Source organism: Clostridium sp. OM05-9 (assembly GCF_003481465.1).
In the GTDB taxonomy this organism is placed as follows: domain Bacteria; phylum Bacillota; class Clostridia; order Lachnospirales; family Lachnospiraceae; genus Coprococcus; species Coprococcus ammoniilyticus.
In genome coordinates this window covers 7,501-65,171 of sequence record NZ_QULF01000006.1, presented here as the reverse complement: position 1 = coordinate 65,171, position 57,671 = coordinate 7,501, and the positions used below count along the sequence as shown (strand labels likewise).

Below are 57,671 nucleotides of genomic sequence, written 5' to 3'. Positions count from 1 at the left end.
ATCATATTGGAAGAGATAATCGGGTAATTAAAGTGCTGAAGAACTGGCATGAACAAGTGATGAGTTCGTTTATGTTTTGGGGAATGTTGATCCTGTTATATCTTCCAAATGGCGAATGGGGGATCAGCGGGGGATTCTTTATTATGTCATATCTGGTAAATGCTTTCTTTATGGTGATGAAAAAGCTGCGGGAATCCATTTGGGAAATGCATATGCTTCAGAATATTGCAGGCTTCTTTGCCTTTATTATATGTATGATCGTTGCAAGATCAGATGATTTTCAATATTTTTCAAATTGGCTGTTTGCTTTATTATTGATCATCTGGCTTGTTTTATTATGTTTGTTTACCTTTGGAGCAGTTGATAAAAATCCGGGAATGTTATACTGGCTGTTTACAGAAACAGCAGAAAACCGAAAAGTACAGGTTGTTCGATATAAAAGAATTATAAAAAGATTTTTTAATATCTTCCTTTCCCTGTTTTTGTTGATGTTTTGGGTATTTATAGAGAATACACTGGAATTTTATTATACCAATCGAAAGACCTTGGAATTTAACTTATCTGATTTCTGGGGTAGTATGATCGTGCAGTCTTTTTTCTTATCCGTTATCATATCTGTTCTGGTCAGTTTATTGAAAACGAATGTAACAAAGATTATCAGTTGTTGTTTGTGGGGATTAGCGGTAGCTTCCTATATTCAGGTTATGATATTTGATCGTGACCTTGGTATTACGGATGCTTATGCAATTAAATGGAGTGATTATTCCGGTAAGATGATCATGACCGGAATTGTATGGGGAATCTGTATTGTAGTTCCGGTTATTTTGTTTGCAAAATTTAAAAATAAATTCTTCAGTATTTTGAAATATGTAGCAGTGTGTTTATTATGTATTCAGATATCGGCAACTATATATCTGGTTATAAAATCTGGAGGTTATAGGAATACTTCAGAAGCAGAGATTACAAATTACTATGTTTCAGGTAAAAATGAATATACAGTATCGGAAGAAAAAAATATTTTTGTATTTGTTCTTGATACATACAGCAATGATTTTATTGACGAAATGACAGAGCAATATCCGGATGCGTTAGAGCCGCTGCATGATTTTACATATTATGATAATTATGACAGCAAATATGACGGAACAGCGCTGGCAATGAATTATCTGTTAACGGGACAGGAATTTGATAATACGATTCCTTGTCGGGAATATTCTAAAGAAGCATTTCATTCAGAAAAGACTGTCGAATTTTATAATACACTAAAAGAACAACAGTATTCTTGTAATATATATACGGATAAAGCAACAGTTAGTTTTCTTAATGCAAAGAATCTATATGAATATTATGATAATGTACAGGAAAATGCAGATGGTGAGATCTTAGTCGATTACCACGCAGTCCGGAAAAATATTATAAAGGGGGCAATGTATAAAGTATTGCCGCTGGCATTAAAGAGATTTTCTTTAGTTGTTACCAGTGATTTTGATGGTGCGGTCAGTTCTTCCGGCGGAGGGGAAGATTCGCCGGACCTGGATGATGATTTTTATTTAAAATTACAGACACAGGGACTAGAATATAACAGCAGTTCTGGAACATTTACAATTTACCATTTTAGCGGAATGCATGATTATGGGGATGGAAAGGGAAAAAATCTGCCAGAAGCGGCTTACGATAATCTAAATGATGTGTACGTTTTTCTTGATGAATTGAAAAATATGGGAGTTTATGATAATTCAACGATCATAATAACGGCAGATCATGGAAAAATCATGACGGTAGATGGTATTCAGCCTATTTTCTTTATCAAAGAACCCTATAAAAAGAATGACAGGCTTGCAGTTTGCAGTTCTCCGGTAAGTGCGGAAGAGTTTATGCCAACGATCATGAAGCTTATTACAGGTGAAAGCAAAGATAAAACCATTTATGATTATGAAGCGGATGAAAATCGGTCAAGAAGTGTATATATACGACAGTACAAGGAAAATATATCTGATCTTCTGAAAAATGATTCAGCAAATTATGCTTGTTTGTATAAGTATACATATCAGGGAGACAAGGATGAATTAAGGAAATATGCAGGTGCAAAACCGAAGCAGAAGATACCGTTGATCGATTTCTGGTATTAAAAAACAAGAAAAGGAGATAGTATGATGTTTAATGAAATGAATTTATTAGTACAGGAATTTCCAACAATGAAATTATATATTGATCCGGCGACGACAAGTTATCTGATCCAGATAATTGCCGGAGTAGTGATCGCAGCAGGTGCGGTAGCAGGAATTGCATTCAGTAAAATAAAAAGAGCATTAAAAAAAGGAAAAACAGAAGAACAGCCCGTAAAAAAGACAAGAAATGAAGAAAAGAAAATTGTTACTGCAGATGATTTGTTAGATGATGAGGAATAGAAGTGAATCAGATAATTAATTATGTTTCGGATTTTTTCGGGATTATAATGAGATGGTGCTATGTTTTTGTAAATAATTATGGATTGTCGATTATCGTGTTTACGATTTTTACAAAATTTGTATTATTTCCTATTTCATTGATTACACAGAAAAATTCGATAAAAATGGCACAGATGCGTCCGGAACTTGATGCTTTAAAAGTAAAATATGTGGATGATAAAGATCGGTATGCAGATGCACAACTGGAATTATATAAAAAAATGCAATATCATCCATTACTGGATATGATACCACTGCTGATCCAGATTCTGATCGTTCTTGGATTGGTGGGTGTTATGTATTGCCCGCTTTCATATATCCTGCGGATACAGGACCCCGATATCGCTATGCTGCAAAAATGGTTTGAGGGGCTTGGATGGACACTGCAGGATAATTCTTACCAGTTGACAATGATCCATGAAATACAGAATGGTATTAGCGGTGTGCCTGAAAACCTTATGGGACTGATAGAAAAGATATCAGATTTTGATATGAATTTTATCGGATTTAATTTATCGGAGAAACCACAATTATCATTACATAATAAACTGGTTTTGATTCCTGTTTTATCGGGTGTGAGCGCATGGCTCATGTGTGTTGTTCAAAATAAAATAAATGTGCTGCAGTTATATGCCGGAAAATGGAATAAAATAGGAATGACGGTATTTATGATAGCATTTTCCACATATTTTGCGTTCCTTGTTCCGGCTGGAGTCGGGGTATATTGGATCTTTGGAAATTTGTTCGCAATTCCATCCATGTATCTGGTAAATATTGTGATGCCGCCTGAAAAATATATTGATATGGATTACATACGGATCTTGAATGAAACAGCAGAGGAAAAAGAAAAGATACGAAAAAAGTATGGGAGAACAGAGAAACAGGATTATCATCGGTTTGAGAAGACTGAAAAGAGAATTGTATTTTATGCAGAGGGCCGGGGCTTTTATAAATATTATCAGCCGATCATAGAGTATCTGGCTGAACGGTCTGATTATAAAATGGATTATGTTACCAGTGATCCGGAGGATCCGATCCTGAAGCAGGAGCAGTCGGCAGTCCGGGCATATTATATAGCACAGGACAAGTATCTGATTCCTTTGTTTATGAAATTGGATTGTGATATCTGTCTGATGACGATGCCAGATCTGGAAAAATATCATATCAAGCGTTCCAAGGTAAGATCAGATATTGAATATATTTATGTAGCACATGGGATGGGAAGTAATGCACTTACATTACGGAAAGGTGCATTAGATTATTATGACACGGTTTTTTGTGTAGGAATCGATTCGGTACGTGAAATACAGCAAATGGAAGCACTGTATGTGACACAGCCTAAAACTCTGGTTGAGACAGGATATGCGTTACTGGATCAGATGATCGAGCAGTATCAGATTGAAAACAGAAAAGAAAATGAAAAGAAAAAGATACTGATCGCACCATCGTGGCAGCCGGAAAATATTATTGATCTGTGTATTGAGCAGATATTAGATAAATATAAGAATACACCATATGAGGTCATTGTACGGCCGCATCCGCAGCAGGTGAGACATCAGATGGAACGGTTTGTGGAAATGCAGGAGCGATATGCAAAGGATGATAATATAACTATACAGACGGACTTTTCTTCTAACAGTACGGTTATGGATGCTGATCTGCTGATAACAGACTGGTCAGATATATCATTTGAATATGCATTTACAACATTGAAACCAGTGCTGTTTATTGATACGCCAATGAAAATCATGAATCCTGAATATGATAAGATTGAGCAGAAGCCAATTAATGTGACATTGCGAAATGTGATTGGAAAGGCGATATCTGTAAATGATATTGATAATATACTTGAAATATCTACAGATATGTTAAAGCAAAAGGACATGTATAGAAAGCAGATTGCGGATGCCAGAGAGAAACATATTTTTAATATCGGAAAGAGCCGGATATTAAGTGGAAAATATATTATGAAACGGCTTATGGAATAGAGAGGGGTAGGAGAATGCAGGGTATAATATTAGCGGCAGGAATGGGGAAACGATTAAAGAATATTACAAAGAATAAGACTAAATGTATGGTTGAAGTAAATGGAATGTCTCTGATTGAAAGAATGCTGAAGATCCTTGACAGAAAAGACCTGTCAAGGATCATTATAGTGACAGGGTATCAGGAAGAGACATTAAAGGAATATATTGCGTCATTAACAATACATACACCGATCATATTTGTGGAAAATCCAATATATGATAAAACAAATAATATTTATTCCCTGTCTTTAACAGCCACTTTTCTGGAGGAAGAAGACACCCTCTTGCTGGAATCAGATCTGATTTTTGATGAAACGGTAATAGATCTGATATTATGTGATCCAAGAGAGAACCTTGCACTTGTTGATCGGTTTGAAAGCTGGATGGATGGTACATGTATGCTTTTGGATGAGAATGACTGTATTGTGGATATGGTCGCAAAAAAAAATCTTCATTTTGTAAATGCGGATCAATACTATAAGACAGTGAATATATATAAATTCAGCAGACATTTTTCCAAGTATACATATGTGCCTTTTCTAAAGGCGTATGCAATGGCAATGGGAAATAATGAATATTATGAGTCTGTTATCCGCCTGATCGCAATGCTTGACACGAAAGAGCTGCAGGCCAGACGGCTTAACGGTCAGCGCTGGTATGAGATTGATGATATTCAGGATCTGGATATTGCAGAAAGCCTGTTTACAGATAATACAGAGGAACAGTATAAAAAAATAACTGCCAGATATGGTGGTTTTTGGAGATATCCTAAATTGGTTGATTATTGCTATCTTGTAAATCCGTATTTCCCAACAGAACACATGTTGGAAGAAATCCGTGCCAACAGTGACCGGCTGATCATGCAGTATCCCTCTGGTGCAAGAGTGATACGGTTATTGGCAGGCAAACTGTTTGGCATATCAGATAAGAAAATTATAGTTGGTAATGGAGCAGCGGAATTAATTCGTGAAATGATGCAGGAAACGAATGGAAAAATAGGTTTTGTGACTCCGACATTTGAGGAATATATAAATTGCTGTAAGCAGGAACAAAGAGTTATTATGGATACCAGAAAAATGGATTTTTCATATTCTGGACAGGACATTCAGGATTATTTTGAACAGAAGCATATTCAAATGCTTGTGCTGATAAATCCGGATAATCCTAGTGGGAATTATATTGATTCCAGAGAAATATATGAATTGATCCATTGGTGTAAGAAGAAAAAGATATGTCTTATATTAGATGAGAGTTTTTCGGATTTTTCGGATGAGGCAGAATCTTGTATAGCTGATTCGTATCTGGAACTGTATGATGAGTTTTATGTAATAAAAAGTATTTCAAAATCATATGGGGTTCCGGGCTGCAGACTGGGAATATTAGCTGGAAAAAACAGTGAAAAACTTGATCAGATCCAGCGCAAACTGCCAATCTGGAATATTAATTCTTATGCAGAATTCTTTTTACAGATCATAGAAAAGTACAAGGAGGATTACAGACTGTCACTGGATCGTCTTAGAAAGTCCCGTGAGATTTTCAGGAAAGAGCTGGAAAAAATCCCATATATGAAGGTATATCCATCGCAGGCAAATTATGTTATGTGTGAACTTTCAGATGGAGTGAAAAGCAGGAAACTTGCATCATTTTTACTGGAAAATAATATTTTGATCAAAGTGCTGAATGAGAAATTAAATAACCAAAAGGAAATGATCAGACTTGCAGTTCGGACGGATGAAGAGAATATGCATCTGATTGAATTGTTGGAAAAATTTGGAGGTGAATATATTGAATAACTGGAAAGCAATCTGGAATAGAAGAGAAGCGGATGAACGTTTTTTGCAGTCGCTTGAAGATCCTAAAGCAATCTGGCGGGAGCTGAAACGAATTGATGGATTTGATGTGGATCTGGGAGATTCGGCAGATGCATATTATAATGCATTTTATAATAGCTGGGAAGAAGAATGTGCACTTCTGGATATGCATGTTGGTCTGTGGAACAGCATTTTTGAAGTAGGATGCGGAGCAGGAGCAACCTTATATTTATTTTCCAGACAGAATAAAAAGGTTGGTGGAATTGATTATTCCAGACAGAGTACAGAAATTGCAAAAATTGTATTAAAAGAAGCGGAGATAGCATGTATGGAAGCTGACCATATTTCAACAGATGAAAAATTTGATGTTGTGATGGCTGATTCTGTATTTGCATATTTTCCAGATGAAACATATGTATCTGATGTTCTGGAGAAGATGTATGAAAAAGCGCATAAGGCTGTGCTGATCACAGAGATATTTGATAAAGAGCTGGAAGATGCCTGCATGCAGTATAGAAGAGCTAAAATACAGAATTATGATGAAAAATATAAAAATCTTGATAAGTTATTTATTTCAAAATCCATGTTTGAAATGTTTTCACAAAAGCATGGTTGTGAATTGATATTTACATCTGTTGAAAATCCATATTACTGGAATAGTCAATTTATGTACAATGTATTAATTATTAAGAAATAAGAAATAACACCAAATTCGCTAACAAATTCTTGCTACCATCATACAATTGTGCTAAAATCAAACAGGATTGAGATAATGAGAAAAATGGAGGCACACACATGAAGAAATTAATTTTAGTTACATCACCACCAGCCTGTGGAAAGACATTTATTTCCAAACAGGTGGCAAAGGCACTGCCAAATTGTGTATATCTGGATAAGGATACATTAATTGTTCTTTCAAAGCAGATCTTTGTAGTGGCTGGTGAGGAATATAACCGTTCATCCGATTTCTTCCAGAAAAATATCCGCGACTACGAATATTATTGTGTACTGGATCTTGCATTTGAAGCACTGGAATACAATGATACAGTTCTTATAAATGCACCATTCACAGATGAGATCAGAGATGACGAATATCTTGACAATCTCCGTGCAAAGCTTGCAGAAAAAGGTGCAGAACTCTTTGTGATCTGGGTAAATACCAGAAAAGATGTCTGCCACGAAAGAATGATCAAGCGTGCATCAGACAGAGATACCTGGAAATTGGAGCACTGGGATGAATATATCAACAGTCAGAACTTCAATCCGCCAACAAATATCAAAGAGCTCTTTATATTTGAGAATTCTTCCGATGAAGAATTTAAGGCATCTATAGAAAAGGTTGTTAAGGCAATCAGAGGTTGATAGTGATTTTGAGTATTGCAACAGGAATCAGCAATGTTTTCTGTTGCAATATTTATATAGACAAACAGAGATCAGGAGGAACAGAACATGGCAGCAATCAGATGCTTTAAAGCATTCAGACCAAGACCGGATATCTGCGACAGAGTGGCAGCATTACCATATGATGTGTATAGCAGAAAAGAAGCCTGTGAAGAAGTACGCCGGGAACCGATGTCATTTTTAAAGGTAGATCGTGCAGAGACATCATTTGATGACAGTGTGGATACCTATGCACCGGAAGTGTATAAGAAGGCAGGAGATCTTCTGCATGAGATGATGGAGGATGGTACTTATATTGAGGAAGAAAAGCCGGTATACTACATATATGAATTGATCATGGATGGACGTCATCAGACAGGTCTGGTTGCCTGTGCTTCGATTGATGACTATGTGAATGGTGTGATCAAGAAACACGAGAATACCAGAGAAGACAAAGAACAGGATCGTATCCGCCATGTAGAAGCCTGTGGTGCGCAGACCGGACCAATCTTCCTTGCCTATCGTTCAATTGATATTGTAAATCAGATCATTGACCGGGTAAAGACAGGAGAAAAGTTATATGGCTTTACTTCACCGGATGGTATCACACATAATGTATGGATCATTGATGAAGCAGATGATATTCAGATAATTCAGGAAGCATTTGCAGGTATCAACGAGATTTACATAGCAGACGGACATCATCGTTCTGCTTCTGCTGTAAAAGCAGGCCTCCATATGAGAGAACAGCATCCGGATTATACCGGAGAGGAAGAATTTAATTATTTTCTGTCCGTTCTGTTTCCGCATGATCAGTTGATGATCCTTCCATATAACCGTGTTGTAAATGATCTGAACGGTATGACTGATGATGAATTTTTAAAGAAACTGGAAGACAAATTTGAAGTAAAAGCATGTGATGCGGCTGTTTCACCGGGGAAGAAAGGCAGCTTTGGCATGTATATGGATGGCAGATGGTATCAGTTAACGGTAAAGGACGGAGTAGTTCCGGAGGATGTTGTCGGCTGTCTGGATGTATCTGTGCTTCAGGAAAATGTTCTGGCACCGATGCTTGGCATTGGAGATCCGAGAACGGACAAACGGATCCAGTTTGTCGGTGGTATCCGTGGACTTTCCGAGCTGGAACGACTGGTGGATGGAGGAAAGAAGGTAGCATTTTCCATGTATCCGACTTCCATTACAGAATTATTTGATATTGCGGATGCAGGCAAACTGATGCCGCCGAAGTCTACATGGTTTGAACCAAAGCTTCGAAGCGGAATCTTTATCCACAAGATAAACGAATAAAGATGAACAGTCATATGCAAATGAGAAAATTGAACAGGGAAACGGTGCAGGTATTTCGTATTTTGCATATAGAAAAGAATACACATGAGGAGAATGGGTTATGACAAAGAACACAGAGATTTTCGTTCTGAATCAGGATGAGGTTATGGCGATCACGGGGGCGAGACATGGCAATCCACATCACATACTTGGTATGCATGCCTGTCTGGCTGATGTATATGTAAATGCATTTCTGCCGGATGCAGCAGAAGTTTATGTAGTGGATGAAAAGGATCAGACAGAATATCCGATGCATGTAGAATACGCCGATGGATTTTTTACAGTAAAGATTGAGAACCGGCAGCCATTTGCATATCTGCTAAAGATTGTCCGGAAGGTATGGGATGCAGACGGAGAAGAAGCAGATGAAGTCAGTCTGATAAAGGATGCATACAGCTTTTCCTATTCTGCGGATCTTGAAAAAGTAATGCAGGTGGTAAATGGAGAAGATGACGTGGAATCAGGCTTCCGGATCAAAGAATTGTTTGGAGCCAGAAAGCTGAACTTTGATGGCACAGAAGGAGTGGCATTCTGTATTCAGGTTCCGGGCTGCGTCAGAGCCAGCGTGGTCGGAGATTTCAATAACTGGGACGGCAGAGTGAACCAGATGCGGAAGATCGAGTATACCGATCTGTTTGAACTGTTTATACCATATGACATTAACCAGACCAGATATAAATTTGAAGTATTATATGAAAATGGAGAAACCGATATTTTCTCCGATCCATATGCAACAGCATTTGAACCGGTTCCGGGCAATGCGTCCTTATTTATAGAGCTGACATATGAATGGATGGATGCAGCATATATGACAGAGCGGAAAAAGAAGAATATCAGCATGGAACCTGTGAATATCTATGAGGTACATATGCAGACATTTAAGACCGACAAAGATGGAGAACGGCTTTCCTATCAGGCATTTGCAAAAGAAATCGCAGCTTATGTAAAGAGCATGAAGTATAATTACATCGAGCTTATGCCGATCATGGAATATTCCGGTGAGGATACATGGGGATATGATACGACGGGTATCTATGCACCAACGTCCAGATTTGGTTCTCCAACTGATTTCATGGCAATGGTTGATTATCTGCATGCAAAAGGTATTGGTGTGATCCTTGATATGGTGCCTGTGATGGATATTGACTGTATGACTTACTGGTTGGAAGCGTATCATCTGGATGGCATCCGTCTGGATAATAAAGAGCTGATCCGTTCCTTCCGAAAGGTGACCGGAGACAGATATGCGGATGTTATGGTGGATCTTACATGGAACACAACGGGCGTTTCAAAGCTTACAGAGTATATGAAGACTGCGCCAGATCGCAGAGAGAACTTTGTAGACTATGTATCTTCTGTAACCGGATTTATATCCGAGCATCAGGAGGTAAGTGCATTATCACATGATCAAGTGGCATATGGTCAGGGAAGTTTTATAGAGAAGATGCCGGGTGGCTATGAAGACAAATATGCAGATCTTCGTATATTTTATGGCTTGAATATGTTCCTTCCCGGTAAAAAACTGATGTTTATGGGACAGGAGATTGGAATGTTTGGCGGCTTTGATGGCTATCATGTTATTGATTGGAGCGTTCTGGAGTTTGAAGCAAATAAATATCTTCAGAAGTATGTAAAGGATCTGAATGCTTTATATCTTGCAGAACCGGCGTTTTATGAAGCAGACAAACTTCCATTTGTATTTGCAGGAGAGCAGGAGCCACATACTGTATGCTTCACAAGAACAGACAGCAAGGGTTCTGTCTGTTATGTAGCTGCGAACTTTGGAACTTCAGATCAGAAGAGCTATGTATTACAGACCGGAGCTCCGGGAACTTATAAAGAGATCTTCTCCAGTGATGCGGCAAAGTATGGTGGAGAAGGTAATAACAATAGACAGCAGAAGGTGACGAAGGACGGTGATATCGAGATTGTTCTCCCTGCACTTTCAATCACAGTATTTAAGAAGGTGAAATAATTAAGTGATAGGTATAGCATTGACGGAGAAGCTGGCAGATACTACAGAGTCAGCATCAGAAACGGCATCGGAGATCGTACAGGATGCAGAACAAAAAGCTGGATTGCTCAGACAGTATATGACAGATCTGCTGGATTGGTGCATGTCAAAGGTTGGAAGCCTGGTAGTGGCGGTTATCTTTATGGTGATCGGATTTCGGGTTGTGAAATGGATCATCAAGCTGATAAAGAGAACCTTTGACCGTTCCAATATGGATGTCAGTGTCGCAGGATTTTTACTGTCTGCCATCCGTATTCTGATGAATTTTATAATATTGATAACGGCGGCATCCATTGTCGGTTTTCAGGTTACTTCATTTGTCACATTGCTTGGAACGGCGGGTGTGACGATCGGTCTTGCGTTGCAGGGCAGCCTGTCCAATCTTGCCGGTGGTGTGCTGATCCTGATATTGAAACCATTTCATGTAGGTGACTATATTATCGAGAATAATACCAAATGTGAAGGCGAGGTTGTATCAATCGATATATTCTATACAAAGCTTAAGACGATCGATAATCGTTCCGTAGTCATACCAAATGGAAGCATATCGAATACGTCACTGGTGAATGTTACTTTACATGATAAGAGGCGGGCAGAGATCAAGCTCGGTATCGGTTACGATGAAGATCTGGATAAGGTAAAGCGTGTGGTACTGGATGCGGTAAAGACAGTTCCGGGATATCTGGAGGATGAAGTCGTGGATTTCTTCATTGATGAATTCGCAGATAGCAGCATTGTGGTCAGTGTTCGGTTCTATGCGAAGATCGACCAGTACTGGGATGCACTCTGGTCGGCAAGATGGAATATCAAGAAAGCATTTGATGAAAATGGCATCGTTATCCCATACAATAAACTGGATGTCAACCTCGATTCTTGCAAAAAAACAGATAATCGAGTATAATAATCGGTTGTGATATGAAAACTAGATAATTGTGTGATGAGTTTACTATCACACAATTATCCGTACATTTAATAAATTAGGAGTGATTTAGAAATGACAAAGATTGATATTATTTCCGGTTTCTTAGGTGCCGGAAAAACAACTCTGATCAAGAAGCTGATCGAAGAAGGTTTTAAGGGCGAGAAGCTTGTGCTGATTGAGAATGAATTTGGCGAGATCGGTATTGACGGCGGATTCTTAAAGGATGCCGGTGTACAGATTACTGAGATGAATTCCGGTTGTATCTGCTGCTCCTTAGTTGGAGATTTTGGTACGGCTTTAAAGAAGGTTATTACAGAATATGCACCGGACAGAATCATTATCGAGCCATCCGGTGTTGGTAAGCTTTCAGATGTTATCAAGGCTGTAAAGGATGTTGCAGAAGAAGTTGAAGTACAGCTTGACAGCTATACAACAGTTGCAGATGTATCCAAATGCAAGATTTACATGAAGAACTTTGGTGAATTCTTCAATAATCAGATCGAAAGTGCAAATACGATCGTACTGAGCAGAACACAGACAGCTTCCCAGGATAAGATCGAAAAGGCAGTTGCCATGATCCGTGAGCACAATGCAGATGCTACGATCATCACGACTCCATGGGATGATATTGACGGTTCTAAGATCAAAGAAGCTATGCAGAATCATAAAACCGTTAAGGACGCTTTATTTGAGGATGAAGATGAGCATGAGCATCACCACCTTCATCACGACCATGATGACGAATGTGGCTGTCATGACCATGATCATGAACATCATCATCACGACCATGACGATGAATGTGGCTGTGGCGATCATGACCACGATCATGAACATCATCATCACGACCATGACGACGAATGTGGCTGTGGCTGCCATGACCACGATCATGAACATCATCATCATGACCATGACGACGAATGTAGTTGTGGCTGTCATGATCACGATCATCATCATCACCACCATGCAGATGAGGTATTTACAAGCTGGGGTAAGGAAACTCCACATAAGTTTAATGAAGATAAGTTAAAAGAGACTCTGGATGAGCTTGCTAACACAGAGGAATATGGTATTATCCTTCGTGCAAAGGGTATCGTTCCAAGTGATGGTACAGACTGGTTATACTTTGATCTTGTACCGGGTGAGTATGAGATCCGTAAGGGAAATCCGGATATCACAGGTAAGTTATGTGTGATCGGAAGCAAACTGGCAGAAGACAAGCTTGCAGAGCTGTTTGAGGTATAGGAGAAAATGATGGCAAGACAACAGGAAACAGAGATTCCGGTTTATGTATTTATGGGCTTCCTTGACAGTGGTAAAACTACATTTGTGAAGGAGACATTATTAGACCGGGAATTCACCGGAGGCGCCAAGACACTGCTTCTTGTATGCGAAGACGGTGAAGAAGAGTACGATGAGAAAGACCTGAAAAAGAAAAATATTTTTCTGGAATTCATAGAAGAAGATCAGTTGAACACAGAGCATCTGTTAGATCTGCAGGACAAATATCAGCCGGAGCAGGTTATGATCGAATACAATGGTATGTGGAAGCTGGACAAGATCTTTGATATCCGTGTGCCGAAAGGATGGACCGTTGTCCAGGTATTATCCTTTGTAAATGCTGAGACATATGATGTATATCAGCAGAATATGAAAGCAACAATGATGGATCAGGTTAACAGTGCGGATATGGTTGTATTTAACCGTTGTGATGAGAAGTCCAAGCGCGCAGAATGGCGCAGAGGAATCAAAGCAGTCAACCGACGGGCACAGATCATCTTTGAGATGAAGGATGGTTCGATCGCACCGGATGAGAATGACGAAGAAGATCTGCCATACGATGTAAAGGCTGACGTGATCGAGCTGAACGATGAGGATTTTGGTATCTGGTATGTGGATGCCTCCGATCAGCCGGATCGTTATGTCGGTAAGAAGATCCATTTCCGTGGCATGGTATTCAAGCCGAAACAGTATGGTAAGAATGCATTTGTACCGGGACGTTTTGCGATGACCTGCTGTGTAGAGGATATTACATTTGTAGGCTTCAAATGCTATTACGATGGCTCTAAGAATCTGATTGACAGACAGTGGGTAGATGTAACAGCAACGATCAAGAAAGAATACTATCCTGATTTTGAGGGAGATGGTCCGGTTCTCTATGCAGAGAAGGTTGTGCTGACCGGTCCGCCGGAAGAAGAGGTTGTATACTTCAGTTAATATAAAAATGCATTTGACTTTTTGTATGGATACAGGTAGTATAAATGCAGGCGTATAAAAAGCTGCCAGGTGGCAGCTTTTTGTTTTCGCTGATTCTGTTCAGGCATGCTCCATGGAGAGACGGCAGAAATGTCGAAAGGAGCAGATACAGATGTACAGTAAAGTAACAAGTGGAGGAGTCCTTGGAGTAGAGGGACTTCTGATTCAGGTGGAAACAGATATCAATGACGGACTGCCAATGTTTCATATGGTAGGCTTTTTGTCTGCATGCGTAAAGGAAGCCGGAGAGCGGGTGAGAACAGCGCTCAAAAACTCTGGATTTCAGATACCACCGAAAAAGATCACGATCAATTTATCACCGGCAGATATCCGGAAGGAAGGAACTGCCTACGATCTTCCCATTGCCATAGGAATTATGGTATCTATGGGGCTTATTCCAAACGATAAAATAGAAAATACCTTGATTATGGGTGAACTGGGGCTGGATGGCAGGATCAATGCTGTATCAGGAATACTCCCGGTTGTTCATCATGCAGTAAAACAAGGAATCACACGCTGTCTTGTTCCGGCGGAAAATGCAGAGGAGGCGGCACTGATCCGAAATATAGAAGTGATCCCGCTTCGGACGTTGTCAGAAGCGGAATCTTATCTGAATGAAAAAGCGGTGATCGAGCCTGCATTTGTAGATGTGGAGGCTCTGCTCGACCAGGAGGATATGGGGGAACTGGGAGATTTTGCAGATATTAAAGGGCAGGAAATATTGAAGCGCGGAATGGAGATCGCAGCAGCCGGAATGCACAATATTCTGATGACAGGAGCAGCAGGTTCAGGAAAGTCCATGATCGCAAAATGCCTGCCAACGATCCTTCCACGTCTGACATTTGAGGAGAGTATTGATATTACCAAGATATACAGTGTGGCAGGTCTGCTGAAAAAAGGACAGGCGATGATAACAAAGCGTCCGTTCCGGGCACCGCATCATACCGTATCTGCCATTGCTCTAACCGGTGGCGGAGCAATACCGAAGCCGGGAGAGATCAGTCTCAGTCATAATGGGGTGTTGTTTCTGGATGAGCTTCCGGAATTTGGCAGAAATGTTCTTGAAGTAATGCGGCAGCCGTTAGAAGATCGGGAAGTAACGATTGCAAGGATCCAGGGTAAATATATATATCCGGCAGGATTTATGCTGGTTGCGGCACGAAATCCCTGTCCCTGCGGCATGTATCCGGATCTGAATAAATGTACCTGTACCTGTAGGCAGATCCGACAATACAATGCAAGGCTTAGCAGACCTCTGCTCGATCGTATTGATATCAACGTAAATGTCCGCAGGATTGACTGTTCTGACCTGTTAGAGGATAAACGGGCAGAAACTTCGGCTGAGATCCGGGAAAGGGTGCTTGCGGCGCAGAATATACAGAAGGAGCGTTACCGTTCAGAGTCGATAAATTTTAATTCCCAACTGGATGGAAAGAGAACAAAGCAATATATTTCCCTGGGAAGGGCAGAGCAGGAGCTGGTGCGGGAAGCGTTTGAACATACAGAACTTTCTGCCAGAGGCTATAACCGGGTACTTAAGATCGCAAGGACGATCGCTGATCTGGCAGGAAGTATCGGGATCCATGAGGAACATTTAAAAGAGGCATTGTTTTTCCGGTATCAGAATCTTACAGAAGAGGCAGAGGGAAATATGCAGTACAAAGGAATGAAAGGGGGGGACAGATATGGAGTATGATCTTATAAGGCTGTGGCTGGGGATGATATCGGATATGGGGAATGCAGCACTTGGCAGGATCCTTGATTATTTTGGAGGACCTGAAGAACTGTGGAATGTTCCAGAACATGTGCTTCGGGAAACGTTGACAGAAAAACAGAGTGAACGGATCCTGTGCACACGGGATGAAAAGAAAATAATCGTCTATAAAAACAGACTAAAAGAGCGGAATATTACATATATATATCCAGGACATCCTTATTTTCCGGAAGTCCTGCGGGAAATTCCGGATTGTCCGTTTCTGCTGTATGCAAAGGGGTGTGTGGAGACGCTTAAAACAGACAGAACCGGTATAGCGATCGTAGGTGCAAGAAAGGCATCCGCATATGGGAAAGAGATGGCGGAGCAGTTTGCTTCTGTGCTTGCAGAATATCGGACTGGTATTATCAGCGGACTTGCAGCAGGAATCGACGGCGCCGCCCAGCGTGCCGCAATCAATGTAGAAAATGGATTTACAGTTGCAGTACTAGGTTGTGGGATCAATATCTGTTATCCGAAGGAAAATTACAATTTGTTTGAACGGATTGGGCGTCAGGGTGTGATCCTGTCAGAATATGGGTTGGATATAGAGCCTGCGGCATGGAGATTTCCACTTAGGAACCGGATCATCAGTGGACTTGCAAAAGGGGTGCTGGTTGTAGAAGCACAGAAGAAAAGCGGATCTCTGATCACCGCCGATCAGGCGCTGGAACAGGGGCGTGAGGTGTATGCAGTTCCGGGACGGATTGGAGACAGAAGCAGTGAGGGCTGCAATCATCTGATCCGGCAGGGGGCTATGCTTGTGACGGATCCTGAGGATATTGTGGAGGATTTAAAACTTGAACGGAGGATCCTTGCAGCAGGGAAAGCAGAATGTCGGGAGAACAGCCGGCTTACCGCTCTGGAACAGAAGATATGTGTCTGTATGGGGCGGGAAGTGCTGCATATAGAGGAAATCTGTGCCCGCGTGGATCAGCCTCCTGCAAGAATCCTGACAGCGTTATTTGATATGGAAAGAAAAGGAATAATTCGGCAGCCGGTACGGTATTATTTTGCTGTTACACAGGGATGAAAACAGGATCCGGGGCATTTTTTCAGAAAATTGTAATAAAATATTCACTTGCATGGCAGGGAAAAATGGTGTATAGTTTGTGTCGTTTAAACGAACAGGAAAGGAAAGAGTACATGGCTAAATATCTTGTTATTGTAGAGTCTCCGGCGAAAGCCAAGACGATTAAAAAGTTTTTAGGCAGTAATTATGAAGTGATTGCGTCGAATGGTCATGTGCGTGATCTGCCTAAAAGCCAGATGGGCATTGATGTTGATAATGATTTTGAACCAAAATATATAACAATCAGAGGAAAAGGAGATATACTCGCACAGCTTCGAAAAGAAGTAAAGAAAGCTGACAAGGTGTATCTTGCAACTGACCCCGACCGTGAGGGAGAAGCGATCTCCTATCATTTATCAAAAGCACTGAAACTGGATGATAAGAAGTACAAGCGAATTACCTTCAATGAAATTACGAAAAATGCAGTAAAGAATTCAATTAAGCAGGCACGCGATATTGATATGGCACTTGTGGATGCACAGCAGGCGAGACGTGTATTGGACAGACTGGTTGGTTATAAGATCAGTCCGCTTCTCTGGGCAAAGATCAAGAGAGGTTTAAGTGCCGGACGTGTACAGTCAGTGGCATTGAAGCTGATCTGTGACAGAGAAAAAGAGATCAACGAATTTATTCCAAAGGAATACTGGACACTTTCTGCTATGCTGGTACCGGAAAAGGCAAAGAGAAGCATTGAATTCAAATACATGGGAAATGGAAGTGATAAGGAGGAAATATCTTCCAGAGCAGAATTGGATCATATCATAGAAACGATCGGAAAGCAGTCCTTTCAGATCGCATCGATCAAGGACAGTGAGCGTCATAAGAAAGCGCCACTTCCATTTACAACCAGTACGTTGCAGCAGGAAGCTTCCTCCAAGCTGAACTTTGCGACATCCAAAACGATGCGTATCGCACAACAGTTATATGAAGGTGTGGAGATCAAGGGCAGAGGTTCCATCGGTTTGATCTCTTATCTGAGAACGGATTCTACCAGAATATCAGATGAAGCGGCGGCAGCAGCCAAGGATTATATCATAAAGAATTTTGGAGAAGATTATACAGCCGGAATACCACGGGCAGACAAACCGGGTAAGAAGATCCAGGACGCGCATGAAGCAATCCGTCCGACAGATATTACATTGTCACCGGCGGCTATCAAGGATCAGTTGAGCAGAGAACAGTTCCGGCTGTATCAGTTGGTCTATAATCGTTTCCTTGCAAGTCAGATGGCAGAGGCAGTATACAGCATTAAGACTGTAAAGGCAGAAGCGGCAGGTTATCGGTTCCAGACTTCGGTGTCAAAGATTGCATTTGCCGGATTTACAACGGTTTATAATGTGGACAACGAGAAGAGTGAGCATATTGCGGGAATTAAGGATCTGAATGAAGGCGATCTGCTAAAATTAGAAGATTTTGATGAGAAGCAGCATTTTACACAGCCACCGGCAAGATATACAGAAGCCCTTCTTGTAAGAACCTTAGAGGAGCTTGGCATTGGAAGACCAAGTACCTATGCGCCGACGATCTCAACGATACAGAATCGCCGTTATATAACAAAAGAGAATAAGAAATTATATGTAACAGAATTGGGAGAAGCCGTGAATCAGATTATGGAACAGGCATTTCCGGTTATTATCGACGTGAATTTTACAGCGAATCTGGAGTCCCTTCTCGATAAAATCGGTGAGGGCGCTATCGAATGGAAAGTTGTAGTAAGAAACTTCTATCCGGATCTCGATGCGGCGGTTAAGAAAGCGGAGAGTGAGTTGCAGTCCATTAAGATTGAGGATGAGGTAACGGATGAGGTGTGTGACGAGTGCGGGCGCAATATGGTCGTAAAGTATGGTCCACATGGCAAATTCCTTGCATGCCCGGGATTTCCGGAATGTAAGTTTACCAAGCCGTTCTTTGAGAAAACTGGAGTTCCTTGCCCAAAGTGTGGCGGTGACATTGTAATAAAGAAGACCAGAAAGGGCAGAAGATACTATGGATGTATCAATGCTCCTGAGTGTGATTTTATGTCATGGGCAAAACCATCAAAGGAAAAATGTCCGGTATGTGGCAGTTATATGGTTGAAAAGGGTAATAAGTTACTTTGTTCAGCAGAAAACTGTGGATATTCCAGAGATAATACCGAAAAGGAAAAACAGGCATAAGTGATCGGATGAAGTTGTCCGGTCTGCCATATAAAAAAAGTTGTTTTTAAATATTAAATCTCTCGTTTGACAGGAAAGACTATTGTTATCTCCAGACCATTGTGATAGAATGTCAAATAGTGTAGATTTTTTTATGCAAAAACAACTTTTTTGTATTTTACATACGGAGGAACAGAAATGAGTGTTCAATTATTAGATAAAACACGAAAAATCAACAAATTATTGCACAATAACAATTCGCATAAGGTTGTTTTTAATGATATTTGTGATGTTTTGAGTGATATTTTAAAATCAAATGTACTGGTTATCAGTAAAAAAGGAAAGGTTCTGGGAATTAAGAACCGTGAAGATATACCTGAGATCCATGAACTGATCGAGGATAAGGTCGGTCTTTTGATCGACAGTATGCTGAATGAGAGACTTCTCCTTGTATTGTCAACAAAAGAAAATGTAAATTTGACTACGCTCGGATTTGACAGTGATAACATAGAGAAATATCAGGGACTTCTGCTTCCAATCGATATAGCAGGAGAACGGCTTGGAACGTTATTTCTGTATAAGCTGGATGCACAGTATGATATTGATGATATTATTCTCGGGGAATACGGAACGACGGTTGTAGGACTTGAGATGATGCGGGCTTTAAATGAAGAAAATGCAGAAGAAGATCGTAAGATTGCAATTGTGCGTTCGGCGATCAGTACTTTATCATTCTCAGAATTACAGGCGATCAAGCATATTTTCTCAGAACTGGATGGAAATGAGGGAATCCTTGTTGCAAGTAAGGTTGCAGACCGGGTCGGAATTACCCGTTCCGTAATCGTGAATGCACTTCGAAAGTTTGAGAGTGCTGGTGTTATAGAAGCAAGATCCTCAGGCATGAAGGGAACTTACATTAAGGTTCTGAATGATGTTGTATTTGACGAATTAAAAGCCGTATAAAATTTTGCAAAGGAGAGTAGAGAAATGATATTACCAATCATAACATTATTAGTTGGCGTAGCAGTTGTAGGTGTAAGCTTTTTTATTCTGGATAGTCATGATTTTAAAGAGGAAGATGAGATATATAATGAAAGCTCAGAAGAATTAAAACGAAAGATCACGGAATTATGTGATTCTCTTCTTGAGCAGAGCAAGACATCATTAGACGAATACAGCGAAGATGTTCGCAAGAAGACAGAAAAGGAACTGAAGGAACAGATTGAAAAATGGGCATCCAAGTTGTCTGAAAAGGCAAAGAAGGAGATGATCGATTATATCAATCAGAGCCTTGCAGAAGCCTATGAAGAATATAATCCGGATGCAGAGAAAAAACCGGAAGCGGTTACTTATGAAGAACTTCTTGAAATGGAAGTAAAGGAAACCGAAGAAGAGATCGCAAAAGAAAAAGAACAACAGGCTGAAAAAGCTGTTTCGGAAGAGAAGCAGACAGAAGAAGCTCCCAAAGAAAATGAGCAGACAGAAGAAATCGAAGAAGAGCCGGATGAGAATTCTCTCGGAGCATTAGAGGCAAGTGAGACGGAGACAGTTATTTCCGGTGATGCAGTTGCAAATGGTGATATAACCGAAACTGTACCGGAACAGGATGTTGAAGAGAACACAGCAGAAGATGATGCGGAGGAACCAAAGGAAGAAGTAGAGGAAGCTGTTGCAGAAGAAGTTGTTGCTGAGGAAGCCGAGAAAGAAGCAGCAGAAGAAAAATCCAATGTTGTTGCCTTTAAGAAAGCAGAAGAGCCTGCTGTTGAGTCAGAAGCAACCGAAATTACAGAAGAAACAACAGTCGTAGAAGCAACCGGTACTGAGCCTGTACAGAAGACAGAACAGCCGGCGGGAGGCAACCGTTCCAGAAAGAAGAACCGCAAGAAGAACAGAACAAACAGAAATCAGAATCGTGCACAGGAGGCAAAGAAAGAAGCTCCTGCACCGGAAGAAATCTGGGATGATGAGAAAAATATCGATGAAGAAGTGGCAGAGCTTTACAAGCAGGGATTTGGAATTATGGAGATCGCGAACCAGCTTGGAATCGGTGTTGGTGAAACCAAGGTGATCATTAAAAATATTGAGAATCAGAAGCAGTAAATTGAAATTGTTTTATACGATAGGAGAAACGGCAGTATGAAGAAAAAATATTTTTTCAGAGGATTAGGCTTTGGACTTATCATTGGTGCGCTCGTTATGATGGTTGGAATTAAGTCCGGAAGCTTTGCAGATACAAAGAAGAATGATCCGTCAAAAGGAGATGCGGTAGAAGTTGTTGCATCAGAAGAAACTACTGAATCAGCGAAAACGACAGAGACTGCAACGGAAACGACAAAAGAGGATGCAGCTAAGGCAACGACGGAAGTGACGACAGAAGCTACAACAGAGGCGACAAAGGAAACCACAACGGAAAATACAACCAAGGCAACCACGGAAGCCACAACCGAAAGTACAACCAAGGCAACCACGGAAGCTACAACAGAAGCAACTACGGAAGCTACGACAGAGACGACAACAGAAACAACTACGGAAGCTACGACAGAGACAACTACAGAAGAAAAGAAAAAGGGTGGTTCGATTACGATCAAGCCGGGTATGTATGCAGAGGCAATCTCTCAGGCATTATATGATATCGGAATGGTAGACAGTGTACAGGATTTCTATGATTACCTTGTAAGCTCCGGTAATTCCATGAAACTGATGTGTGGAACTTTCACATTCAAGGGTGATGAAACCTACGATGAGATGATTACCATTATGAGAGATGGACGATAGTTATAGCATGAATTAAAACAAAATATGAGATAATGAGCATTGCGCTGGAATGTGCTCGCACATACCAGCATAATGCGAAAAAGACATGGAACTGTTAAGTGACATGAGATTATAAAAAGAAAGTGCTTGCATGCACTTTCTTTTTGTGTTATTATCGATTTTGTGTGTGGGCTTGAATATAGCAGGCTCATAAAAATAATATACATGCTGGTTGATTCCTGAAGTGGTGCCTATAGCTCGGGTGACTCGGTGAAAGAGAGATCAGCAGAAGAATATAACCATGGAGGTAGAAAAAATGAGCGTTATTTCAATGAAACAGTTATTAGAAGCAGGTGTACATTTCGGACACCAGACAAGAAGATGGAACCCTAAGATGAAGCCATACATCTACACAGAGCGTAATGGTATCTACATCATCGACCTTCAGAAGTCAGTAGGAATGGTTGACGATGCTTACAATGCAATCGGTGACTGCGTAGCAAATGGTGGAAAGATTCTTTTCGTTGGTACAAAGAAGCAGGCTCAGGACTCAATCAAGAGTGAAGCAGAGCGTTGCGGTATGTACTATGTAAACGAGAGATGGTTAGGCGGTATGCTTACAAACTTCAGCACAATCCAGACAAGAATCGCTACTCTTAAGAAGTACGAAGCTATGGAAGCTGACGGAACATTTGATGTTCTTCCTAAGAAGGAAGTTATCCAGATCAAGAAGGAGATGGAGAAGCTTCAGAAGAACCTTGGCGGTATCAAGGAAATGAAGGAAATTCCTGACATGATCTTCGTTGTAGATCCTAAGAAGGAAAGAATCTGTATCCAGGAAGCTCATTCACTTGGAATCAAGCTTGTAGGTATTGCTGATACGAACTGTGATCCGGAAGAATTAGATTATGTTATTCCTGGTAACGATGATGCTATCAGAGCTGTAAAGCTTATTGTTTCAAAGATGGCAGATGCAGTTATCGAAGCTCAGCAGGGTGCTGATGCAACAGATGCTGAAGAAGTTGCAGATGAGGATGCAGCAGTAGAAGAGTAATATTTTAGAATATAAATACTAGAATTTTGGAGGTTATTACGATGGCTATTACAGCAAGCATGGTAAAAGAGTTAAGAGAACTCACAGGTGCTGGTATGATGGATTGTAAGAAAGCACTTACAGAGACAAACGGTGATATGGATGCCGCTGTGGAAGTACTCAAAAAGAGTGGTGCAGCTAAGGCTGAGAAGAAAGCAGCAAGAATTGCAGCAGAAGGTATCGCTAAGGTTGCAATTGATGGTAATACAGCAGTAGTTGTTGAAGTTAACTCAGAGACAGACTTCGTTGCAAAGAATGCAATTTTCCAGGAGTTTGTACAGGCAGTTGCAGATAAGGCACTTACAGTAGATACAGAAAAGGCTGGAGATGGCGAAGACGTTGTTTCAATCCTTGATATGAAGGCTGATCTTGATGATAAGATTCTCAAGATTGGTGAGAAGATCTCCATCAGAAGATTTGAGAAGGTTACAGCAGATGTTGTTGCTTCTTATATCCATGGTGGCGGAAGAATCGGTGTTCTTGTAGCCGGTAACGGTGCTTCAGATGATGCAGCTAAGGAAGCACTTACAAACATTGCAATGCAGATCGCTGCTATGAACCCACAGTACATCTCAAGAGACGAGATCTCAGCAGATGAGCTTGCTAAGATGAAAGAGATCACAATTGACAGTGCATTAAATGATCCGTTCTCACTTCCAAAGCCGGTTCTTTCCAAGTTGATCGAGAAGGCTGTAGCCGGTGTATGGAGCGCAGAAGATGTAGCTATCTACGAAGAGAAGAAGTCAAACATGAATTTCTTACCGAACTTCCTTTCAAAGGAAGCTAAGGCTCAGTTAGCAGAGATCGCTTGTGCTGATAAGGAAGAGATCTCAGGCAACAAGATCTTCTCAGGACTTGTTGAAGGACGTATCTCTAAGCAGATGAAGGAAATCTGTCTTCTTGATCAGGTATATGTTAAGGCTGAAGATGGCAAGCAGACAGTTGCAGCATACCTGAAGTCTGTAAATCCTGCTCTTAAGATCGCTAAGTTCGTTCGCTTCGAAGTTGGTGAAGGTATGGAGAAGAAGAACGAAGACTTCGCAGCAGAAGTTGCTAAGCAGATGAATGTATAATTTTATTTGTTGAATGATAATAAAGTATTTCAAGCCCTTGAAAACATTATGTTTTCAAGGGCTGTTTTACAAATACGCGAAAAAGAAGCGGAGAAGATAACGATTATGAATGATACAGGGAATAAGCAGAAAATATTAAGATTACTGGAAATAACAGCCGGTGCATTTGGTCTGTTTGTTGCATTTGGTTGGTCTTTCTTTGATATGCTTGTTCGTTGCAAAGGAAAAAAACGACAGAAGAAAAAGAAATGGTTTCAACTGTCTCATATAAAGAAAAATCATCCAAGAGACAAATACGAAAAGGAATATGAAGAAGGAAAACTGTGGTGTGCTGAGCAGCAGATGAAGGATTGCTTTATCAGAAGCAGAGATGGACTGTATCTGCATGCTTATTATCTTCCGACAAAAGAAGCGAAACGTTTTGTTTTGTTAAGTCATGGATATAAAGGTAGTGGCTTTGGCGATTTTGCATATACAGCACGTTTCCTTCATGAGAATGCGTGTAATTTATTGTTTATTGATCAGAGATGCTGCGGTTTGAGCGAGGGTGAATATATTACATTTGGTGCAAAAGAGCAATGGGATGTACAGCAATGGAGTTATTATATTGCTGCAAGAAACAAAGAGAAGCTCCCAATCTATCTTTATGGAGAATCCATGGGGGCTGCGGCGGTGCTTATGGCTTCAGGACATAAGCTGCCGGAAGAAGTGAAAGGCTTGATTGCAGATTGTGGATTTTGTTCGATGAAGCGTCAGCTTCAGGATATCGCAGCTAACTGGTTCCATTTGGGCTGGGTAGAGCTGCTTTTGTTCCGTGTAGATCTGTTTTGCAGGATGTTTGGAAGATTTCGTATGAGTGATGCTGACACGATAGAAGCAATGAAGAAAAATAAACGTCCGGTTTTGTTTTTTCATGGGGAAGCAGATACCTATGTAGTTCCAGAGAATTCTGTATATAATTATGCATTATGCAGTGCTCCCAAAGAACTGGTCATTATACCGGAAGCACGGCATCTATGTGCGCCATATGCAGCTCCGGGGCTTTACCGACAAAAGATGCTTGATTTTTTTGAAAAATATGATAATTAAAATAGAATCACCGGAAGTAACAGGATCCCTCTTAAGCAGATAAGGTAAATGCCGAATCTGTTTAAGGGGGATTTTTATATCAGGATAATTTTGATCTATAGATTACGTTTAAAGTTTCGGTCAATTTCATGTAAAGTGTTTGTTAAGTTGTACAAGGGGTGGAATTCAAAAATGAAATGTGATAAGTTCACAAAAGAATAAAGAATACAGGAGGTTATCCATGATGATGAAACAATATCCCTTAACAGCAGCACAAAAAATGCATGATGACTGGATAAAAAAATATAAAACACAGCAGGTGTCCGGTGTCAGTGTTGTGGCATCTTTAAAAGCAGAACTAGATTTCGGACTTTTAAAAAAATGTATTCAGTTGGAATATGAGAGATATGGATGTATGCGTATTCGTTTTACGAAACGTGATAAAAATGGTGATGTGAAGCAATATCTTACTGAAAAAGAAACCCGTGACATTCCTTTAAAAGACTTATCAGGAATGCGTATGAAAGAAGCAGACAATCTAATGCAGCAGTGGGCATATGAGACATTTGACGGAGATGATATTCCGCTTTGCGATGTAGTGATGGTTAAACTGCCGGATGGATATAATGGTTTCTTCATCCATATGGATCATAGATTGATTGATTCCTGTGGACTGGTTGTGATGATCAATGACCTGATGCAGTTATATACGCATTATAAATTCGATACACCATATCCGCAGAAGTTAGCTGATTTTGAGGAAGTGCTGGTTAAAGATCTGAATCGTGCAAATAATGAAAAACGGTTTGCCAAAGATAAAAAGTTCTGGGATGATCAGCTGGATGCATGGGGGGAACCCCTTTATTCTGATATCCAGGGTTCAGATGTACTGGAAACATCAAGAAAGTTACATAGGAATAAAACACTCAGGGCTGCCGATATAGAATTAGATCAGTTGTTTGTGGCAGTAAAGGATTATCAACTGGAGCCGGAGCCAACGAAAAATCTGATAGATTTTTGTATGAACCATCAGCTTTCAATGACAAATCTGTTGTTGCTTGGTATTCGTACATATCTGTCAAAGATGAATCATGGACAGGAAGATATTACGATAGAAAACTTCATTTCAAGACGGTCTACTCATGATGAATGGACCTCCGGTGGTAGTCGGACTATTATGTTTCCATGTAGAACTGTGATTTCGGCAGATACTGATTTCCTGTCGGCAGCATATGAGATCCAGAATATGCAGAATCGGATCTATATGCACAGTAACTATGATCCGGCGTTGATCAGAGAGGAGATGCAGAAACGATATCATACACCGAAGAATACAGCCTATGAAAGCTGTTACCTTACTTATCAGCCGATGCCGGTAAAATTGGATAATCCTCATCTGGTACAAATTCCACAGCATGCAAAATGGTTTGCAAATGGTGCAGCTACAAAGAAAATGTATCTGACAGTATCTCATACAGATAATGGAGGTATGAATTTTTCATATCATTACCAGACCGCACATTTGGCAGAACATGATATGGAATTGTTATATTACTATATGATGCGGATATTGTTTAAAGGAATCGCGGAACCTGATATGAGTATCGGAGAAATCATGGAACAGGTATAAAATAAAACATATAAAGGAGAAATTATTATGACACAGGAAATGCAATTTAAGAAAATCATAGCACAGTATTGTGATGTTAAGCCGGAGGAGATGACAAACGATATGAAGTTCAGAGAAGATCTGGGCTTTAGTTCGCTTGATTTTATGTCTTTCTTGGGAGAAATCGAAGACACATTTGACATTGAACTGGAGGAAGACGATGCACTGCATGTATTCACAATTGTAGAAGCACTTGATCTGTTAGAGCGATTACAGCAGGAAACTGTATAATCAGAGAATATAAGTATATGATCGCAGTAAGTATGTGCGGAGGTATAATAAGATATGTTGATTCGTGATATTTTGGAAGAAAGCGAAAAAAAGTTTTCAGAAATAAAGGCAGTAAAATGGTTGAAGAAAAAGGAGATCTGTGATAGAAGCTACCGGGAGCTGATGGAGAATGCCAAGTCTGTCAGAAAAGGATTGTGTGAGGAAAGCTTTCAGGGAAAGCATATAGCATTGATCGGTAGTAGTTCTGTGGAATGGATAGAAGCTTATCTGGGAATTATAACAGGTCAGGCAGTAGCCGTTCCTCTTGATGCAGGACTTCCGGTAGAGGATTTGATAGATCTTCTGAATCGTTCAGATGCGGAAGCACTCTTTTTAAGTCCTAAAATTCAGACCTTGTCGGAACGGATACTGGAGGAATGTCCAAAACTGAAAAAAATCTGGATATTACAGGAAGAAAACATCGAAACAAATCAGAAAAAAGTTGCATCTGTAGCAGAATTAATGACGTCAGGTATAAACGGTACAGATGATTTTGCAGCACCGGATCCGGAAGATATTGCTACGATTATTTTCACCTCCGGAACTACAGGAAAAAGTAAAGGTGTTATGCTGACACAGAGAAATCTGGCAGAAAATGTAAAATCTGTTAATTATACTGCAGAGCCCGGAACCATAGTATTAAGTGTTTTACCGATTCATCATGCATTTTGCCTTGTTATGGATTGGCTCAAAGGTTTTTCCTTTGGAGCAACGGTATGTATCAATGATTCACTGTTGCATATGGTAAAAAATATGGGCGTCTTTCATCCTGATATTATGCTGATGGTACCTTTGATGGTAGAAACAATCTACAAACGTCTTTCGGCAATGAACCCGTTGATCCCAAAGAAAATAGTTGCAGCCAAGGCATTTGGGGGAAAGCTGAAAACAATATTTACAGGTGGAGCACATCTGGATCCGTTTTATATTGAGAAATTTGCAGAATATGGTGTAAATATTTATGAGGGATATGGAATGTCGGAATGTTCGCCTGTTATCAGCAGCAATGTACCGGAAGATCATAAGACCGGTTCTATAGGACGACCGCTTTCCAATGTTGAGATTTCTTTTGAGGATGGCGAGATTCTGGTACGGGGCAGCAGCGTTATGAAGGGTTATTATCAGATGCCGGAAGAGACTGCAGAGACCTTAAAAGGTGGATGGCTGCATACGGGAGATAAAGGATATCTGGATAAAGACGGATTCTTATTTATCAATGGAAGAATAAAAAATCTGATCATTCTTTCAAACGGAGAAAATATATCACCGGAGGAAATAGAAAATAAACTTGCTCTTGGAAAACTGGTGGGAGAGGTGATTGTGACAGGAGAGAACAATGGCCTAATTGCAAGAATCTATCCGGATCAGGATGCTGTCTCGGCAAAACGGATGAACGAGGAAACAATCAGATCAGAGCTTCAGGCATTTATTGACAGTTATAATAATACGCAGCCGACCTATCGTCGGATTACGGGGTTGATTATTCGTAAATATCCATTTATCAAGAGTGCAACTAAGAAGATAAAAAGGCAGGAAGTTCTGATTGATGAAGCACTTTAAGACAGATAAGGGAGTATACCTGTGAGAAATGACTGTGTCAGTATCCCGGCAATGATTTCTTCGGAACTCTCAAAATTTTCTCTTGTCCATTTATGGAGAACACCCAAGGTACTGCCAATGCTGCATGCGATCATATAGGAGACCTCTTCCTTGGAGTGCATGGAAGGCGTTGTTTTCCGGGTGGCATCTGTTACATAACGATGGAACATAGTTAAAGCCTTTTCAAAGAATTCATCGCCTCTTGGACTCCGGAGAATATTTGCCAGAAACGGATTCGTTTTGGTATAATTACAAATTGTCAGAAAGAAAGATTTGCATATATCCTGATTGTTTTCAGGATGAAAGTCTTCCATGAGGGTGAAAATATCCTGGATAGTTTTATCTTCAACAGCAGTTATAAGAGCTGGAATATTTTCGTAGTGGTTATAGAATGTACTGCGAACAATTCCGGCTCTTTTTATGATGTCGGTCACGGTAATTTTTTCTATTCCTTTTTCTTTCAATACCAATAAAAATGCATCACAAATGGTATCTTCAATAAAGCAGTAGCGTTCATCGGATATTTCATGCAACATAGTGGTCTCCTTTCTGATGTGTATTTATTTTATCACAGTTTTTATACAACCGGGTAAAAATGTAATGAAAATAGCTCCTTTTTCTGTATTTATGTAAAAAAGTTTATAATATCTTTATTTCCCTTACGAAATATGGTAACATATGAAAGTAAATTCGAAAACAGAGGAAAAGCATATGAAGTACAGATGCGTGGTTTCAGATTTGGACAGAACGATTTTAAGACGGGATGGGATTTCCCATAGAACAAAGGAAGTTCTTGAAAAACTGGCAGACAGCCACGTTATTTTTATTCCGGCAAGTGGAAGATCTGTTTATTCCATTCCAGAATGCATCCGGGAGATTCGGGGTGTCCGGTATGCGATCACATCCAATGGGGCAGCAATCTATGATTTATCAGATGATCATTCAGTATATAATTTAAAATTACGACCGGAAGTACCGGAGCAGATATTTGATCTGGTTACGGATAAAGATGTATTCTTTGAATGTTTTATAGACGGTAGAGGATATACATCTGAGATATATTATGAGAATCCAATGAATTTTGGAGAGTCAGAGGATATCAGTGCTTATGTAAGAAGCACCAGAACGCCGGTGCCTGATATAAGGCAGTTTATTTTACAGCATAATACGGAGTTGGATTCGATCTCAATTGTAGGACCGACAGAGAAAAAATACCGTATCATGCATGAATTAACGCAAAATATCCATACTGTTTATGTAACATCCGGAGCGCCGCGATTGATTGAGATATCTGATCGTCATTCCGGCAAACATAATGGGTTAAAGGAAGTTTTACGATTCCTTGGAATATCAATGGAAGAAACAATTGCTTTCGGCGATGGAGATAATGACAGTGAGATGTTAGCAGAAGCCGGACTTGGAGTTGCGGTTTTAAATGCGACAGAGCGTTGCAAGGAAGCGGCGGATCTTGTGATCGGTGATTATCTGGATGACAGTGTAGCCGAATTTCTGGAAGAAACAGTGCGGTAACGGCACACAGAATTTTGATTATAAAGCATGGCATATATCTGTAGTGAGGGACAGGTAGACAACCAATGCTTTTAATAAGAATAAACAAAAGAAAGGAAGGGAAATATGGATAAATTTTTCCACATTTCAGAGCGCGGTTCTAATGTTCGTACAGAGATTATGGCCGGACTCACAACATTTTTTGCCATGGCATACATTGTCCTGGTAAACCCAAATCAGGTAGCAGCAGATGGTAAGGCTGGATGGCTTGTTGCAGAAGGCGCAAGCGCAGCAGAAGTAGGCAGGGTTTGGAATGCAGTATTTATCGCATCCGTTCTTGTGGCTGTTATCGGTACACTTCTTATGGCATTCCTTGCCAGAATGCCGTATGCACAGGCATGTGGTATGGGACTGAATTCATTCTTCTGTACCTCATTTGTGTCCGGTGCATTCTTTGCAGGCTGTAGCGTGATTGAAGGTTATCAGTCAGGTCTTGTTATCATCCTGTTATCAGGTATCGTATTTCTGATCCTGTCTGTAACCGGACTTCGTAAGTACATTGCGACAGCCATGCCGGAATGCCTGAAGAAATCAATACCGGCCGGTATCGGTTTGTTCATCGCATTGGTTGGTTTAAAGGGTTCAGGTCTTGTACAGGCGAATAAGTATACACTGGTACAGATCTTTGATTTCCATGGAGCAATTTCAGGCGCAGAGACACCGGCAGCTGCATGGAAAGCAGTTATTCCACCGGTTGTAACTATCATCGGTATTATCCTGATCGCAGTTCTTGCAAAGTTAAATGTAAAGGGAAATATCGTAATCGGTATCATTGTTTCCACAGTTCTTTATTATGTATTTAATCTGGAGACACCATCTTTTGATGTATCCAGCATCGGTCAGTCTTTCAAAGACTTTGGCGAGATCGGTTTCCTTGGATGCTTCAAGGCGGATGCATGGAGAAATGCATTTGAAAGCCCATATGTTGGTGGCGTATTCTCAGGTATCATGCTGATCGTTGCATTCTGTCTGGTAGATATGTTTGATACGATCGGAACCTTATACGGAACCGCATCACAGGCAAATATGTTAGATGAGAATGGTGACCCGATCAACTTAGATAAGAGTATGATGTGCGATTCTATCGGTACAGCAGCAGGTGCTATTCTTGGTACATCGACATGTACAACCTTCGTTGAGTCTGCATCCGGTATCGCAGCAGGTGGTAGAACAGGTCTTGCAAGTTTAGTTACAGCAGCCTGCTTCGCAGTATGTCTGTTCTTAAGCCCAATCGCAGGTGTGATCCCAACATGTGCAACAGCTCCGGCACTGATCTTTGTAGGTGTATTAATGGCTAAGAACTTTGCCAAGATCGATATGGATGATATGCGTTCAGCAGTTCCTGCGTTCCTTACCTTCCTTATGATCCCATTAACCTATTCTATCTCAAATGGTATCGGTGTAGGATCAATTTCATACGTTCTGATTACCTTATTCACAGGTAACTACAAGAAGAAAGATATTGTTGTAACGATCATCGCAGCGTTATTCGTTGTAAAGTTCATCTTTGTTACAATGTAAAAATATCATCATTTTATTAAAAGAAAATACCGGCAGCCACATTCCTTTTAAGTGGCTGCCGGTATTTTTATGCATAAAAAATATGCACCAGAGTGGAATCGAACCACCGCACACGGCTCCGGAGGCCGTTGCTCTATCCACTGAGCTACTGGTGCATGACTTATATATAATACAATATTTCGCTGAAATAATCAAATATTTTCTTATATTTCTTCGCTGAATTATGAATACTTCCTGGATGAACTTGCAAAATACAGAACAGAATGGTAGAATTTTGTCGATATAAAATATGAAAAGGAGCATAGGAAAATTGAATCATAAAAAAAACAGTTTTCTTGGTGATACATATATAAAGACAAAAGAAGGAGAGATCGTGATCCGGGTTGGAATGAAGCTTGCGATCGGCTGGGTGATATTTGCATTATTGTGTTCCTGTTATGTGTACGCATTTTTTATCAGAAAACCCAAAATTGTGCCGGGAGAAAATAATACGGTTGAGCTGACGATTCCGGAGAATGCATCATATAAGAAAAGTGATGTTTCAGAGATCAATGATCTGGTTAGTAAGTATCTTACGGCAAAAGCAGCCTGTGATCAGGCAACGTTACAGTCACTGGTGACGGATCCAACCGAGTTTGATGATATGTCAGTATTGGAAAACTCTGCAAAATACCTAAAAGGTTTTGAAGATACGACCTGTTATCTGGCAGATGGTTATGCAGAAGGAGAATATGTTGTGGTTGAATTGTCCTATATGGACATTGCGGACGTAGAATCAAAGCCGCTTGATATCGTGACCTTCTATATTATAACAGACCAGGATGGTTCGTATAAGATCGCTAATGGGGAGCTGTCAAATGCACAGCTTTCTTATCTGAACAGCTTTAAGGCATCAAAGGATATTCAGGATATCTATGTTCATGTAAAAGAGAATACAGAATATCTTCTGGATACAGATAAAACATTTCGGGCATTTTATGATCTGATCAGCAAACCGGCTACAACAGAGAATACTGCAGCTACACCGGAAGATGCACAATAGGAAGGATATTTTAGCTGATTCTGCAAATGTGTGAACCAGTTAGCAGTAGGTTTGTAAGCAGATATCAAGACATAAAAAGTTCCATAAAAGAATTCTTTGGATATGACAGAATTCTGATACGGAACTTTTTTGTTTTATTATTTGCCTTATATAATATAGAAGTTACAGACGACCGTCCGCAGACATACTAGATAGCATTTCCTTCATTTACAGGAGATACAATACCGATGTCGATTCCACGAGTTTGAACAGGAGTGGAGAATACGATCTGTGTTTCTGTATTTCCGAATCGCTGTAGCTGGCCAATGAAAGAATCCAGTTCCATTGTGCTTGGAAAACAAACCTTCATCAACATAGAGTAGGCACCGGTCACACAATTACATTCCAGTACATTGGGGCAGGCATCGATAAAGGGATAAAAGGTTGGTTTCTGTTTTGGATCGAGTGCCATGTGTATAAATGCGGTAATGTGATACCCCAGAGCTTCCGGGTTGATGCCTGCATGGTATCCGGTGATCACACCTGCCTTTTCCAGCCGGTCGATTCTTGCGGATACCGCAGGAGAGGAGAGAAATACTTTATTTGCCAGATACTTTAAAGGGGTTCTGGCATTGTGCTGTAATAAATGTAATATTTTCTTATCGATATTATCCATATATTCACGTCCTTTATAAAATGTTATAACTTCAGCTTCTAAATTTAAATACAAAAAAAGGTGCGTTTCCGTAGAAACACACCTTTGCGTTTGCCTTATTATACGTCGGAAAAAGAGAAAAAACAAGCCCCGAAATTGAAAAGTTGTAATTGTTTACTTTTAATGATCAGAATGGTATGATTAAAAAGATATGGTTATAAAGAAAACAGATAAAAAGAGCGGCAAAACAGTCGCAGCAGAGAGACAGAACAGGAAGGGTCATGATATGGCAGAAGGCATTCGAATTAATAAATATCTGAGCGAAGCTGGCATTTGTTCCAGACGTGCGGCAGATGAATATATATTAAAAGGCAGGATCACAATAAATGGGAAGCCTGCGGCAATGGGACAGAAGATAGAGGCAAATGACAGGGTAATGGTCGATGGAAAGCCTGTAAGAAAGCGTGAAGAGACAGTTATTCTTGCATACAATAAACCACTGGGACTGACCTGCACGGCAAGTCATGATGATCCGGATAACATCTTTGATCATATTAAGTATCCGATCCGATTGCAGTATGTAGGAAGATTAGATAAGGATTCACAGGGATTACTGCTTTTGACAAACGATGGAGACCTGTCAAACAGTATCCAGAAGTCAGTCAATAATCATGAGAAGGAATATCGTGTCCGTGTGAATAAGCCGATCACGGACGAATTTTTAACACAGATGGCGGCAGGTGTTCCGATTCTTGATACGGTGACAAAAAAATGTCGTCTGTATAAGATCGATAATTATTCCTTTAAGATCATAATTACACAGGGGCTGAATCGCCAGATCCGCCGAATGTGCGAATATTTTGGATATAAGGTCGTAAATCTGAAACGGCTTCGAGTGATCAATATTCGTCTGGGGAATCTGAGACCGGGTGAGTACCGCCATTTGACAAAGGAAGAAGAAACAGAACTCAGACGTTTAGTGGAACGAAAAGAAGAAGTGAAAACAAAGCGGGAAGAAGCACAGCCGGATAATAAAAATGAACAGAATGTTGTTGGAAATAAGAGGTATGTCAGTTGGAAAAGAGAGACAGAATCAAAGAATTAGTTGAAAAACTGAATGAGGCATCAAAGAAATATTATCAGGAAGATACCGAGATCATGAGCAATCTGGAATATGATGCCTTGTATGATGAACTGGTAGAACTTGAAAAAGAGACAGGAATTGTAATGTCGAACAGTCCGACGGTTCATGTCGGATATGAGATTGTAAGTGAGCTTCCGAAAGAGGCTCATGAGCATCCAATGCTTTCTCTGGATAAGACCAAGAGTGTGGAAGCACTGGCAGCATGGCTTGGCACACATCAGGGTGTGATCTCATGGAAGTTAGATGGTCTTACCGTTGTCCTTACCTATGAGAATGGCACGCTTGTAAAAGCAGTAACCAGAGGAAATGGCTTAGAGGGCGAGGTTATAACGAACAACGCAAGAGTATTTGCAAATATTCCGAAAGAGATTCCATATAAGGGTAAGCTGACGATCCGTGGAGAGGCAGTTATCAAGTATTCAGATTTTGAGAAGATAAATGAGCAGATCGCAGATGCAGATGCAAAATATAAAAACCCGAGAAACTTATGCAGCGGCTCTGTCAGACAGTTGAATAACCGCATTACAAAAGAGAGAAACGTACATTTCTTTGCCTTTAATCTGGTGGATGGAGAAGATGTGGACTTTAAGAATTCCTTTTCCTATGAATTAGACTGGCTGGAGCAGCAGGGCTTTGATGTCGTAGAGCATTATTTGATCAATGCTGATAAGCTGCCGGAGCGTGTAGCAAAGTTTGCAGAACAGATTGAGCAGAACGATTTTCCTTCGGATGGTCTGGTACTGGTGTTAGAAGATCTTGCATATGGAAAGAGTCTCGGTAGAACAGCGAAGTTCCCAAGAGACAGTATGGCATTCAAATGGGCGGATGAACAGGCAGTGACCCATCTGCAGTATGTGGAGTGGAGCCCTTCCAGAACGGGACTTATCAATCCGGTTGCGGTATTTGATCCGGTGTCCCTTGAAGGAACAACAGTCAGCCGTGCAAGTATCCATAATGTCAGTATCCTTCGGTCGTTGCAGCTTGGGATCGGAGATGAGATTTCGGTCTATAAGGCAAATATGATCATTCCGCAGATTGCCGAAAATCATACCAGAAGTGGAAATGTACCGATTCCGGAATCCTGTCCTGCCTGTGGTGGCCTGACAAAGATCGTGACGGAGGGAGAGGGTGTAGATCAGGTAGAGACCCTTTATTGTACCAATGAATTCTGTCCAGCAAAGAAGTTAAAATCATTTGCTCATTTTGTATCCAGAAATGCTATGAATATTGACGGTCTCTCAGAAGCCACGATAGACAAATTTATTGAACAGGGATATCTGGATCATCTGGATGATCTCTATCACCTGAATCGTCATGAAGAAGAGATCGTTGAGTTGGAAGGCTTTGGAGAGAAGTCTTATGCGAAGCTGATTCAGGCTGTTGATACATCCAGACACACAACGATGAACCGTTTTGTCTATGGCCTTGGAATTCCTGGGGTCGGAGATGCAACAGCGAAGCTGATCTGCAAACATTTTAAAAATAACCTGGATCAGATCATGCATGCGGATGTAGAAGCATATACAGAGATTGATGGAATTGGAACAGTGATCGCAGAGGAAATTGTAAGATATTTTAAAAATCCGTCGAATTGTGCTATTATAGATAGGTTGCTTCGTGAATTAGAGTTTGAAGCAGAGACTGAAACGGTACCACAGACGCTTGCAGGTATTACCTTTGTAATAACCGGAAGTCTGGTACAATTTGCAAACCGGGATGAGATGAAGCAGTATATCGAAGACCGGGGCGGAAAGGTAGCAGGTTCTGTATCTTCAAAGACCGGATATCTGGTCAATAACGATGAGACATCCACATCTTCGAAGAATAAAAAAGCACAGAGTCTGGGAATACCGATCATTTCAGAAGCGCAGTTTCTGGAACAGTTTTCCTGATAATATAGAAACAGAAAAATGGCAGTTGGAACAGAAAGGACTTGATAGAAAATGCCAATTAGAGTTGACGATGATTTACCGGTAAAGAAAATACTGGAGGATGAGAATATCTTTGTGATGGGTTCAGACAGAGCCATCCGTCAGGATATCCGTCCGCTTGATATATTGATATTGAACCTGATGCCTTTAAAGCAGGATGCAGAATTACAGCTTATGAGAAGTCTGTCAAATACGCCGCTTCAAGTGAATATTTCCCTGATCCGTACGATGACATATGAATCCAAGCATGCACCAAAAGGCCATCTGGAACGGTTCTACACCGATTTTTCCAGCATCAAAGATCGGAAATGGGATGGATTCATTATCACAGGAGCACCGATCGAGAAGATGGAATTTGAAGATGTAGAATACTGGGATGAATTAAAAGAAATCATGGACTGGTCGGAGAAAAATGTAACCTCCACGATCCATATCTGCTGGGGCGCACAGGCAGGTCTGTATTATCGGTATGGGGTGCAGAAGTATGAGCTGGATAAGAAATTATCAGGAATCTATATGCATCATACCTTCCACAGAAAGACACCGCTTGTTCGTGGGTTTGATGATATCTTTTATGTACCACATTCCAGATATACAGGTGTAGACAAAGATGAGATCGTAAAAAATCCGCATCTGGAGATCGTAGCGGAGTCCGATGAGGCAGGTCCTTATCTGATCATTGGCGATGAAGGAAAGAATATATTCGTAACCGGACATCCGGAATATGATATTCTGACGCTTGATAAAGAATATAAGCGTGATCTTGCAAAGGGACTGAATCCGGATATTCCGGTAAATTATTATCCGGACAACGATCCAAGCAAGACACCGATCAAATCTTGGCGCTGCCATGCTAATACATTATATGCCAATTGGCTGAATTATTACGTATACCAGATAACCCCGTATTTATGGACAGAAAAGGCGGATAAAAAGAAAGATGAAACAGCAGAATAAACGATTAATACTTCTATGTATAGCAGCTTTGTTGATATTGTTTATGGGAGCCGGGAAAAATACCGGAAATGTGCAGGCTGCGGAATCAGTAAAGAAACAGGAATTATCACAGGACGAGAACACACATACATTTTCAAATGCCAGTGACGGTTCCTTCCAATATGATTATGCAGTAAAGTCAGATTACTATAAAGGTATGGGTGTAGATGAGAGCACCGGACTGAAATATGCACTTGTCAGTTATGATGAGAAGCTGTGGGCGGTTGTAGTAACTAAGAAAAGTGAGTTTAATGGTTCCTATGATACCAGCTCTTATACAGGCAAGATGTCATTGAAATTTAAGCCGGCAACGACAAAGACCGTGCTTCGGTTTTCAAAAAATAAAACCGGAAACACGGCTCTTGAAAAATGCTTTTACTATAGTGACGATTATTCCATTCTGACAACTGGTTTTTCAAAGGATATATATTACATTGACGGAACACCGGTAAAAGGAATCAAGAAGGTAGCAGGAACGTATTATTTCTTCCGGAAAGGAAAGCGGGTGGATGAAACCGGCTGGTATCCATATGGAAGATCACAGGTATATGTAAAGGATGGAAAGGCAATATTCCGCTTTTCAGGAGATGCCTGTTATTCATTCACAAATGGCAAGAAACAGCGTGTAACGGATCGTTACATCAGCGTTAAAGGCACAGTGTACTGGTTTGATGCAACGGGTGCACTGGCACAGGGAATGAAACAGGCCGGCGGAGAATATTATTATCTGCGGGATGGTGTAAGCCGTCGGAACTATTATAAAAAGGTTGATCGTTATGGCTATTATTTTGGCGAAGATGGCAAAGCAGTAAGAGATACATGGGTAAATGTAAAAAATGCCATGATGTATTTTAATGCAAATGCACGTAATACAAAGACCTATTATCTGGACGGATATAAGGACAGCGAGCGGATCGGAATGTATAAGATCTACAGTAAAAACAAATGGAATTTTGTAACAGATGGCATTTATAAGATCGATGGCTCATTTGTATATTTTAAAAATGGAAGACATTATACATCAACCAGATGGTACAGCTCAAATGATACGACCATGTATTATATCCGAAAGGGAGAAGTGCTCTACAAACGAAAACAGTCCGGAAACGGATATGTGCTGTATCAGGCAAATGGAGTCAGATGGAAGAAAGTTTCCAGTATGTGGGCGCCATATAATAAAGGAAAAACCTTTTACTATGATAAAAATGGAACAAGTCTGTACCGGTATTTTAATGCCAGCTATTCAAAGAGCAAATACAGGAACACAGTATGGATCTATGATGCAGGAAGTTCCGGATGGCAGCAGGTAACAGATAAATTATTAAATATTCATTCGGATTATTATTATATACCGGAAGATGGCGTGATAAAGGCAGAAGAGGGCTGGCAGACCATTGACAAAAAAACTGCAGTCTATACGGATGCTTCCGGAAAAGTATCAAAATACATATATTATGACAAGACCGGAAAATATTCCATATACAGAGAAGGACAGAAGCTGGATCAGATCGTTCCGGGGATTGTTACTGTCCAGATCAATGGCAAGACGGTATATTACCTGATGAATGAACAGGGACAGAGTGTATCTGGAAGTCAGTCCGTGGATGGATATCTATATGACTTTGACAAATATGGACGTGCATATAGCAGACGACTGGAAGGTTCTGTTTACTGGGATACGGATGCATGGATGAAGCGCGTGATCCTGGCATATCTGGGTAAGACAAATATATATTGCAATGTATTTGTCGATCAGGCATTTGCACTTGCTGGTGGAGATGATCCATCGCAGAAACTTGCGGTTCAGTATACAAGTCCGGAAAAAGGCGGTATCCTGTTAGATCGGATGTATACCGGAACGGAATGGGGCGGTGCCGGAACTGTGACCGGAAAAGTTGTTCTGTCAGATGGGAAAAGCTGGATGAAACAGGATTCGATTCAGTTGAATTCAGATATTGTAGATTTCTCATATGATGCATTAACTCCGGGAGATGTGATCGTATATTATAAAAACGGAGAGACAGAGGCAAGCCATGTTTCCCTGTTTCTTGGTAAGTTTAAAAATGCGGCAGCGGTTAAGAAATATCTGATCCGGATGGGTGTTTCCAAACAGTTGGCGGAAGCCTGTGTCAAGGACTGGGGCGCTTATTATGATAATGATGGAACTTACTGGTGTATTCACGGTGGAATGGGAAGCAGTAGTCAGGTCTATATCAGTAACAGTACTTATTGTATTCCGGCATCCGGCAATACATATACATATGGAAGAAAGATCATAAATGTGATCGACTGATAATACAAAAGCATTAGAATGCGGATATTGCATGGTTGTATGTAACTTACAACAGCAAATTGTCCGTATCTAATGCTTTTTTAGATGTTTATTCCTCAGAAGATAATTCTTCCCATTGTTCATACATCGTGTTCAATTCTTCTTCTACAGAATTTCGTTCTTTTGTAAGATCATTTAACAGTGCAACATTTGTTGCATTTTCAGGAACCAGAAATTCTTCATCAATTTCAGCCAGACGGTTTTCAAGCTGTTCAATCTTGTCTTCCAGCTTTTTCAGATCATTTGCTTTTTTCCGAAGTCTTGCCTGTTCGGCTTTGCTTTCCTTCCAAGAGAGCTTTGCCTGGGATTCTGTCTGTTTTTCCTGAGAGACAGTATCAGATACTGGTGCAAATGCCTGCTTTCCGGTGGAAGCCGGCTGGGCTCTGTGGCTTTCGTAGTAATCATAGTTTCCAATATAATTGGTTAACTGCTTATCCTTTAATTCGATGATCCTTGTTGCTGTTTGATTGATAAAATATCGATCATGGGATACATAAAGGACTGTTCCGGTATAGTTCCGTATCGCTTCTTCAAGGATCTCCTTGGATGTGATATCCAGATGGTTGGTCGGCTCATCGAGAATCAGGAAGTTTGCAGATGAGAGCATCATTTTGGCAAGGGATACACGCCCTTTTTCGCCCCCGCTCAAGTCTGCGATCCGTTTGAACACATCCTCTCCGGTAAACAGAAAGGCGGCAAGAACGTTTCGGATCCTGGTATTGGTCAGGTCGGGATAGGCGTTGCTGATCTCGTCAAATACCGTATTGTTCATATTCAGGACCTGATGCTCCTGATCGTAGTAACCGATCTTGACACGGGAGCCTAAGATGACAGTTCCGGCATCCTTTGGAACAAGCTTGTTGATGATCTTTAAGATCGTAGTCTTACCGGTTCCGTTTCCGCCGATCAGGGCGACATGCTCACCACGTTTGATCTCCATATTCAGATCGGAAAACAGATTATACTGTTCAAAGGCTTTGGACAGCCCTTCGATCGTAAGTACATCTTCACCGCTGATAACGGATGGTTCCAGCGTCAGCCGCATTTCACTGTTTAATTCGGTTGGCTTGTCCAGACGTTCCACACGGTCTAACATTTTTTCACGGCTTTCTGCCCGTTTGATCGATTTTTCACGATTGAACTGCTTTAATTTTGTGATAACTTTTTCCTGATGCTTGATATCTGCCTGCTGGTTTAAGTAGGCTTTCATCATATTTGTCCGGATCTCGGCGCGCTTTTGAGAGAAGTAGGTGTAGTTTCCGTTATATACGGTGCTGTGTCCACGATCAAGTTCTACGACCTTTGTTACGATCTTATCCAGAAAGTAACGGTCATGGGAGACAAGAATCACACTTCCCTGATAGCCGGTTAGAAAGGTTTCAAGCCAACTGATCGAATCCATATCCAGATGGTTGGTCGGCTCATCCAAGATGATGATATCCGGTTTTGTAAGAAGAAGTCTGCCGAGTGAAAGCCGGGTTTTTTGTCCGCCCGATAAGGTATCGGTATGACGGTCGAAATCTTCTTTGGAGAAGCCGAGACCTTTTAATACTCCGGTGATCTCACTTTCGTAGGCATATCCGTTTTTATATTCAAATTCATGTGTATAGCGGTTATAGGTTGAGAGGGCGGCTTTCAGTTCGTCGCCGGTCAGTGTTGTCATATCCTGTTCCAGTTTGCGGATCTTATCCTGAAGCTCGATCACAGGCTTCATGGCATCCTCCATCACGCCGTATACCGTATCGTCATAGAAAATATCCTGATGCTGGGAGAGGTAACCAATCGTACGGTCTTTTGATAAAACAATCTGTCCGGAATCTGCTTCTTCTTCCTGCATAATGATCTTTAATAATGTTGTTTTGCCTGCACCATTGATACCAACGATCGCCATTTTTTCCTTATCTTCAAGATGAAAGGATACATTGTCGAGAATTACGTTGGTTCCGAATGCTTTACTTATATTTTGACAATCGAGAATCATAAGATTCCTCCTTATTTTCTTATATCATGTCAGATCTCATAACATTATATCGGTGTGTCAGGAAATAAGCAATATCCATTGAAATAGAATTTTAATAAAAAGGGAATATTTTCACATAAAATTTAGAAAAAGGTTATGTCATAAAAATTGACTGACAAGGGAATAAAATGGTATCATAATAGTGTATTTTTGTGCGCTTTTTACGGGTGAAAGTTATTTGAAAAGCAGGTGGTTATATGGAACGTAATAATGAGTCTCTGGCACTGATCAGTGACAAAGATATTCAGGAATTGAATGATATAAGAACGAAGCTGGAACAGACGTTGATGACGAAGCTCAGAAATGCCGGAATCTATTTTCACAGTATGTCGAGAGTGAAGACATTGACGTCATTACAGCGTAAGTTAGATACAGGGAAATATGGCACAGGAAAAGATGATAAAAAGATTCAGGATCTGATCGGTATCCGTATTAATTTATTTTATACAGAAGATATCAGGATTAGTGAAGCACTGCTCGAAGACACCTTTATGGTAGATAATTGGTCAAAGACAGCATGGGAAGAGAACCGGTTTGAAGCCCAGAAGTGCAATGGTGTATTTAAGATCCCAAGCAAATATCTGATCAACATATCCGATCAGTTGTGGGAGCAGCCATTTGACCGGACCTTTGAGGTTCAGCTCAGAACGGTTCTGTTTGAGGGCTGGCATGAGATCGAGCATGAGATGCGGTACAAGTATAAAATGGATGAAGGCTTTGATGATAACAGAAGCAGTTTGTGGGATGGACAGGAAAAGGATGCCCGCATGATGAACAGCATCATCGCAAACCTAGAGCTGTGCGACTGGTCAATCGTGCAGATCTTCGATAATCTGGCAAGAGATCAGTATATCAAGAAAAACTGGGAAAATGCGATCCGAAGCAAATACCGGTTAAAGATCACACAGGATAAGATTAAGCCTGAGGTTCGTGCATATTTTGATGAACATCCGGAGGTCGTAGAGAAGTTCTGGGCGGTATCCAAGCAGCAGCTTGTAAATATTCTGCTGAATAAAAAATATCAGAAGGTATTGTCGCCGAATAGGGTAATCTACCTCATTAATAAAGAAGTGGTAAATGACGAATTCATATCAGCACAGCTTGACAGAGAACAGTTCGGCAGGGTGTTGAACAAAGAGATCAAGCAGGAGATCCGGCCGCTGGTATCGGATCTGGTATTTGACCAGACGATACGGATACGGGATGACGGATTTGACCGGGCAAGTGAGATCATATACGAATGGGCGTACCAGCATATCTCCCTGATATTCGGACAGATGCCAAAAAAAATGGAGTCTGTTTCTTATGAAGTGATGGGGTATAAGTTAAAGGTTGTTGCAGAGAAGGAATATTTTCTAATGGATATGCAGACGATCAGCAATGAAGAAGCCGGTATGATCTGGCATGTGGTTGCAGAACTCCGAAAAGAAAGCGATGGATTGTATCTGACCTGCCGTCATATCTGTGAGAATATCTATTCCAGAGAGCGCCGGTATAATCGACCGAAGTTTATGCGGGATATATTTAATCAGGTCGGATTCCTGGATGCGGGTGTATTTATGGATGAAGACACCGAAGCGGTTCCGATATCCGCGGACCAGCTTAAAAATCTTCTTTCGCATGATGGTAGAAGCCTTCCGGTGATCCTTGTAGATAAGCCGGAGCAGATTCCGGATTGGGCGCAGGATTTTGACGGATATACGATCAATGCAGAGGTTCTCTGTAAATCATTAGCTGGTATCTGTCATGTGTTCCTGGGAGATGAGAGCTGCATCAGCCGGATGCAGGAGATCTATGGAAATGAAAGTATTGATGGTGCAGTGTTCTACTGGGGCAGAGACGACGAAAGCCCTACGATATTTACACAGGAAGCTATTCGCAAAGCCTGTTTTGAGGAGGTAAATCACAGCGTCGATGAAGACGAGGAATACGAGAAAGCTTTCCGATATCGACTGCGAGAACTGGTCTGTCAGGAATTCCATTAAAAACCGGGTTGCAAAGATCAGAAAATGGATGTATGATTTGAGCGGAACAAATTTGAATGAAGTGGAGACAATATACAAATGGAAATCAGAGATATAAATGAAATACGGTCAGCGATCAAGTACATGGATTACAAGCCTGTAATGCTGGCAAAGTTTTATGATATTAAGAGCTTATTGTTCAAGGAGATCTTAGAGAACGAAGACTATTACAAGGTTGCAAGCATATTACCGAATCCGGGAAATGACAACAAGATTGTAAAATGTGTCAACATTCTGGATAAGAAATATATGGCAGGACGTGAAGTTGTAGACTGCACGAAGACACCGGGAGCAATACCGGCCGAAGCAGCAGAGGTTCTGAAAAGCATTCGTGCGACAGAAGATCCTGTATCCGTAAAGCTTTCCTTCGGTAAAGAAATGAAAGCTGAGATATATATGAATATTCCAAGAGGTAACAGCCTTACGATCTCAGATATGACGATCACACCGGAGACAGAGCTCACAGTGATGAATCTGTATAATACATATTATACAGAGGGCTTTACACTTGCACTTCACTTTGATGAGTTTGCAGTTGCGATCGAGCCATCTGCTTTAGACGGAATCAAGGGTCAGGGTGATGTATTTGTCTATGCGATGACGAAGAATGCCATTTATAAAGATTTTGGAAACAGATATTTTGATGTAGATGCGATCCTGAAATATTACAGAGGATAGAAAAAGCTGCGGAGCGAGGAGCTTTGCAGACAGAGACAAAAAGAGAGCTGGAACCGTGGTTGGCAACAGCTCTTTTTATTTACGCGGGTGATGTTCCTGTGAATAAGTTTGCAAAGTGCGTTTAAGCCCGTGTTGGCTGTTTATATGGAGGAATAAATGCTTTGAAGAATAAACTTGCATTATTATCAGGTATATTGTGTATCGGTCTGGTAATTGCGTTTATCTTTTATACCGGAAAGGATAATCAGAAAAAGGAAGGGTATACGACGGCCGGATTTGCCATGGGAACCGCAGTTACGGTATCGGTCTATTCGGATCAGGGCAGACAGGATGCGGATGCAGTGATCGACTGCGTAAGCAGACTGGAGCGTGAACAGATCTCATGGCGGATAGAAGGCTCAGAGGTATACCGTGTGAATCATGAATATAAGGCAGGAGAGCCTTATGAGATAAGCTATGACCTGGCATATGCGGTCTTACAGGAAAAGGAGGTAAGCGAAGCGGGGGATGATCTGCTGGCACTCACGATCCGTCCGTTAGCGTCCTGCTGGGGTATCGAAGATGGGAAGAAAGAAGTACCGGAGACTCAGAAGATAGAAGAAGCCTGTTCGGTAGTTAACGATTCGAAAGTGCATATCGTAGATGAACAGGGAAAAGAGCTGACACAGGTAAGTGAGCTTTCAGAGGATGGAACATGGTATGTGTTGTTTGATGAAACAGGCTTAAGCCTTGATTTCGGTGCGATGGGAAAAGGCATTGCCTGTGACCGGGTGGCAGAAAGCCTTGAAGAAAATCAGGCGGAAGGCGCTTGCGTGGCGGTCGGCGGCAGTGTTTTATGCTACGGCGCAAAGCCGGATGGTTCCGGTTTCCGGATCGGTATTCGTGACCCGAGAGGAAATGAAAATGATATGATGGGAACCGTAGAAGTCCGGTCAGACAGGCATCCAGTCTATATATCAACATCCGGAGATTATGAGAAGTATTTTATTCAGGATGGAAAAAGATATCATCATATCTTAAATCCAAAGACCGGATACCCGGCAGACACTGGGACGATATCAGCGACAGTGATCTGTGAAAGTGGTGCATTAAGTGATGCCTTATCAACGATGTGTATTCTGCTTCCGGCGGATCAGGCACTTAAGCTTGTAAAAAGCTTTGACGCAGATGTGATCCTGATCGATAAGGATAAGAATATATATATGACCGAGCAGGCAGGAAAACAGTTCACGATAGCAAATGGAGACTATAAAGTAAAATGATAAAAAAAAGAGACATCATTCTGGCACTTGGACTGATTCTTTTAGGAATCGTCTGCTATGGAGTTATCCGGCTGGGTCAGAAAAAAGGCAGTCAGGTTATTATATATGAAGACCAGAAAGAGATTGGAAGATATGATCTGAATACAGATGCCACGAAAGAGATTCAGACCGCAAAAGGAATAAATATTCTGGAAATAAAGAATGGAATGGCATATGTAACAGAAGCAGACTGTCCGGATCAGGTATGTATCCGTATGGGGAAGATATCGAAGACCGGAGAGAATATCGTCTGCCTGCCGCATAAGCTGGTGATTCAGGTGGAAGGTGATGTTGGACAAGAATCAGAATATGATAATCGGTAAGATTCGTTCATAGTATAGCAGGAAAGGTATAATAGAAAGAAAAGATGGGCCAGAAACAAAAAACTTCCCAAAAAAAATCCACAAATAGAAAGGAACAGAAAAAGACGCACAACAGCGCAGGAACAATAGCACAGCTTGGAATGTTTATTGCGGTTGCAATGGTGTTTTCATATATCGAATCCTTTATCCGGATCGATATCGCGGTACCGGGAATCAAGCTCGGACTTGCCAATATTGTAACTATTGTAGTGCTGTGCAAGCTTGGACTTGCGGATGCGGTTTTGGTATCCGTGCTCCGTATCTTCCTGTCGTCTTTATTATTTGGCAATTTTACCGTTATGATATACAGTCTTGCCGGAGCAGCAGTCAGCATGCTGTTTATGTGGATCTCTGTTAAGATTGGTTTTTTTTCAACAACGGGAACGAGTATTCTTGGAGGTGTCGGACATAATGTTGGTCAACTTATCGTTGCATATCTGGTGATAAAGAACCAAAATATCCTGATATATGCTCCGGTTTTACTGGTCTCTGGAACGATCACGGGAGTTCTGATCGGTCTTGCGGCAGCATTTGTCATGCGGGCGGTTGGCGGCCAGATTGGCAAGTTTTAGGGTTGTTTTTGACCCTGTGAAGTATTATTATATGATTAGTTTTTCTCGATAACAGAGAATGAATTGATAAGAATAACGAGAGAAAGAGGTATGCAGATGGGTTTATTAACTTTTTCGGGTGGTATTCATCCATATGAAGGCAAAGATCTAACAAAAGACAAGCCTGTCAGAGAATATCTTCCAAAGGGAGAGTGTGTTTATCCGCTCAGTCAGCATATAGGTGCACCGGCTGTTCCGATCGTAAAGCGTGGCGACCGTGTACTGGTAGGACAGAAGATTGCAGAGGCGGGAGGATTTGTTTCGGCAAATATCCATTCTTCAATCTCAGGAACGGTAAAAATGATCGAACCGAGGATGACAAGTGGCGGTAATAAAGTAAATTCAATCGTAATAGAAAATGACGGTTTATTTGAGACGGTTGATTTCTCAGAGAATGTGCGAGATCTCTCCACACTTTACAGAGAAGATATCAAGGATATGATCAAGGAGGCAGGTATCGTTGGAATGGGCGGTGCAGGTTTTCCGTCTCATGTAAAGCTGTCACCGAGAAATGAAGATGATATCGAATATATCATTGTAAACGGTGCGGAGTGTGAACCGTATCTGACTTCTGATTACAGAAGAATGTTAGAGGAGACAGATAAGCTGATCCTTGGACTTCAGATCTGTGTAAATCTGTTTGATAAGGCAAAGGGAATTATCGCGATTGAAGACAATAAGCCGGAAGCAATTGCAAAGATCTCAGAGCATCTGGCTGATAACGATAAGATCGAGGTAAAAGTTTTAAAGACAAAATATCCACAGGGTGCGGAACGTCAGTTGATTTATGCAACGACAGGAAGATATGTGAATTCCAAGATGCTTCCTGCAGATGCGGGCTGTATCGTACATAATGCAGATACGATTGTTTCCATCTATGAAGCGGTGATCGAGGGTAAGCCACTGTACACCAGAATCGTAACGGTTACAGGTGATGCTATCGTTAATCCATGTAATCTGCTGGTTCGTAATGGTACAAGCTGTCGGGAGATCATAGAAGCGGCAGGCGGTTTTAAGGATGGCAAGCTGCCGGAGAAGATCATTGCAGGTGGACCTATGATGGGTAAAGCGATGTTCTCGCTCGATGTTCCGGCAGTAAAAGGTCTGTCAGCACTTCTTTGTATGACACATGATGAGGTTCAGGACTGGGAGCCATCTGCATGTATCCGTTGCGGAAGATGCGTGGATGTCTGTCCGGGAAGAATTATTCCGTCAGATCTTGCAAAATATGCAGAACATGGCAATATAGATGCATTCTTAAAGCATGATGGCATGGAATGTTGTGAGTGTGGCTGTTGTTCTTATGTATGTCCAGCCAAGAGACATTTGACACAGACAATAGCCGGAACCAGAAAGAGTATTCTGGCAAGTAAGAAGAAGTAGGAGGTGGAGACATGGAAGAAACAACATTGAGGATTTCTGCATCTCCGCACGTCAGAGATCAGAAAACGACATCATCCCTGATGCTGGACGTGATCATTGCATTACTGCCGGCGAGTGTGTTTGGTGTATATAATTTTGGAACAAAAGCATTTGTGCTGATCTTAACCTGTATAGCATCTTGTATTTTTTTTGAATGGGGCGTGGAAATGCTCCTGCACAGAAACAGTACAGTAAAAGATTTCAGTGCAGTCGTAACAGGCCTGCTTCTGGCATTGAATCTTTCGCCGGAGGTTCCTGTATGGATGGCGATACTCGGAAGCGCATTTGCCATTATTATAGTAAAACAGTTATTTGGCGGTCTGGGTCAGAACTTTATGAATCCGGCACTTGGAGCCAGATGCTTCCTGTTAATATCATTTGCGGGAAAGATGACTACATTTACATATGATGGAGTTACAACAGCGACCCCGCTTGCGATTTTAAAGAGTGGCGGAACAGTAGATGTATTAGATATGTTTATCGGAAGAATTGCAGGTACGATCGGTGAGACATCTGCGATCTGTCTGTTGATCGGTGGTTTATATCTGATTATTCGTAAGGTGATCAGCCCGATCATCCCGCTGGTTTATATCGGAACATTCTCCGTATTTATATTCCTGTACTCCCTTGCATCCGGCATGGGCTTTGAGCCATTATATCTGGCAGCGCACCTTTGTGGTGGTGGTCTGATGTTAGGTGCTTTCTTTATGGCGACCGACTATGTAACATCACCTATTACGAAGAAGGGCAAGGTTGTATTTGGTATTATCCTCGGACTTCTGACCTTCCTGTTCCGAATCTATGGCGGATCAGCAGAAGGTGTATCCTATGCGATCATTATTTCGAACCTTCTCGTTCCATTGATCGAACGGTTTACACAGCCGAAGTCATTTGGTAAGGGCGCTGAGCTTCAGAAGGAAGAAGGCGGCTCGGCAGCAGACGGCAAGAAGATGGATAAGAAATCAATTGTCATCGCAACGGTAGCGATCCTTGTCATTACACTTGTTGCCGGCGGTGTGCTTGCATATGTACAGCAGATCACAAAGAAGCCGATCGAGCAGGCGGAACAGCAGGCAAAGGAGGACGCATACCGGGAAGTATTTACAGATGCGGATGCCTTCCGGACGGTAGATGGCTTCGACAGTGAGACTGCATCTGCATGGCTTTCGGATAAAGGCTATAAGGCAGATATAGATGAGGCAGTAACTGCTTGTGACAAAGATGGAAATGCACTTGGTTATGTATTTGTTATTACATCCCATGAGGCATATGGCGGAGATCTTCAGCTTGCTCTTGGTGTAGCAGAGGATGGAACTACAAATGGTATCTCCTTCCTGTCATTAAGTGAGACAGCAGGTCTTGGTATGCAGGCAGATACAGATGAGTTCAAATCACAGTTTGCAGGCAAGAATGTAGCACAGTTTAAATATACAAAATCCGGTGCGGCATCGGATGAGGAGATTGATGCATTAAGTGGTGCGACGATCACGACAAATGCAGTCACGAATGCAGTAAATGCGGGACTTTCCTATGCAGATTATCTGAAAGGAGGAGCAAACTAATGGGTAAATGTACAGAACGTTTATACAATGGTATCGTGAAAGAAAATCCAACCTTCGTACAGATGCTTGGTATGTGTCCGACACTTGCGGTTACATCATCAGCGATCAACGGAGCAGGTATGGGACTTTCTACAACCTGTATTCTGGTGTTGAGCAATGCGTTTATCTCACTGCTTCGTAAAGTGATACCGGATAAGGTCAGAATACCATCTTATATTGTTATCATTGCTTCCTTTGTAACGGTTATTCAGTTTTTAATGCAGGCATACCTGCCGTCCTTAAATGACAGCCTTGGAATCTATATTCCACTGATCGTAGTAAACTGTATTATTCTTGGACGTGCAGAGAGTTACGCTTCGAAGAATAAAGTTCTTCCGTCAATCTTTGACGGACTTGGAATGGGACTTGGCTTTACGATCGGTCTTACCTTGATCGGTATGTTCCGTGAACTGATCGGAAAAGGCTGTGTATTCGGATTCCAGATCATTGGAGATGGTAACCTTCTTCAGAAGACATCAGGAGCAGGAAAAACAATCGGAGATGTGCTTGCAGCATATACGCCGATCACAATCTTTGTACTTGCACCGGGAGCATTCTTTGTACTTGCTTTTATTATTGCAACGATCAATAAGAGAAATGCGAAGAAGGCAGCAAAGGCACTTGCAATTGGAGAAGAGATCCCTGCAAGCTGTAAGCCGGAATCCTGTATGGGATGCGCAAACATCATGTGTGCAGGAAGAAAGGCTGCTATGCAGGATACTCAGGTTAATGTTCAGACAAATGCCGGCAAGGCATCCGCTGCACAGACTCCGGCAGCACCGGCACCACAACCGAAAAAAGTTGTGATCCCAGACAAGATAGCAAAGAAACCGGTAGAGCAGGAAAACGGACAACAAGTGCAGTCAGTACAATCAGTGCAGCAGCCGGTTCCAGAGCAACCAGCACCAGTCGTACAGCAGGCTGTTGCTCAGAGTACACTGCAGCCACAGATAGCAGCTTCATCAGAGACTACGACTACTCCGGTTTCACAGGAGCCACAAATACAGGTAGCACAGGTAGTACAACCAGAGCAGCAGCCGGTACAGGAAAAGCCAGCGTCAACCGTACAGCAGACTCCGGTTCAGGTGGCAAAAGAGATGTCTGACAGACCGAGAATCCATATTCCGGCGAATCTGAATAGAGTACCACATGCAGTTGTTCTCTCAGAGACAGACAATCCGGTTTCAGAGCCAGAGAAAGCGGAAGCAGTATCGGAAGAATCCGATATGGTTGACACATCAAAGCTTGTAAGACCAGATGTTGCAAGTGCAGATCAGGTAAACAAATATCAGGAATTTGATGAGAAACCGATAGATAAAAAGAATAAGAAAAGGGGAGGTAGAAAATAATGCATATTTTATTATTGGCAGTTGGAGCAGCCCTCGTAAATAATGTAATATTAAGCCAGTTCCTCGGACTGTGTCCTTTCCTTGGCGTATCAAAGAGTGTAAACACAGCAACCGGTATGGGCGGGGCAGTTATATTTGTAATGACGATCGCTTCAGCGGTAACGAGTATTGTTTATTATGGAATTCTTTCCCCGCTGGGATTAGATTATCTGAATACGATCGTGTTCATCCTGGTAATAGCGGCACTGGTACAGTTTGTAGAGATGTTCTTAAAGAAGAATATGAAGTCTTTATACGAGTCACTTGGAGTATACCTTCCCCTGATCACAACAAACTGTGCAGTTCTTGGTATCGCACTTTCAAATGTACAGAATGAATATACGATCCTTGAGAGTATAGTAAATGGTTTTGGTTCAGCAGTAGGTTTTGCGATCTCAATTACGATCCTTGCAGGTATCCGTGAGAAGTTGGAATATAGTGATATTCCGGAAGCATTTAAGGGTACTCCGATCGTTCTGATCACATCAGGTCTGATGGCAATAGCGTTCTTTGGCTTTGCCGGATTGATATAAGGAGGGATCGTTATGGATATTACAACAATTCTGATCGCTGTTGCTGTTGTAGCAGGCGTTGGTGTCATTATTGGTATTCTGCTCGGTGTAGCTGGTGAAAAGTTTAAAGTTCCGGTAGATGAAAAGGCTGTTATGGTGCGGGAGCTTCTTCCCGGAAATAACTGTGGTGGATGTGGATATCCCGGCTGTGATGGTCTTGCAGCAGCCATTGCAAAGGGTGAGATGCCGCCATCTGCATGTCCTGTTGGAGGTGCAGCCGTTGCAGAGGCAATCAGTGCAGCACTCGGCGTAGAGAATACAGCAAGCACTAAGTATGTAGCCTTTGTCAAATGCGCAGGTGACTGTGAGAAGGCAAAGGATGTCTATGACTATGTTGGACCAAAGACCTGTGTTCTTGCACAAAACAGCCCAAATAACGGGCCAAAGGGCTGTACATATGGCTGTACAGGATATGGTTCCTGCAAGGCAGTCTGTGAATTCGGTGCGATTGATATTATAGATGGCATTGCAGTTGTAAATGAGGAAAAATGTAAAGCGTGCGGAAAGTGTGTAGATGTCTGTCCAAGACATCTGATCGAGCTGGTTCCATACGATGCCCCTCATCGTGTCAGATGTAATTCAAAGGAAAAAGGAAAAGAAGTAAAGGCAGTATGTTCAGCAGGGTGTATCGGCTGTTCACTCTGCGTCAGATCCTGTGAATTTGATGCGGTATCGGTAGATCAGAACCTTGCACACATTGATTATGATAAATGTACCCATTGTGGCGCATGTGCCAGAAAGTGTCCGGTCAAGATCATAAGCTGATCAATGTGATCGGATTCAGAATCTGACTGCTGTGACTGATTCATAGGCAGATCGGTGAAACCGATAATTTATATGTCTAAATATATTCTCTGCTTCATATTATGATACGGAAGGTGGATTTTGTTGAAAAGGGAATATAGATGAGATTTTGTGAATTAAAAGAAAAAGAAGTAATAAACTGCAAGGACTGCCAGCGGCTTGGCTTTGTTGCAGATATTGAATTTGATCCCTGCTCCGGAAGAATTGAGGCGATAATTGTTCCAGAGCAGGGAAAAATTTTCTGGTGCTTTGGATCTTGCGAGGAGTATCGCATTGATTTCTGTAATGTAGTAAAGATCGGGCCGGATATTATTTTAGTTGACATTCCACCCCGAATATGTAAAAGTTAGTAGCAGAGAAAATAGAGGGGATAAAATAATTTTCCCTGATTTACGGAGGCAAAAACATGAGATGTCCATTTTGTTATGTTGATGATACAAGAGTTATAGATTCCAGACCGGCGGATGACGGTTGTTCGATTCGAAGAAGAAGACAGTGCGATGCCTGTGGCAGACGTTTTACGACGTATGAAAAGGTTGAGACGATCCCGCTTATCGTAATCAAAAAGGATAAGAACAGAGAGACTTATGACAGAAAGAAGATCGAATCCGGTATCATAAGATCTTGTCATAAAAGACCGGTATCTGCGGAACAGATATCCAAGTGTATCGATGATATCGAGAATGAAATCTTTAATCTGGAGGCAAAAGAAGTAGAGAGTACAACAATCGGTGAGATCGTTATGGATAAGATCAAGGATCTGGATCAGGTAGCTTATGTAAGATTTGCTTCTGTATACAGAGAGTTCAAAGATGTGAATACATTTATGAATGAGCTGAGTAAGTTATTATCTGCAAATTCTGACAAGAAATAGACGGGAACAATCATGGTAGATTCATATAACACAATACTGACACCGGGCATCGATGAGATCGTTGAGAAGAAATCCAGATTTATCGGTTATGCACAGCCGGTTTCTTCAGAAGAAGAAGCATATGCGTTTGTAGAAAGTGTCAAGAAAAAACATTATGATGCACGACACAATTGTCATGCATTTGCAATCGGAAAAGAGAATACCCTTTATCGTTTTTCAGATGACGGAGAACCGCAGGGAACAGCTGGAAAACCGATATTAGAAGTGATATCGGGAAATCAGGTAACAGATATTTGTATTGTGGTTACAAGATATTTCGGTGGTACTCTGCTTGGAACAGGAGGGCTTGTCCGGGCATACACAGAAGCCGCTAAGCTTGCCCTTGCAGATGCCGGCATTCACCAGATGCAGCGCATGAAGCTTATGGATATCACCTGCTCCTATAATGATTCCGGCAAAGTACAGTATCTCTTATCAACAAATGAGATCAGCATAGAGAATACAGAATATGGCGCAGATGTAACCTTCCATACAGCAGTCCCTGTCTCCGATGTATCTATGATCGAAAAGAAGATTACAGAAGCAACAGCAGCCCGCGCTGTAATCGACGAAAATGGCGAGAAATTCGTATAGATGGGACTCACTCTTTACGCAAATTATTTTATAATAATAAAAGATAAGCTTGTCTGTAGCGTCATATAGCGTCACAGGCAAGCTTATTTTTGTTTTCCCTAAAAAAAGGTCGGCGGAAAGAGGTAGGACAGATATCGCAGGATCGGCGCATAATCCTCCAGATGCAGGAAGATCGGCGAGAAGATCAAAGTGCAGATCACAAGAACCGGCAGAGCCGATACAAACCGCTTATAATGTCGGAAGATGAGCAGACAGATAAAAGTGAACAGCAGACACAGCAGTACATATCCGGACATCTTTAACAGAAATGGCAAGATGGCTTCCGGCTGCTCATATAAGTAGAGCGTAACCACACTGATCAGCCATACCGGTGTTATATTAGCAAGAATACCGGTCAGACAGAAACGCAGTCTTTTCCGTTTGGATACTCTGTCATAGATGTGGTCATCCTGATCCTTCAAATAGACCAGCAAACCGACCAGAGAAGATAAGAACAGAAGAAAACCGGTAAATGCATGAACCGGGAACAAATCTACGCTGTCGGTTGTTCCATGGTAGGCTCCTGTATTATTGACAGATAACCGGAAGACAGAATCACTGTTCATATAATTTCTGTATTGATTTTCCAGATATGACTGGAAAGAACTCCGATAAAAGTCTTTTGTGGCAGAATTCGATGCCAGATAGTTGGCAGCAATAGCCGGCGAGAAAGCATCCAACAGCCGGTCGAATAATGTTTCGGAAAAGATTGTCTGGAACATCGAAGATGGGGAAGTGTATAAGCGAATGTGGCAGTTCTTGATATCATGTATAAATGCGTCAGAAAATCCATTGTCAAACGCAAATCCACAGTCATACCGCCCGGATGCAACCTGATCCTTTAATTCCTCCATAGAACTGCATTTCTCGAAAGTAAAGCAGTCCTGATGTCCGGAGAGCTCCTGCTCCACCTGTGCCAGGTAACTGTTTGATTCTTCCATATAATATCCACAGATGAATACCGTGCTTTTTTCTTCCACCGGCAGATTTTTTATATAGAATGCCGTGAACGGAATGATCAGCAGCAGAAGAAGATTGATGAATTTTTTTGAAGTCCGTTTTAACAGGATTCTGTATTGACGTAACAGCATAAGCAGTTGTCCTTTCATCGATTAATGGTAAAAGCCATTACATAAGTGGTTTAACAGTTGATAATACGGGGTATGTTCAGCAAAATTCTGGATGAAGTCAGGCAGAAGTCTGACCGGAACAATACCGCCTCCGATATAAGCCAGTAAGAAAGCTGTCAAAAATAACAGCAGGCATGCCCCGGAATATCCGGTTGGCAGATACCCGATCAGCAGGATAACGAATCCGATAAACAGGATCGCGAGTATTCCGGCAAAGAATCCCGATATATGAAACTGCAAAGGGGCAAAATGACCGATCGTGCCTCCGGTCATACAGCTAAAGAACAGTATCGTATAGATCATAAATAATGTGATCGTAAGTGTCAGATACTGACTGATTATAATATGCGCTCCGGTGATTCCGTGAAGCTTCAGACGAAGACGTAATGTATCAGAATTTCCTTTTATAAAAGATAAAAAGACGATTCCGCTGAAGAACAGCAGAAGCAGCAGCCCGGATACTATATAATACTGATAAGGGGTATAAGCTCCGGTAAGCTGTAAGTCTTCTCTGATATAAAGCTCTGTTCTGGATAAAACATAATCCATGTAGAGATTATCGGCATCCGTTGCAATTTGATCCAGTGCAGTATCCGGGAGCCCCATTTGATATGCTCCCTGATAAATGATCGTAGTTGCAGCCTGTGCAGTAGCAAGCATTGATGAGGTGGATTTGAACACCTCATTTAGGGTGTATGTCTCTAAAGTACCATCCTGTTTATAAATGACCGTGATCGGATTGTCTTCTCCGTATATAATGCTGTTGATGATATTATCAGGAATGATGATCAGCGCCTTGATCTGGTCGTTTGCAAGCATCTGTCTGCCGTGATCTTCGGAAGCTATCTCGATGAAATGGCAGGTAGCCCGGTAGCTGTCCATTTCACTTACCATAGAATATGCCATCTTGGCATAAGGAGAAGATGCATCGGCAACCAGCCCGACATTGACCGGTTCGATGGTCTGCTCATTATATAATAACCGGTTCGACAGCAGAACGACGACAGAGAGTCCGACCGCCAGAATGAGAGTGATCAGGACAAGCGGAAGAAACCGCTGCTTTATTCTTTTAAGGTCTGTTAGAAATAATCGAAAAAACATAAGAACATTCACATCCAATCTGAATCAGGCACGAAGCATGGCTGCGTAATCTGCACCATTTGCTTCCTGTAGTAAACCATCCTTTAATATATAGATGCGATTACAGATGGAGAGCGCATCTTCTTCATGTGTTGCAACGATAATGCTGCCTCCATTACCGGTATATTCCTTCAGATAGTCCAGAATTCCTTTTTTACAGAGAAGATCTAACGCAGCAAGTGGTTCATCCAGTAATAAAAGATCCGGTCGCTCCAGCATACAGATAGCAAGGCTCAGACGTTTCTTCATACCACCGGACATTGTACTTACCTTCTGATGAAGAAAAGCATCTACACCGAGTTTTTTTAAGATAGAGAGGCTGTAGGTGCTGTTTAGCTCGGCAGATCTGCCGGAGTACCAGAGCTTCAGATTATCCAGACCGGACAGCTCCGGAATCAGTGGATTTTCCTGTGGAAGAAAACTGACCGTATTATCCGGTTCGTCAAAAGAATAAGTGCCATGATCCTGTCGGAGTCCGCCGGACAGAATACCAAGCAGCGTTGATTTTCCGGAACCGTTGATTCCCAGAAGCCCGATACATTCACCGGGTGCAACTTGCAGGGAGATATGATTTAGTACCATTTTCTTTTTATAATTTTTTCCAATATCATTTACAGTAAACATATTAATAATCCTCTTCAATAACCTGAAAATCCAGATAGTCGAATTCAATCGCTTCCACGAAATTATCATGATTGAAACGTGTTCTTGCGTGGAGAATAAAATCATTTTGATTTTTCTTCAGCCAGATCGGTTTTGCAAGATCAAATTTATAGCACATTTCCTCTAATGCTTTGTATACCTTTTTTGTTCGTGTCAAAGACGCATCATCTATACAGACAACCGTATCCTTTATCAGCCGGTTATCCTTCATTATTTTACCCCATACTCGGAACATAAGTTAAAACCTCAATTTCTATATAATATATGTAAAAATATTGCATACCACAAAAATCATTCTGTAATCTGTCATAAAAAACTGTATTTCAATTTCCATATGAAGTCAAGCATAAATAAATGTAAGTTGTTCAAAATTTTTATACACGAAAAACACATTTCTTCTACATGGAAAACACACTTCTTACACAATTACAGATTATAGTATAACCTGTAAATAAGAAAGAGAGCAGTAAACAAAAGAAAGCTGCTGTTACATAGAAAGAAAGGATGATTGATTATGGATGAGAATTTTAGAGAAGAACAGGATCGTCAGTTC

At 41.2% G+C, this 57,671-nt stretch carries 50 protein-coding genes, 1 tRNA gene and 2 pseudogenes (1 of these 53 running past the window's edge); 45 read left to right on the top strand and 8 right to left on the bottom strand.

What is annotated here, in order from left to right; all coding sequences use genetic code 11:
• Positions 1-71: 71 nt before the first annotated feature.
• From DXB77_RS10755 to DXB77_RS10640, 23 genes are all read left to right on the top strand, one after another.
• Entirely contained in the window at positions 72-2,129 is a 2,058-nt protein-coding gene (locus DXB77_RS10755) for a hypothetical protein (RefSeq protein ID WP_147353819.1), read from the top strand.
• Positions 2,130-2,153: 24 nt separating this feature from the next.
• Positions 2,154-2,408: a hypothetical protein gene (locus tag DXB77_RS10750; protein ID WP_117785424.1), complete on the top strand. Its 255-nt coding sequence runs from the start codon at positions 2,154-2,156 to the stop codon at positions 2,406-2,408.
• Between the two features lie 2 nt (positions 2,409-2,410).
• Complete coding sequence (gene yidC / locus DXB77_RS10745; RefSeq protein WP_118484513.1) at positions 2,411-4,435, top strand: membrane protein insertase YidC; 2,025 nt, start codon at positions 2,411-2,413, stop codon at positions 4,433-4,435.
• A gap of 14 nt (positions 4,436-4,449) precedes the next feature.
• On the top strand, positions 4,450-6,267 hold the full coding sequence (locus tag DXB77_RS10740) for an aminotransferase class I/II-fold pyridoxal phosphate-dependent enzyme (RefSeq protein ID WP_118484511.1): 1,818 nt from the start codon (positions 4,450-4,452) through the stop codon (positions 6,265-6,267).
• Complete coding sequence (locus DXB77_RS10735; protein ID WP_118663208.1) at positions 6,260-6,982, top strand: class I SAM-dependent methyltransferase; 723 nt, start codon at positions 6,260-6,262, stop codon at positions 6,980-6,982. The genes DXB77_RS10740 and DXB77_RS10735 overlap by 8 nt, the downstream gene beginning before the upstream one ends.
• A gap of 98 nt (positions 6,983-7,080) precedes the next feature.
• On the top strand, positions 7,081-7,647 hold the full coding sequence (locus DXB77_RS10730; RefSeq protein ID WP_008402902.1) for an AAA family ATPase: 567 nt from the start codon (positions 7,081-7,083) through the stop codon (positions 7,645-7,647).
• Positions 7,648-7,734: 87 nt separating this feature from the next.
• Positions 7,735-8,973, top strand: coding sequence for a DUF1015 family protein (locus DXB77_RS10725; RefSeq protein ID WP_118484505.1), 1,239 nt, complete (start codon positions 7,735-7,737; stop codon positions 8,971-8,973).
• A gap of 100 nt (positions 8,974-9,073) precedes the next feature.
• The gene (locus tag DXB77_RS10720) at positions 9,074-10,987 is read left to right on the top strand and encodes an alpha amylase C-terminal domain-containing protein (protein ID WP_118484503.1); all 1,914 of its coding nucleotides are present in this window, start codon (positions 9,074-9,076) and stop codon (positions 10,985-10,987) included.
• A 4-nt stretch (positions 10,988-10,991) separates the two neighbouring features.
• A complete protein-coding gene (locus DXB77_RS10715; protein WP_118484501.1) occupies positions 10,992-11,927 on the top strand; it encodes a mechanosensitive ion channel family protein in 936 nt (311 codons plus the stop codon).
• A 93-nt stretch (positions 11,928-12,020) separates the two neighbouring features.
• On the top strand, positions 12,021-13,190 hold the full coding sequence (locus DXB77_RS10710; RefSeq protein ID WP_118663207.1) for a GTP-binding protein: 1,170 nt from the start codon (positions 12,021-12,023) through the stop codon (positions 13,188-13,190).
• A gap of 9 nt (positions 13,191-13,199) precedes the next feature.
• Positions 13,200-14,162: a GTP-binding protein gene (locus DXB77_RS10705; protein ID WP_021944410.1), complete on the top strand. Its 963-nt coding sequence runs from the start codon at positions 13,200-13,202 to the stop codon at positions 14,160-14,162.
• Between the two features lie 151 nt (positions 14,163-14,313).
• Positions 14,314-15,897 carry a YifB family Mg chelatase-like AAA ATPase gene (locus DXB77_RS10700; protein ID WP_117807408.1) on the top strand — a complete coding sequence of 528 codons (1,584 nt, stop codon included), beginning with the start codon at positions 14,314-14,316 and terminating at the stop codon, positions 15,895-15,897.
• Positions 15,887-16,987, top strand: a complete 1,101-nt coding sequence (dprA, locus tag DXB77_RS10695; RefSeq protein WP_118663206.1) for a DNA-processing protein DprA — start codon at positions 15,887-15,889, stop codon at positions 16,985-16,987. The genes DXB77_RS10700 and dprA overlap by 11 nt, the downstream gene beginning before the upstream one ends.
• 113 nt (positions 16,988-17,100) lie before the next feature.
• A complete protein-coding gene (gene topA / locus DXB77_RS10690) occupies positions 17,101-19,182 on the top strand; it encodes a type I DNA topoisomerase (RefSeq protein ID WP_118663405.1) in 2,082 nt (693 codons plus the stop codon).
• A gap of 177 nt (positions 19,183-19,359) precedes the next feature.
• The gene (gene codY, locus DXB77_RS10685) at positions 19,360-20,124 is read left to right on the top strand and encodes a GTP-sensing pleiotropic transcriptional regulator CodY (protein ID WP_021944414.1); all 765 of its coding nucleotides are present in this window, start codon (positions 19,360-19,362) and stop codon (positions 20,122-20,124) included.
• A gap of 24 nt (positions 20,125-20,148) precedes the next feature.
• A complete protein-coding gene (locus DXB77_RS10680) occupies positions 20,149-21,261 on the top strand; it encodes a hypothetical protein (RefSeq protein WP_117807411.1) in 1,113 nt (370 codons plus the stop codon).
• Positions 21,262-21,297: 36 nt separating this feature from the next.
• Entirely contained in the window at positions 21,298-21,936 is a 639-nt protein-coding gene (locus tag DXB77_RS13035; protein ID WP_181986482.1) for a hypothetical protein, read from the top strand.
• Between the two features lie 295 nt (positions 21,937-22,231).
• Positions 22,232-22,969: a 30S ribosomal protein S2 gene (rpsB, locus tag DXB77_RS10665; RefSeq protein WP_021944417.1), complete on the top strand. Its 738-nt coding sequence runs from the start codon at positions 22,232-22,234 to the stop codon at positions 22,967-22,969.
• Positions 22,970-23,010: 41 nt separating this feature from the next.
• On the top strand, positions 23,011-24,081 hold the full coding sequence (gene tsf / locus DXB77_RS10660; protein WP_117807412.1) for a translation elongation factor Ts: 1,071 nt from the start codon (positions 23,011-23,013) through the stop codon (positions 24,079-24,081).
• 105 nt (positions 24,082-24,186) lie between these two features.
• Positions 24,187-25,170: an alpha/beta hydrolase gene (locus DXB77_RS10655; protein WP_242995993.1), complete on the top strand. Its 984-nt coding sequence runs from the start codon at positions 24,187-24,189 to the stop codon at positions 25,168-25,170.
• A gap of 220 nt (positions 25,171-25,390) precedes the next feature.
• Positions 25,391-26,779 (top strand): condensation domain-containing protein, encoded by a 1,389-nt coding sequence (locus DXB77_RS10650; protein WP_330599181.1) that lies wholly within the window; start codon positions 25,391-25,393, stop codon positions 26,777-26,779.
• A 27-nt stretch (positions 26,780-26,806) separates the two neighbouring features.
• Positions 26,807-27,049 carry a phosphopantetheine-binding protein gene (locus DXB77_RS10645; RefSeq protein ID WP_008402883.1) on the top strand — a complete coding sequence of 81 codons (243 nt, stop codon included), beginning with the start codon at positions 26,807-26,809 and terminating at the stop codon, positions 27,047-27,049.
• A 54-nt stretch (positions 27,050-27,103) separates the two neighbouring features.
• Positions 27,104-28,648 carry an AMP-binding protein gene (locus tag DXB77_RS10640; protein ID WP_118500593.1) on the top strand — a complete coding sequence of 515 codons (1,545 nt, stop codon included), beginning with the start codon at positions 27,104-27,106 and terminating at the stop codon, positions 28,646-28,648.
• Here the strand turns inward: DXB77_RS10640 and DXB77_RS10635 are convergent.
• Positions 28,645-29,223 (bottom strand): TetR/AcrR family transcriptional regulator, encoded by a 579-nt coding sequence (locus tag DXB77_RS10635; protein WP_021944421.1) that lies wholly within the window; start codon positions 29,221-29,223, stop codon positions 28,645-28,647. The genes DXB77_RS10640 and DXB77_RS10635 overlap by 4 nt on opposite strands.
• A 175-nt stretch (positions 29,224-29,398) precedes the next feature.
• On the opposite strand from DXB77_RS10635, the gene DXB77_RS10630 reads away from it, so the two are divergent.
• Together DXB77_RS10630 and DXB77_RS10625 are read left to right on the top strand one after the other, a co-directional pair.
• Complete coding sequence (locus tag DXB77_RS10630) at positions 29,399-30,217, top strand: HAD family hydrolase (RefSeq protein ID WP_173783376.1); 819 nt, start codon at positions 29,399-29,401, stop codon at positions 30,215-30,217.
• Between the two features lie 105 nt (positions 30,218-30,322).
• The gene (locus tag DXB77_RS10625) at positions 30,323-31,777 is read left to right on the top strand and encodes an NCS2 family permease (RefSeq protein ID WP_117807416.1); all 1,455 of its coding nucleotides are present in this window, start codon (positions 30,323-30,325) and stop codon (positions 31,775-31,777) included.
• An 83-nt stretch (positions 31,778-31,860) separates the two neighbouring features.
• On the opposite strand, the gene DXB77_RS10620 is transcribed toward DXB77_RS10625, so the two are convergent.
• A tRNA-Arg gene (locus DXB77_RS10620) sits at positions 31,861-31,932 on the bottom strand.
• 155 nt (positions 31,933-32,087) lie between these two features.
• Here DXB77_RS10620 and DXB77_RS10615 point away from each other — a divergent pair.
• Positions 32,088-32,819, top strand: coding sequence for a hypothetical protein (locus DXB77_RS10615; protein ID WP_118663205.1), 732 nt, complete (start codon positions 32,088-32,090; stop codon positions 32,817-32,819).
• Positions 32,820-33,006: 187 nt separating this feature from the next.
• On the opposite strand, the gene DXB77_RS10610 is transcribed toward DXB77_RS10615, so the two are convergent.
• A complete protein-coding gene (locus tag DXB77_RS10610) occupies positions 33,007-33,474 on the bottom strand; it encodes an Lrp/AsnC family transcriptional regulator (RefSeq protein ID WP_118663401.1) in 468 nt (155 codons plus the stop codon).
• A gap of 265 nt (positions 33,475-33,739) precedes the next feature.
• Here DXB77_RS10610 and DXB77_RS10605 point away from each other — a divergent pair, with 265 nt between their 5' ends.
• The 4 genes from DXB77_RS10605 to DXB77_RS10590 are packed head-to-tail and all read left to right on the top strand — an operon-like array spanning position 33,740 to position 39,817.
• Positions 33,740-34,558, top strand: coding sequence for a pseudouridine synthase (locus DXB77_RS10605; RefSeq protein WP_118663399.1), 819 nt, complete (start codon positions 33,740-33,742; stop codon positions 34,556-34,558).
• On the top strand, positions 34,528-36,489 hold the full coding sequence (gene ligA / locus DXB77_RS10600) for an NAD-dependent DNA ligase LigA (protein WP_118663204.1): 1,962 nt from the start codon (positions 34,528-34,530) through the stop codon (positions 36,487-36,489). The genes DXB77_RS10605 and ligA overlap by 31 nt, the downstream gene beginning before the upstream one ends.
• Before the next feature lie 51 nt (positions 36,490-36,540).
• Positions 36,541-37,485, top strand: a complete 945-nt coding sequence (gene metA, locus DXB77_RS10595; RefSeq protein WP_118663203.1) for a homoserine O-succinyltransferase — start codon at positions 36,541-36,543, stop codon at positions 37,483-37,485.
• Positions 37,469-39,817 carry a hypothetical protein gene (locus DXB77_RS10590; RefSeq protein WP_118663202.1) on the top strand — a complete coding sequence of 783 codons (2,349 nt, stop codon included), beginning with the start codon at positions 37,469-37,471 and terminating at the stop codon, positions 39,815-39,817. The genes metA and DXB77_RS10590 overlap by 17 nt, the downstream gene beginning before the upstream one ends.
• An 88-nt stretch (positions 39,818-39,905) precedes the next feature.
• On the opposite strand, the gene DXB77_RS10585 is transcribed toward DXB77_RS10590, so the two are convergent.
• The gene (locus DXB77_RS10585; RefSeq protein WP_118663201.1) at positions 39,906-41,837 is read right to left on the bottom strand and encodes an ABC-F family ATP-binding cassette domain-containing protein; all 1,932 of its coding nucleotides are present in this window, start codon (positions 41,835-41,837) and stop codon (positions 39,906-39,908) included.
• Between the two features lie 236 nt (positions 41,838-42,073).
• Between DXB77_RS10585 and DXB77_RS10580 the strand changes: the two genes are divergently transcribed.
• The 14 genes and pseudogenes from DXB77_RS10580 to DXB77_RS10520 all read left to right on the top strand — a co-directional run bounded on the left by DXB77_RS10580 (position 42,074) and on the right by DXB77_RS10520 (position 54,146).
• Positions 42,074-43,861 (top strand): hypothetical protein, encoded by a 1,788-nt coding sequence (locus tag DXB77_RS10580; protein ID WP_117807421.1) that lies wholly within the window; start codon positions 42,074-42,076, stop codon positions 43,859-43,861.
• A 78-nt stretch (positions 43,862-43,939) separates the two neighbouring features.
• Complete coding sequence (locus DXB77_RS10575) at positions 43,940-44,578, top strand: hypothetical protein (protein WP_118663200.1); 639 nt, start codon at positions 43,940-43,942, stop codon at positions 44,576-44,578.
• Positions 44,579-44,739: 161 nt separating this feature from the next.
• Positions 44,740-45,840 (top strand): FAD:protein FMN transferase, encoded by a 1,101-nt coding sequence (locus DXB77_RS10570; protein WP_118663199.1) that lies wholly within the window; start codon positions 44,740-44,742, stop codon positions 45,838-45,840.
• A complete protein-coding gene (locus DXB77_RS10565) occupies positions 45,837-46,202 on the top strand; it encodes a NusG domain II-containing protein (RefSeq protein ID WP_118663198.1) in 366 nt (121 codons plus the stop codon). The genes DXB77_RS10570 and DXB77_RS10565 overlap by 4 nt, the downstream gene beginning before the upstream one ends.
• 44 nt (positions 46,203-46,246) lie before the next feature.
• Positions 46,247-46,813 carry a Gx transporter family protein gene (locus DXB77_RS10560; protein WP_118663197.1) on the top strand — a complete coding sequence of 189 codons (567 nt, stop codon included), beginning with the start codon at positions 46,247-46,249 and terminating at the stop codon, positions 46,811-46,813.
• Between the two features lie 96 nt (positions 46,814-46,909).
• Positions 46,910-48,235: an electron transport complex subunit RsxC gene (gene rsxC, locus DXB77_RS10555; RefSeq protein ID WP_117785399.1), complete on the top strand. Its 1,326-nt coding sequence runs from the start codon at positions 46,910-46,912 to the stop codon at positions 48,233-48,235.
• 11 nt (positions 48,236-48,246) lie between these two features.
• Positions 48,247-49,182, top strand: a pseudogene (locus DXB77_RS13345) (RnfABCDGE type electron transport complex subunit D); the annotation flags it as partial.
• Between the two features lie 42 nt (positions 49,183-49,224).
• Entirely contained in the window at positions 49,225-49,836 is a 612-nt protein-coding gene (locus DXB77_RS13340; RefSeq protein WP_243100182.1) for an RnfABCDGE type electron transport complex subunit G, read from the top strand.
• Positions 49,836-50,492 (top strand): annotated as a pseudogene (locus DXB77_RS13335) (electron transport complex subunit E); the annotation flags it as partial. The gene DXB77_RS13340 and the pseudogene DXB77_RS13335, both read left to right, overlap by 1 nt.
• A gap of 728 nt (positions 50,493-51,220) precedes the next feature.
• Positions 51,221-51,796, top strand: coding sequence for an RnfABCDGE type electron transport complex subunit A (locus tag DXB77_RS10540; RefSeq protein ID WP_117785396.1), 576 nt, complete (start codon positions 51,221-51,223; stop codon positions 51,794-51,796).
• A 12-nt stretch (positions 51,797-51,808) separates the two neighbouring features.
• Complete coding sequence (locus DXB77_RS10535; protein ID WP_173783569.1) at positions 51,809-52,600, top strand: RnfABCDGE type electron transport complex subunit B; 792 nt, start codon at positions 51,809-51,811, stop codon at positions 52,598-52,600.
• A 140-nt stretch (positions 52,601-52,740) separates the two neighbouring features.
• A complete protein-coding gene (locus tag DXB77_RS10530) occupies positions 52,741-52,989 on the top strand; it encodes a YlmC/YmxH family sporulation protein (protein ID WP_117785395.1) in 249 nt (82 codons plus the stop codon).
• Positions 52,990-53,045: 56 nt separating this feature from the next.
• Positions 53,046-53,513: a transcriptional regulator NrdR gene (gene nrdR / locus DXB77_RS10525; RefSeq protein WP_021943105.1), complete on the top strand. Its 468-nt coding sequence runs from the start codon at positions 53,046-53,048 to the stop codon at positions 53,511-53,513.
• A 12-nt stretch (positions 53,514-53,525) separates the two neighbouring features.
• A complete protein-coding gene (locus tag DXB77_RS10520) occupies positions 53,526-54,146 on the top strand; it encodes a YigZ family protein (protein WP_118484466.1) in 621 nt (206 codons plus the stop codon).
• A gap of 98 nt (positions 54,147-54,244) precedes the next feature.
• On the opposite strand, the gene DXB77_RS10515 is transcribed toward DXB77_RS10520, so the two are convergent.
• From DXB77_RS10515 to DXB77_RS10500, 4 genes are read right to left on the bottom strand one after another with little or no spacing between them, the layout of a single operon-like run.
• Entirely contained in the window at positions 54,245-55,276 is a 1,032-nt protein-coding gene (locus DXB77_RS10515; protein ID WP_182439478.1) for an ABC transporter permease, read from the bottom strand.
• A gap of 21 nt (positions 55,277-55,297) precedes the next feature.
• On the bottom strand, positions 55,298-56,416 hold the full coding sequence (locus DXB77_RS10510; RefSeq protein WP_118484462.1) for an ABC transporter permease: 1,119 nt from the start codon (positions 56,414-56,416) through the stop codon (positions 55,298-55,300).
• A gap of 24 nt (positions 56,417-56,440) precedes the next feature.
• Positions 56,441-57,079 carry an ATP-binding cassette domain-containing protein gene (locus DXB77_RS10505; RefSeq protein WP_117807431.1) on the bottom strand — a complete coding sequence of 213 codons (639 nt, stop codon included), beginning with the start codon at positions 57,077-57,079 and terminating at the stop codon, positions 56,441-56,443.
• Between the two features lies 1 nt (position 57,080).
• On the bottom strand, positions 57,081-57,353 hold the full coding sequence (locus DXB77_RS10500; RefSeq protein ID WP_118484460.1) for a hypothetical protein: 273 nt from the start codon (positions 57,351-57,353) through the stop codon (positions 57,081-57,083).
• Positions 57,354-57,632: 279 nt separating this feature from the next.
• Here DXB77_RS10500 and DXB77_RS10495 point away from each other — a divergent pair, with 279 nt between their 5' ends.
• Positions 57,633-57,671: the 5' end (the start) of a trypsin-like peptidase domain-containing protein gene (locus DXB77_RS10495; protein WP_243013737.1), read on the top strand. Its footprint extends 1,671 nt past the window's final position; 39 of the gene's 1,710 nt are visible here — the first part of the coding sequence; it begins with the start codon at positions 57,633-57,635; its stop codon lies beyond the right edge, outside the window.

Excerpts from the sequence above, each read along its gene's own strand:
- DXB77_RS10755 (WP_147353819.1), top strand. The coding sequence starts at position 72 with ATGTTTTGGGGAATGTTGATCCTGTTATATCTTCCAAATGGCGAATGG.
- DXB77_RS10750 (WP_117785424.1), top strand. The coding sequence starts at position 2,154 with ATGTTTAATGAAATGAATTTATTAGTACAGGAATTTCCAACAATGAAA.
- DXB77_RS10740 (WP_118484511.1), top strand. The coding sequence starts at position 4,450 with ATGCAGGGTATAATATTAGCGGCAGGAATGGGGAAACGATTAAAGAAT.
- DXB77_RS10730 (WP_008402902.1), top strand. The coding sequence starts at position 7,081 with ATGAAGAAATTAATTTTAGTTACATCACCACCAGCCTGTGGAAAGACA.
- DXB77_RS10725 (WP_118484505.1), top strand. The coding sequence starts at position 7,735 with ATGGCAGCAATCAGATGCTTTAAAGCATTCAGACCAAGACCGGATATC.
- DXB77_RS10720 (WP_118484503.1), top strand. The coding sequence starts at position 9,074 with ATGACAAAGAACACAGAGATTTTCGTTCTGAATCAGGATGAGGTTATG.
- DXB77_RS10710 (WP_118663207.1), top strand. The coding sequence starts at position 12,021 with ATGACAAAGATTGATATTATTTCCGGTTTCTTAGGTGCCGGAAAAACA.
- DXB77_RS10705 (WP_021944410.1), top strand. The coding sequence starts at position 13,200 with ATGGCAAGACAACAGGAAACAGAGATTCCGGTTTATGTATTTATGGGC.
- DXB77_RS10700 (WP_117807408.1), top strand. The coding sequence starts at position 14,314 with ATGTACAGTAAAGTAACAAGTGGAGGAGTCCTTGGAGTAGAGGGACTT.
- dprA (WP_118663206.1), top strand. The coding sequence starts at position 15,887 with ATGGAGTATGATCTTATAAGGCTGTGGCTGGGGATGATATCGGATATG.
- topA (WP_118663405.1), top strand. The coding sequence starts at position 17,101 with ATGGCTAAATATCTTGTTATTGTAGAGTCTCCGGCGAAAGCCAAGACG.
- codY (WP_021944414.1), top strand. The coding sequence starts at position 19,360 with ATGAGTGTTCAATTATTAGATAAAACACGAAAAATCAACAAATTATTG.
- DXB77_RS10680 (WP_117807411.1), top strand. The coding sequence starts at position 20,149 with ATGATATTACCAATCATAACATTATTAGTTGGCGTAGCAGTTGTAGGT.
- DXB77_RS13035 (WP_181986482.1), top strand. The coding sequence starts at position 21,298 with ATGAAGAAAAAATATTTTTTCAGAGGATTAGGCTTTGGACTTATCATT.
- rpsB (WP_021944417.1), top strand. The coding sequence starts at position 22,232 with ATGAGCGTTATTTCAATGAAACAGTTATTAGAAGCAGGTGTACATTTC.
- tsf (WP_117807412.1), top strand. The coding sequence starts at position 23,011 with ATGGCTATTACAGCAAGCATGGTAAAAGAGTTAAGAGAACTCACAGGT.
- DXB77_RS10655 (WP_242995993.1), top strand. The coding sequence starts at position 24,187 with ATGAATGATACAGGGAATAAGCAGAAAATATTAAGATTACTGGAAATA.
- DXB77_RS10650 (WP_330599181.1), top strand. The coding sequence starts at position 25,391 with ATGATGATGAAACAATATCCCTTAACAGCAGCACAAAAAATGCATGAT.
- DXB77_RS10645 (WP_008402883.1), top strand. The coding sequence starts at position 26,807 with ATGACACAGGAAATGCAATTTAAGAAAATCATAGCACAGTATTGTGAT.
- DXB77_RS10640 (WP_118500593.1), top strand. The coding sequence starts at position 27,104 with ATGTTGATTCGTGATATTTTGGAAGAAAGCGAAAAAAAGTTTTCAGAA.
- DXB77_RS10635 (WP_021944421.1), bottom strand. The coding sequence starts at position 29,223 with ATGTTGCATGAAATATCCGATGAACGCTACTGCTTTATTGAAGATACC.
- DXB77_RS10630 (WP_173783376.1), top strand. The coding sequence starts at position 29,399 with ATGAAGTACAGATGCGTGGTTTCAGATTTGGACAGAACGATTTTAAGA.
- DXB77_RS10625 (WP_117807416.1), top strand. The coding sequence starts at position 30,323 with ATGGATAAATTTTTCCACATTTCAGAGCGCGGTTCTAATGTTCGTACA.
- DXB77_RS10610 (WP_118663401.1), bottom strand. The coding sequence starts at position 33,474 with ATGGATAATATCGATAAGAAAATATTACATTTATTACAGCACAATGCC.
- DXB77_RS10605 (WP_118663399.1), top strand. The coding sequence starts at position 33,740 with ATGGCAGAAGGCATTCGAATTAATAAATATCTGAGCGAAGCTGGCATT.
- metA (WP_118663203.1), top strand. The coding sequence starts at position 36,541 with ATGCCAATTAGAGTTGACGATGATTTACCGGTAAAGAAAATACTGGAG.
- DXB77_RS10590 (WP_118663202.1), top strand. The coding sequence starts at position 37,469 with ATGAAACAGCAGAATAAACGATTAATACTTCTATGTATAGCAGCTTTG.
- DXB77_RS10585 (WP_118663201.1), bottom strand. The coding sequence starts at position 41,837 with ATGATTCTCGATTGTCAAAATATAAGTAAAGCATTCGGAACCAACGTA.
- DXB77_RS10580 (WP_117807421.1), top strand. The coding sequence starts at position 42,074 with ATGGAACGTAATAATGAGTCTCTGGCACTGATCAGTGACAAAGATATT.
- DXB77_RS10575 (WP_118663200.1), top strand. The coding sequence starts at position 43,940 with ATGGAAATCAGAGATATAAATGAAATACGGTCAGCGATCAAGTACATG.
- DXB77_RS10565 (WP_118663198.1), top strand. The coding sequence starts at position 45,837 with ATGATAAAAAAAAGAGACATCATTCTGGCACTTGGACTGATTCTTTTA.
- DXB77_RS10560 (WP_118663197.1), top strand. The coding sequence starts at position 46,247 with ATGGGCCAGAAACAAAAAACTTCCCAAAAAAAATCCACAAATAGAAAG.
- rsxC (WP_117785399.1), top strand. The coding sequence starts at position 46,910 with ATGGGTTTATTAACTTTTTCGGGTGGTATTCATCCATATGAAGGCAAA.
- DXB77_RS13340 (WP_243100182.1), top strand. The coding sequence starts at position 49,225 with ATGGATAAGAAATCAATTGTCATCGCAACGGTAGCGATCCTTGTCATT.
- DXB77_RS10535 (WP_173783569.1), top strand. The coding sequence starts at position 51,809 with ATGGATATTACAACAATTCTGATCGCTGTTGCTGTTGTAGCAGGCGTT.
- DXB77_RS10530 (WP_117785395.1), top strand. The coding sequence starts at position 52,741 with ATGAGATTTTGTGAATTAAAAGAAAAAGAAGTAATAAACTGCAAGGAC.
- nrdR (WP_021943105.1), top strand. The coding sequence starts at position 53,046 with ATGAGATGTCCATTTTGTTATGTTGATGATACAAGAGTTATAGATTCC.
- DXB77_RS10520 (WP_118484466.1), top strand. The coding sequence starts at position 53,526 with ATGGTAGATTCATATAACACAATACTGACACCGGGCATCGATGAGATC.
- DXB77_RS10515 (WP_182439478.1), bottom strand. The coding sequence starts at position 55,276 with ATGCTGTTACGTCAATACAGAATCCTGTTAAAACGGACTTCAAAAAAA.
- DXB77_RS10510 (WP_118484462.1), bottom strand. The coding sequence starts at position 56,416 with ATGTTTTTTCGATTATTTCTAACAGACCTTAAAAGAATAAAGCAGCGG.
- DXB77_RS10505 (WP_117807431.1), bottom strand. The coding sequence starts at position 57,079 with ATGTTTACTGTAAATGATATTGGAAAAAATTATAAAAAGAAAATGGTA.
- DXB77_RS10500 (WP_118484460.1), bottom strand. The coding sequence starts at position 57,353 with ATGTTCCGAGTATGGGGTAAAATAATGAAGGATAACCGGCTGATAAAG.